This is a genomic window from Paraburkholderia sp. BL6665CI2N2 (assembly GCF_004366535.1).
Taxonomy (GTDB): domain Bacteria; phylum Pseudomonadota; class Gammaproteobacteria; order Burkholderiales; family Burkholderiaceae; genus Paraburkholderia.
The window spans coordinates 230,686-288,356 of sequence record NZ_SORC01000003.1 but is presented as its reverse complement, the minus strand read 5'-3'; the positions used below and the strand labels follow the sequence as shown (position 1 = coordinate 288,356).

General features: G+C 58.2%; 50 protein-coding genes and 7 pseudogenes (1 of these 57 running past the window's edge). 41 read left to right on the top strand and 16 right to left on the bottom strand.

Going from position 1 to position 57,671, the window contains the following annotated elements; genetic code table 11:
* Nucleotides 1-65, top strand: the final stretch of a protein-coding gene (locus B0G81_RS42785) for a hypothetical protein (RefSeq protein WP_243856937.1). It extends 1,192 nt beyond the left edge of the window; the window shows 65 of its 1,257 coding nt (coding positions 1,193-1,257); the start codon falls outside the window, past its left edge; it ends in the stop codon at nt 63-65.
* A 1,196-nt stretch (nt 66-1,261) separates the two neighbouring features.
* Here B0G81_RS42785 and B0G81_RS42780 read toward each other — a convergent pair.
* Together B0G81_RS42780 and B0G81_RS42775 are read right to left on the bottom strand one after the other, a co-directional pair.
* On the bottom strand, nt 1,262-2,239 hold the full coding sequence (locus B0G81_RS42780; protein WP_106285503.1) for a ParB/RepB/Spo0J family partition protein: 978 nt from the start codon (nt 2,237-2,239) through the stop codon (nt 1,262-1,264).
* Entirely contained in the window at nt 2,236-3,447 is a 1,212-nt protein-coding gene (locus B0G81_RS42775; protein WP_165848159.1) for an AAA family ATPase, read from the bottom strand. The genes B0G81_RS42780 and B0G81_RS42775 overlap by 4 nt, the downstream gene beginning before the upstream one ends.
* A 1,066-nt stretch (nt 3,448-4,513) precedes the next feature.
* On the opposite strand from B0G81_RS42775, the gene B0G81_RS42770 reads away from it, so the two are divergent.
* The 4 genes from B0G81_RS42770 (at nt 4,514) to B0G81_RS42755 (ending at nt 8,640) form a co-directional block, all read left to right on the top strand.
* The gene (locus B0G81_RS42770; protein WP_106285502.1) at nt 4,514-5,920 is read left to right on the top strand and encodes a replication initiation protein; all 1,407 of its coding nucleotides are present in this window, start codon (nt 4,514-4,516) and stop codon (nt 5,918-5,920) included.
* Nucleotides 5,921-6,114: 194 nt separating this feature from the next.
* Complete coding sequence (locus B0G81_RS42765; RefSeq protein WP_106285501.1) at nt 6,115-6,381, top strand: HU family DNA-binding protein; 267 nt, start codon at nt 6,115-6,117, stop codon at nt 6,379-6,381.
* Complete coding sequence (locus B0G81_RS42760) at nt 6,378-7,556, top strand: PDDEXK nuclease domain-containing protein (RefSeq protein WP_106285500.1); 1,179 nt, start codon at nt 6,378-6,380, stop codon at nt 7,554-7,556. The genes B0G81_RS42765 and B0G81_RS42760 overlap by 4 nt, the downstream gene beginning before the upstream one ends.
* A gap of 256 nt (nt 7,557-7,812) precedes the next feature.
* Nucleotides 7,813-8,640, top strand: coding sequence for an FkbM family methyltransferase (locus B0G81_RS42755; protein WP_106285499.1), 828 nt, complete (start codon nt 7,813-7,815; stop codon nt 8,638-8,640).
* 199 nt (nt 8,641-8,839) lie between these two features.
* Here B0G81_RS42755 and B0G81_RS42750 read toward each other — a convergent pair whose 3' ends face one another.
* From B0G81_RS42750 to B0G81_RS44100, 3 genes are all read right to left on the bottom strand, one after another.
* Nucleotides 8,840-10,579, bottom strand: a complete 1,740-nt coding sequence (locus B0G81_RS42750) for a hybrid sensor histidine kinase/response regulator (RefSeq protein ID WP_166679223.1) — start codon at nt 10,577-10,579, stop codon at nt 8,840-8,842.
* 89 nt (nt 10,580-10,668) lie between these two features.
* Nucleotides 10,669-11,157, bottom strand: a complete 489-nt coding sequence (locus B0G81_RS42745; protein ID WP_106285497.1) for a molybdopterin-dependent oxidoreductase — start codon at nt 11,155-11,157, stop codon at nt 10,669-10,671.
* Nucleotides 11,158-11,332: 175 nt separating this feature from the next.
* Nucleotides 11,333-11,485, bottom strand: a complete 153-nt coding sequence (locus tag B0G81_RS44100) for a hypothetical protein (RefSeq protein ID WP_166679222.1) — start codon at nt 11,483-11,485, stop codon at nt 11,333-11,335.
* Nucleotides 11,486-11,747: 262 nt separating this feature from the next.
* Between B0G81_RS44100 and B0G81_RS42740 the strand changes: the two genes are divergently transcribed.
* From B0G81_RS42740 to B0G81_RS42730, 3 genes are read left to right on the top strand one after another with little or no spacing between them, the layout of a single operon-like run.
* Nucleotides 11,748-12,197 (top strand): molybdopterin-dependent oxidoreductase, encoded by a 450-nt coding sequence (locus tag B0G81_RS42740; protein WP_106285496.1) that lies wholly within the window; start codon nt 11,748-11,750, stop codon nt 12,195-12,197.
* Complete coding sequence (locus B0G81_RS42735) at nt 12,194-13,990, top strand: ATP-binding protein (RefSeq protein ID WP_106285495.1); 1,797 nt, start codon at nt 12,194-12,196, stop codon at nt 13,988-13,990. Before B0G81_RS42740 ends, B0G81_RS42735 begins: the two co-directional genes overlap by 4 nt.
* Before the next feature lie 23 nt (nt 13,991-14,013).
* Entirely contained in the window at nt 14,014-15,057 is a 1,044-nt protein-coding gene (locus B0G81_RS42730; RefSeq protein WP_106285494.1) for an ADP-heptose--LPS heptosyltransferase, read from the top strand.
* Here the strand turns inward: B0G81_RS42730 and B0G81_RS42725 are convergent.
* Entirely contained in the window at nt 15,054-15,911 is an 858-nt protein-coding gene (locus tag B0G81_RS42725; protein ID WP_166679221.1) for a helix-turn-helix domain-containing protein, read from the bottom strand. The genes B0G81_RS42730 and B0G81_RS42725 overlap by 4 nt on opposite strands.
* 208 nt (nt 15,912-16,119) lie before the next feature.
* Here B0G81_RS42725 and B0G81_RS44310 point away from each other — a divergent pair, with 208 nt between their 5' ends.
* Entirely contained in the window at nt 16,120-16,521 is a 402-nt protein-coding gene (locus tag B0G81_RS44310) for a mating pair formation protein (protein WP_181196707.1), read from the top strand.
* Nucleotides 16,522-16,530: 9 nt separating this feature from the next.
* Nucleotides 16,531-16,815, top strand: coding sequence for a VirB3 family type IV secretion system protein (locus tag B0G81_RS42715; protein ID WP_091810183.1), 285 nt, complete (start codon nt 16,531-16,533; stop codon nt 16,813-16,815).
* Here the strand turns inward: B0G81_RS42715 and B0G81_RS45290 are convergent.
* Complete coding sequence (locus tag B0G81_RS45290) at nt 16,775-17,212, bottom strand: hypothetical protein (protein WP_243856936.1); 438 nt, start codon at nt 17,210-17,212, stop codon at nt 16,775-16,777. The two genes, B0G81_RS42715 and B0G81_RS45290, sit on opposite strands and share 41 nt — an antisense overlap.
* Nucleotides 17,213-17,257: 45 nt before the next feature.
* On the opposite strand from B0G81_RS45290, the gene B0G81_RS42710 reads away from it, so the two are divergent.
* The 21 genes from B0G81_RS42710 to B0G81_RS42610 all read left to right on the top strand — a co-directional run bounded on the left by B0G81_RS42710 (nt 17,258) and on the right by B0G81_RS42610 (nt 36,443).
* Complete coding sequence (locus B0G81_RS42710) at nt 17,258-19,321, top strand: AAA family ATPase (RefSeq protein ID WP_243856935.1); 2,064 nt, start codon at nt 17,258-17,260, stop codon at nt 19,319-19,321.
* A 22-nt stretch (nt 19,322-19,343) separates the two neighbouring features.
* Entirely contained in the window at nt 19,344-19,598 is a 255-nt protein-coding gene (locus B0G81_RS42705; protein ID WP_134143999.1) for a hypothetical protein, read from the top strand.
* A complete protein-coding gene (locus B0G81_RS42700) occupies nt 19,579-19,815 on the top strand; it encodes a DUF3717 domain-containing protein (RefSeq protein WP_106285490.1) in 237 nt (78 codons plus the stop codon). The genes B0G81_RS42705 and B0G81_RS42700 overlap by 20 nt, the downstream gene beginning before the upstream one ends.
* On the top strand, nt 19,812-20,462 hold the full coding sequence (locus B0G81_RS42695; RefSeq protein WP_134143998.1) for a type IV secretion system protein: 651 nt from the start codon (nt 19,812-19,814) through the stop codon (nt 20,460-20,462). Before B0G81_RS42700 ends, B0G81_RS42695 begins: the two co-directional genes overlap by 4 nt.
* A 165-nt stretch (nt 20,463-20,627) precedes the next feature.
* Entirely contained in the window at nt 20,628-20,960 is a 333-nt protein-coding gene (locus B0G81_RS42690) for a hypothetical protein (protein WP_166679220.1), read from the top strand.
* A gap of 1 nt (nt 20,961) precedes the next feature.
* Complete coding sequence (locus B0G81_RS42685; protein ID WP_134143996.1) at nt 20,962-22,053, top strand: type IV secretion system protein; 1,092 nt, start codon at nt 20,962-20,964, stop codon at nt 22,051-22,053.
* Nucleotides 22,047-22,754, top strand: a complete 708-nt coding sequence (locus tag B0G81_RS42680) for a type IV secretion system protein (protein ID WP_134143995.1) — start codon at nt 22,047-22,049, stop codon at nt 22,752-22,754. Before B0G81_RS42685 ends, B0G81_RS42680 begins: the two co-directional genes overlap by 7 nt.
* Nucleotide 22,755: 1 nt before the next feature.
* The gene (locus B0G81_RS42675; RefSeq protein ID WP_134143994.1) at nt 22,756-23,166 is read left to right on the top strand and encodes a TrbG/VirB9 family P-type conjugative transfer protein; all 411 of its coding nucleotides are present in this window, start codon (nt 22,756-22,758) and stop codon (nt 23,164-23,166) included.
* A 17-nt stretch (nt 23,167-23,183) separates the two neighbouring features.
* Nucleotides 23,184-23,960, top strand: coding sequence for a TrbG/VirB9 family P-type conjugative transfer protein (locus B0G81_RS42670; RefSeq protein ID WP_134143993.1), 777 nt, complete (start codon nt 23,184-23,186; stop codon nt 23,958-23,960).
* 176 nt (nt 23,961-24,136) lie between these two features.
* Nucleotides 24,137-25,210: a TrbI/VirB10 family protein gene (locus tag B0G81_RS42665; RefSeq protein ID WP_134143992.1), complete on the top strand. Its 1,074-nt coding sequence runs from the start codon at nt 24,137-24,139 to the stop codon at nt 25,208-25,210.
* Nucleotides 25,210-25,470, top strand: coding sequence for a hypothetical protein (locus B0G81_RS42660; RefSeq protein WP_134143991.1), 261 nt, complete (start codon nt 25,210-25,212; stop codon nt 25,468-25,470). Before B0G81_RS42665 ends, B0G81_RS42660 begins: the two co-directional genes overlap by 1 nt.
* Before the next feature lies 1 nt (nt 25,471).
* On the top strand, nt 25,472-26,482 hold the full coding sequence (gene virB11, locus B0G81_RS42655) for a P-type DNA transfer ATPase VirB11 (protein ID WP_134143990.1): 1,011 nt from the start codon (nt 25,472-25,474) through the stop codon (nt 26,480-26,482).
* Nucleotides 26,469-27,275: a lytic transglycosylase domain-containing protein gene (locus B0G81_RS42650; RefSeq protein ID WP_134143989.1), complete on the top strand. Its 807-nt coding sequence runs from the start codon at nt 26,469-26,471 to the stop codon at nt 27,273-27,275. The genes virB11 and B0G81_RS42650 overlap by 14 nt, the downstream gene beginning before the upstream one ends.
* Complete coding sequence (locus B0G81_RS42645) at nt 27,265-27,588, top strand: hypothetical protein (protein WP_134143988.1); 324 nt, start codon at nt 27,265-27,267, stop codon at nt 27,586-27,588. The genes B0G81_RS42650 and B0G81_RS42645 overlap by 11 nt, the downstream gene beginning before the upstream one ends.
* Before the next feature lie 14 nt (nt 27,589-27,602).
* The gene (locus B0G81_RS45285) at nt 27,603-28,256 is read left to right on the top strand and encodes a hypothetical protein (protein WP_243856934.1); all 654 of its coding nucleotides are present in this window, start codon (nt 27,603-27,605) and stop codon (nt 28,254-28,256) included.
* A 222-nt stretch (nt 28,257-28,478) separates the two neighbouring features.
* Complete coding sequence (locus B0G81_RS42635) at nt 28,479-29,078, top strand: phospholipase D family protein (protein ID WP_134143987.1); 600 nt, start codon at nt 28,479-28,481, stop codon at nt 29,076-29,078.
* An 11-nt stretch (nt 29,079-29,089) separates the two neighbouring features.
* Nucleotides 29,090-30,562 (top strand): hypothetical protein, encoded by a 1,473-nt coding sequence (locus B0G81_RS42630; RefSeq protein ID WP_134143986.1) that lies wholly within the window; start codon nt 29,090-29,092, stop codon nt 30,560-30,562.
* A gap of 4 nt (nt 30,563-30,566) precedes the next feature.
* Nucleotides 30,567-32,237: a type IV secretion system DNA-binding domain-containing protein gene (locus tag B0G81_RS42625; protein ID WP_134143985.1), complete on the top strand. Its 1,671-nt coding sequence runs from the start codon at nt 30,567-30,569 to the stop codon at nt 32,235-32,237.
* Nucleotides 32,238-32,259: 22 nt separating this feature from the next.
* Nucleotides 32,260-33,552 (top strand): DUF1173 domain-containing protein, encoded by a 1,293-nt coding sequence (locus B0G81_RS42620; protein ID WP_106285474.1) that lies wholly within the window; start codon nt 32,260-32,262, stop codon nt 33,550-33,552.
* Nucleotides 33,553-34,156: 604 nt separating this feature from the next.
* The gene (locus tag B0G81_RS42615) at nt 34,157-34,747 is read left to right on the top strand and encodes a hypothetical protein (RefSeq protein ID WP_243856933.1); all 591 of its coding nucleotides are present in this window, start codon (nt 34,157-34,159) and stop codon (nt 34,745-34,747) included.
* A 979-nt stretch (nt 34,748-35,726) separates the two neighbouring features.
* On the top strand, nt 35,727-36,443 hold the full coding sequence (locus B0G81_RS42610; protein ID WP_134143984.1) for an IS6 family transposase: 717 nt from the start codon (nt 35,727-35,729) through the stop codon (nt 36,441-36,443).
* A gap of 441 nt (nt 36,444-36,884) precedes the next feature.
* On the opposite strand, the gene B0G81_RS42605 is transcribed toward B0G81_RS42610, so the two are convergent.
* A complete protein-coding gene (locus B0G81_RS42605; RefSeq protein ID WP_106285472.1) occupies nt 36,885-37,874 on the bottom strand; it encodes a cysteine synthase family protein in 990 nt (329 codons plus the stop codon).
* 100 nt (nt 37,875-37,974) lie between these two features.
* Nucleotides 37,975-39,201 (bottom strand): ISL3 family transposase, encoded by a 1,227-nt coding sequence (locus B0G81_RS42600; protein WP_106285471.1) that lies wholly within the window; start codon nt 39,199-39,201, stop codon nt 37,975-37,977.
* Nucleotides 39,202-41,746: 2,545 nt separating this feature from the next.
* On the opposite strand from B0G81_RS42600, the gene B0G81_RS42590 reads away from it, so the two are divergent.
* Both B0G81_RS42590 and B0G81_RS42585 read left to right on the top strand, forming a co-directional pair.
* Nucleotides 41,747-43,378, top strand: a complete 1,632-nt coding sequence (locus B0G81_RS42590) for a pyridoxal-phosphate dependent enzyme (protein ID WP_106285469.1) — start codon at nt 41,747-41,749, stop codon at nt 43,376-43,378.
* Between the two features lie 247 nt (nt 43,379-43,625).
* A complete protein-coding gene (locus B0G81_RS42585) occupies nt 43,626-44,369 on the top strand; it encodes a GntR family transcriptional regulator (RefSeq protein ID WP_106285468.1) in 744 nt (247 codons plus the stop codon).
* On the opposite strand, the pseudogene B0G81_RS42580 reads toward B0G81_RS42585, so the two are convergent.
* A pseudogene (locus tag B0G81_RS42580) lies at nt 44,338-44,498 on the bottom strand (IS5/IS1182 family transposase); the annotation flags it as partial. The gene B0G81_RS42585 and the pseudogene B0G81_RS42580 overlap by 32 nt on opposite strands.
* A 94-nt stretch (nt 44,499-44,592) precedes the next feature.
* Nucleotides 44,593-44,952, bottom strand: a pseudogene (locus tag B0G81_RS42575) (integrase core domain-containing protein); the annotation flags it as partial.
* Nucleotides 44,953-45,150: 198 nt separating this feature from the next.
* Here B0G81_RS42575 and B0G81_RS45535 point away from each other — a divergent pair.
* The 5 genes and pseudogenes from B0G81_RS45535 to B0G81_RS42555 form a co-directional block, all read left to right on the top strand.
* Complete coding sequence (locus B0G81_RS45535) at nt 45,151-45,645, top strand: site-specific integrase (protein ID WP_258194093.1); 495 nt, start codon at nt 45,151-45,153, stop codon at nt 45,643-45,645.
* On the top strand, nt 45,645-46,028 hold the full coding sequence (locus tag B0G81_RS45530; protein WP_279590558.1) for a tyrosine-type recombinase/integrase: 384 nt from the start codon (nt 45,645-45,647) through the stop codon (nt 46,026-46,028). Before B0G81_RS45535 ends, B0G81_RS45530 begins: the two co-directional genes overlap by 1 nt.
* An 8-nt stretch (nt 46,029-46,036) precedes the next feature.
* Nucleotides 46,037-47,242: an IS91 family transposase gene (locus tag B0G81_RS42565; protein WP_134143982.1), complete on the top strand. Its 1,206-nt coding sequence runs from the start codon at nt 46,037-46,039 to the stop codon at nt 47,240-47,242.
* 378 nt (nt 47,243-47,620) lie between these two features.
* Nucleotides 47,621-47,836, top strand: a pseudogene (locus tag B0G81_RS42560) (tyrosine-type recombinase/integrase); the annotation flags it as partial.
* Nucleotides 47,837-47,996: 160 nt separating this feature from the next.
* Nucleotides 47,997-48,236 (top strand): annotated as a pseudogene (locus B0G81_RS42555) (transposase domain-containing protein); the annotation flags it as partial.
* Nucleotides 48,237-48,245: 9 nt separating this feature from the next.
* Here B0G81_RS42555 and B0G81_RS42550 read toward each other — a convergent pair.
* Nucleotides 48,246-48,506, bottom strand: a complete 261-nt coding sequence (locus tag B0G81_RS42550; protein WP_106285463.1) for a hypothetical protein — start codon at nt 48,504-48,506, stop codon at nt 48,246-48,248.
* 100 nt (nt 48,507-48,606) lie between these two features.
* Between B0G81_RS42550 and B0G81_RS42545 the strand changes: the two are divergent.
* Both B0G81_RS42545 and B0G81_RS42535 read left to right on the top strand, forming a co-directional pair.
* A pseudogene (locus B0G81_RS42545) lies at nt 48,607-48,858 on the top strand (transposase); the annotation flags it as partial.
* Between the two features lie 1,000 nt (nt 48,859-49,858).
* A pseudogene (locus tag B0G81_RS42535) lies at nt 49,859-51,436 on the top strand (IS3 family transposase).
* 103 nt (nt 51,437-51,539) lie between these two features.
* Here B0G81_RS42535 and B0G81_RS42530 read toward each other — a convergent pair.
* Nucleotides 51,540-52,928, bottom strand: a complete 1,389-nt coding sequence (locus B0G81_RS42530) for an MATE family efflux transporter (protein WP_243856932.1) — start codon at nt 52,926-52,928, stop codon at nt 51,540-51,542.
* Between the two features lie 867 nt (nt 52,929-53,795).
* Nucleotides 53,796-54,244, bottom strand: a pseudogene (locus tag B0G81_RS42525) (transposase); the annotation flags it as partial.
* A 23-nt stretch (nt 54,245-54,267) separates the two neighbouring features.
* Here B0G81_RS42525 and B0G81_RS42520 point away from each other — a divergent pair.
* Entirely contained in the window at nt 54,268-54,507 is a 240-nt protein-coding gene (locus B0G81_RS42520; protein ID WP_106285461.1) for a type VI secretion system-associated FHA domain protein, read from the top strand.
* A 203-nt stretch (nt 54,508-54,710) separates the two neighbouring features.
* Here B0G81_RS42520 and B0G81_RS42515 read toward each other — a convergent pair whose 3' ends face one another.
* Together B0G81_RS42515 and B0G81_RS42510 are read right to left on the bottom strand one after the other, a co-directional pair.
* A complete protein-coding gene (locus tag B0G81_RS42515; RefSeq protein ID WP_106285460.1) occupies nt 54,711-55,838 on the bottom strand; it encodes a J domain-containing protein in 1,128 nt (375 codons plus the stop codon).
* A gap of 175 nt (nt 55,839-56,013) precedes the next feature.
* Nucleotides 56,014-57,630, bottom strand: coding sequence for an IS66 family transposase (locus tag B0G81_RS42510; protein WP_134143980.1), 1,617 nt, complete (start codon nt 57,628-57,630; stop codon nt 56,014-56,016).
* Nucleotides 57,631-57,671: the final 41 nt, after the last annotated feature.

Below are 57,671 nucleotides of genomic sequence, written 5' to 3'. Positions count from 1 at the left end.
TCGACGACGAACCACTGAGACGCGCGCTGGCGACGCAACTGGCCCGTACGCGCGTGACACGCTAACGTTCGGCGCGTTTGCGAGACTGCCGGGTGCCGTCGCGCCGATCAAGGTCTCCTCATCGCGATGATCAGCGCTGCGAATACGGCTGGCACGCAGGGCAGTCACGAACTGTCATTTCCGGGATGCCCTCGCCGATCACGATCCGGCGCTCACCGCTTCCGTCGAAGAAACCGTCCCCCGCGCAACTAGCCAGTGCGCTGAACACCGCGGAAGCGTCCCGCTGCTGGCGCCTCGCCTGTTGGGCAGCAATCTGCCCGGCCTGTACCTGATGACTGAAATCGGCCGTGCTTCGAGAGGAAGTTGATTGGCGTATAGACCCAGTGTGAGGTGATCTGTCAGGTAGCGGCGGCGGCGAGAGGAAGTAGGGGAGTTCTAGCGCAATGCCACTTGAGCACGCCGAGATATAGACACGTCGCCAAACGATCACGCCTCTGTGGACCACACAGGCGAGGGGCGCAATTGCAAGAGGAAATACCATGACATGGAACAACATCAGGAAGATGGTCGCGCGCGCCGCGGAGATACTAGTCACATTGGTGACCCCTACGGTGTGGTTCGCCTCGACCGTAGGGGCTGCCGTGAGGCGAGGTTTCGTCCGTCAAAAGGTGCAAGGGCACCGGACGTACATGTTGTAATGGATGTTCGCACTGATACATCTTCTCGCATCTGACGCCTGTTATTAGAGCTAGTTTTGCTTAACAAGTAGCGATTTTTCAGGCCGAAGGTGAACAGGGATGCTTACTTGCCGTTGAGATGAATGCTTGTCGCGGGCTTTGGGTCTGGCACGAAGAGCGTCTGAGTTCCAGTCTTTTCGCATTCAAATTGACAGGCTGTGGCGCCAGCGCTGACTTCCGTGCCACGCTGCTCTATAGCAGCTTAGCTCCTGCCTGTCTGATTCCATCGGATGCGTGTCTAGAGTCTAGACATGTTCACACCTCGTCCACCTCGATCGTCGCTTCAGGAGCCGTGAACTGCTGAGATTTCGACCGCGATTCTCCTGCGTCTCTAGACTCTGGACGGGCATCGAGGTGGCCGCATGAAGCCGCTAACCGCTGCCCAATCTCGTGTCTAGAGTCTAGACACGCATGCTCTTGGAAGGATAGCGACCCAGCCAGCGGTGTGTCTAGACTCTAGACACTTTGGGAACGGCTGGACGAAAAAAAGCCCGCGCAAGGCGGGCTTAAGGGTGAAGCGCTCCTCAGTTTGTTTTCGGATGAGCGTGGAACATCTGGCTGATAAGCTCCCGAATCTGCGTCTCCTGCGCGTCGGTGAGCGCGCCGGCCTTAATCTTCACCGTGATACCACTGATGTCCTTGGTAATGGAACCGGCGTGTTCCTTGCCAGAGAAAAACTTGTCGATGCTCCGCTCGCGTGCAGAATTCGACGTTGTCGTTCGGCGAGTTGCCAACGCCTTAATCGCCGCGGCCACCTTCCCCTGGTCCATGTCGCCCTTCACAACCAGCGGCCAGAGTTCCATTGCTGCGCTAACACCGTCTTCGCCGTGTTTCTTGATGGCCGCAACAATCGCTTGAGCAGCAGTCCCGCCAAGCAGCCGCGGCTGTATGTCGAGGTCCTTCCTGATGAAGTCCGGCAGATTTTCAAACGAGAGGAATTGGTACAGCCCGCTGCGGGACATACCTAGGGCCTCGGCCATCCGTTTACGGTCAGGAAACTCCTTCTCCGTCTGCCGCATGGACATTGCAACTTCATAGTCGGATAGGTCGTCACGACTAACATTTTCCACTAGGGCTAGCACAGCCATGTCTTCGTCGGAGCACTCCACCACGACAGCCTTGATGGCATCGAGTCCCACCATCTTATGTGCGCGCCACCGACGTTCGCCCGCCACAATCTGATAGATATCGTCGGCTCGGCGGACCACGATCGGCTGCATAAGCCCGACTTCGCGAATGGACTCGGCCAGTTCCGACAGCTTTGCCTCGTTGAATACTCTCCGCGGCTGCCAGGGGTTCGGTACGATGTCAGACACAGACAATTGCGACGCGGCGCCAGTGGACTCCAACTCTTGGACACGTAGTTGCGCTACCGCAAGCGCACCCGCAAGGCCCGGTGCCGTCTGCGTTCGGTTGCTACGCTTGACCTCTTCTTCCTTGATAGATGAGGTCGTCCGGATACCGGACGTCTTGGCCAGCAGCTGCTCTCGCATGTTGCTCATTGCGCGTTCCTCCATTTTTCTGCATAGATTTCGTCCACCCATCGGCAGTAATCGACAAGGGGCTGTCGTACACGCTGCAACGACTTGGCCGCACTATGGGTACTGCTTACGTCGAATACCGTCGAAAATGCCAGCGCTCCTGTGCTCATCACTGAACTGGCCGGCACTTCAATCGAATGCAGCCAACTCTCGTATGCGCTCTGTGCCCATGCGCGCACGATAGGTGCGGACGAGGTGCGCCCGTAGTCGACCCTCGAAAGCATGAGCGAAATAAAGTCGTACTTCTTGTCCTGCTCATACTTGATGAAACTCTTGGATACATCTGAAAACAGTCGCCAGAACGATAGCGAGCTGATGAAGTCCAGATTTTCGGGAACCATCGGCATGACCATGGCATCCGCCGCCAACAGTGCATTCAGGTTGAGGTAGGACAGCGAAGGCGACGTGTCCATGAGGATGTAGTCGTAGCGCTTGCGCAATGGCTCGAGACCTTGCCGAAGCACCGTCCAGAACCGGAAGCCAGGCCGCATCTTCTGCATCGCCGGCAGATGGAACTCCGCACCAATCAATTCGGTGTGAGCAGGGATCACGTCAAGCCCATCCCAGTAAGTCGACTGAACCCTTGTTTCCAGGCCACCCTCGACGTCCTGATCGTAGATATACGGCAACACGGTGTCGTCCGGCGTCACATCCTTTTCCGCGTACAAGCCGCATAGTTCGGAAAGCGAGGCCTGAGGGTCGAGGTCGATGACAAGCACCTTGCGCCCGCGCAACGTCAGCCCTTGTGCGAGACACATAGTTGTGGTTGTCTTGGCCGAGCCGCCCTTCAATTGGGCGGTAATGACGATTTTCCCTTCCGGTTCACGCGTTCCCGTAACGAGTGGAGTCTGATAGATGTCGGAGACTTTCTGGACCCAAAGGCGTGCTTCCTCCAGAGTGAATGTGCGGGTCCTACCGGTACCGGCAGCAGTACCTGCCGGCAACTCTCCGTCGCTCTTGGTTGCGAGGTATTGGACCTGGGAATGAGAGATGTTGCACATCTCAGCAATTTCCCCTGTTTTGAAAACAGGAGCAGCTTTTCGCGGGCGAGGTGCAAGAATGGTGTTACGCAGCTCATCCGTAAAAATTGAGACCTTTTCAGCGAACTGGCTAATCTGCTCAAGAGGGACCGTTCGGTCTACAGCGGGAAGTTGGCTCGTTTTCACCATTCTGAGGTTTGTCCGTAAATTTCGATGAACCTCAGAATACATGAATTACATGAAATTTACTCTATAAATGACTGTTTTCGTGAAGACTTTCTGAAAAATCGCACGTGATTGCACGTTTCCGGTTGACTGGAGTACGGCCGACAAACTTAGAGGAGGCATTTCCTGCTCTTCCCCGACCGCTGTCACTCTGCCGCATTCTCGTCGATTGGGCACTGTTATTCCCGAGCCGGTCGCCAGACGGTCGTTCATGGTGAGGTCGCTTGTGCTAATTCTGAAAGAAGGATCGCCCCCCAAACGGCCTTTGCACAAAAATACGGCAAATGGTGAGGTTCATTGTGCTACGAACACATCGGCGCGTTACGAGCTTTCTCACGCAGCACAATTGACCTCACCTTCCTCTCCAATTTTCACCGCCTCGCACGAGCAGAGGTTTTTATACTGGTGTCTGTGCACAGGCTTGCACAATGGACCTCACCTTCAATCGGATGCTTCTTTGCGGATCTAAAACGTGTTTCTGCTGAAGCGGAACACAAGCTGGAGCGAAACTGCTGCTTCGCACAATCAACCTCACCTTAAGGGACGCTCGCCAAGTTACCTCCTGGTAACGGGTTGGTTTGCTTTTTCTAAAAATCAAACAACCCAACAAACCAACAGAGGCATGTGACTTAGTTTATTTTCAAACACTTAACCTTCAAAAGGTGAGGTTCGTTGTGACAAAGGTGAGGTCGGATGTGCACGAAGGTGAGTTTCGTTGTGTGGGCAAGGTGAGGCCGGTTCCACACGAAGGTGAGGTTAGATGTGCGAGATTCGCTCGCGCGTACCAAGGTGAGGTTAGTTGTGCACAGTCGCGCAGGATCTAACTCCAATCACTCGGGGCAAGGGTTTGAGGGGAAATACGGTTCATCGTGGTGAGGTTGATTGTGCTGGGGTGAGGTTCATTGTGCATGGCAGATGAGCGAAGCCGGCAGACAGCCAGTACGATCGGATGATGGTGAGGTTGTATGTGTTGACAGCTCACCCACGAATGCTACATTTCCGAAAGCGAAAATGAAGAGCGGATGAGAATATGGCGGCGGAGGACAATCCGGAGGAAGGCAAGTCGAAGGTGACACCGCGACAGATGGCGCTCGCGCTGTTCGAGGACATGTTCGACTTGGGCTTGCCCATCAGCGAAGCCAATCGTGAAATCGGATACCAGCGTAACAACTTCTTCACCCAAGTCGTTAACATGGGGCTGCCAGCGCGGCGCTTTCTTGACGCCGCGTATTTCATTGTCGCCCAGGAGCAGGAAGCACGAGACCAGTACGACGTTGAGCTGAACTACTTCAAGTGGTTAATGCGCTATGACAGCCGCAATCTCAAGCACTTGCGCACTATCGCGGAAGAAGCTCAAGACGCGAAAATCCAGGTTACCGATACACCGATCGATCGGGACCCCACCGAAAACGATCTGTGGGTATCAGTCCAGTTGATGGGCATGGTCGGCTTCCACAGGGGGCGCATTCGATTCGACGTGCACCCTCGGCTGGTCCCGCAAATCCGTGACCCAAAAAAATCCCACTGGTTGAGCCTACGCATATCGACGGCTTTTACACGCAGCCTAGCGCGCGCGATCTATGACCAGGTCCTCCCCAGTGTCCCAAATGGCCGAACGGAATGGATACCGCTGGAAGACATGCGAAATTGGCCCGGCAGAATGGGAGCGAACGCTGCCATCTTTAAATACTTCAAGCGCGACTGGCTAGAACCAGCTGTGCGTGAAATCAATGAGGTGTCGGACATCGAGCTGTCCTACGAGACCAGGACCGAGTCCAGCACGTCGAAAAAAATCGACCGTATAAGGTTCCTGCTCAAGCGCAAGGATACCGCCGACGCTGCGCTGGCCAGCTTGGCTGACGCCAGTCATCTGTACAAAATTCTCAACGAAGAATTCAACCTGTCTACCAAGCAGTTCAGCGAGATTTCCGAGAACCGCGAAGTCTGGACCGATGCGCACATCCAGCAGGCTGTCGAATACACGCGATTCAAGCTCAATCGTGGACAGATAAAACGGAGTCCCGCCGGCTACCTGATGCGAGCCCTACGCGATAACTGGAAGATGTCTGAAGCCGAGCGCAAGATGGTCGAGGTTCAGGCGAAGCTACTTACCGAAGAAACTGAAGCGGATGTCGTAAAAGCCGAAACCCAGAGTTCGGTCGCACGCAGCCTCGCTTCGCGCGAAGAAGAAGTCCGTGCACGCATGAATGAGGAGTCGCGTAAGGGCCGCGAACACTTCAACGCGGCGGACGCCAAAACCCGCAAGGAACTGGTCCGCGCGTGGGTTGCGTCGAGGGAGGGCAAGCTGATGCTGCGTCGTATGAAGCTCGAGGCCGCAGCTGTAGTGGAGGAGGACATCGTTGCGAATACGGAATTGGTTTGGTACCTGGGGCAATTCGTATTTGGGCGCATGAATTCGTCTCGCTCATCGGCGTGAGTGTCAGCATGGACATCTGCGCGTTTCGAAGCGGTCCGCGCTCACGACCTTTTTGAATCACCGGCAGCCTGTGGGATATCTGGGGTTAAAGGAAGCGTCCCGTTTGCGCGGATGCGGCGCCATGCGGTAGGGTGGGCGTAACCGGCGGCTGCGGTCCGCGGGAACGGTCCATTACGACTCGAAAGGGATAAACGATGACTGAGCAGGAACTGGTTGATACGGTCGTCGCCGCGAAAAGTGAAAGCAAGATGGCGATCGACTCGCTTATCGATGCGGTGACCACTGCGGTGGCAGGGAGCGGAATCGTGCAACTGATCGGTTTCGGTTCGTTCTCGAGTGGTGAGCGCGCCCCGCGCGTGGGGCGTAGGCCGGCAAGCGGCAAAGCAATCCAGATTCCAGCTGCGAAGACGGCCAAGTTCACGGCCTGCAAGATGTTCAGGGAGGCGGTGAACGCGTCATGACGAAGTCCGACATCGCGGCAGCCGTTTATGCGGGCCTGCAACGCGAAATTGCTGACGTGGTGGAGTCCACGCGCGAAGCGACAGCCCGCAGTATCAACGCGTTGATGACGGCAACCTATTGGGAGATTGGCCGACGCATCGTGGAATTCGAGCAGGGTGGTGAGGGCCGGGCCGCTTACGGCGAAGCACTGATCAAGCGACTCGGCGCCGATCTGTCCCAGAGGTTCGGGCGAGGTTTCGGCTGGCGCAACCTTTCGCAGATGCGCGCGTTTTATCTGAGCAGACCGGCGGAGCAGATTTTGCAGACGCTGTCTGCAAAATCCCCGTCCTCAAAAATAGTCCCGACACTGTCTGCAATTTCTGCCGGACGACACTTTTCTGAATCACCTGCGCGGAACTCTCCTGACCTGACCGCCGTGGCACAGGCGTTTCCCTTGCCTTGGTCGGCCTACGTGCGCCTGCTGTCGCTCAGGAATCCCGCGGCCCGCAGCTTCTACGAAGCCGAAGCGCTGCGCTGCGGCTGGTCAGTCCGGCAGCTTGATCGGCAGATCGGCAGTCAGTTCTACGAGCGCGTCGCCCTCTCGCACAACAAGGCGGCGATGCTGCGAAAGGCAGGGCAGGCCGATGCTGACGACGCTCCTACGCCTGAACAGGCCATTCGGGATCCGTTCGTGCTGGAGTTTCTGGACCTGAAGGACGAGTACTCGGAATCCGACCTCGAAGACGGCCTGATCCGTCATCTGACTGACTTCCTGTTGGAGCTTGGTGACGACTTCGCCTTTCTCGGTCGACAGCGACGGTTGCGGATCGACGACGCTTGGTTCAGGGTGGATCTGCTGTTTTTTCACCGGCGACTCAGATGTCTCGTGGTGATCGACCTGAAGGTGGGCCGATTCAGCTACGCGGATGCCGGACAGATGCACCTCTATCTGAACTACGCACGTGAACACTGGATGAAGCCTGGTGAAAACCCGCCAGTAGGTCTGATTCTGTGTGCGGAGAAGGGCGCTGCCGAAGCGCACTATGCGCTCGACAACCTGTCGAACAAAATTCTCGCAGCGGAGTACCAGACCGTGCTGCCAGATGAGAAACTAATCGCGCATGAACTGGAGCGGACACGGGCCGAACTGGACAGGCGCAGCGTTGGAACTGCTCGCGCTTCTGATGTGGACTGATCTTGTGCGACCGGCACGAAACCTTGCGACTCGCCAACAAACAGGTGTACACAGCCAACGCGCGCCAGACTGAATTCGCGCGTCGGCGTTTCCCAATGGCGACCGAAGACGTCAGAGAACGGTAGCCCAAGTGAGTGCGGCGCTTCGAACGCAAACGCCCACAGCTGGCGTACGTAAGCGCAAGTCCTGACGCACCGCGATAATGTTGCCACCAGATCAGCGCCTCATCACGAGAACATTTTCAGGATCACAAGTCATGCCCTTGCCACTCCGCCCCATTGCCTTCGTTCTGGCTGCATCGAATCATGGGAGCATGATTGTGAATCGCAATGACCATCACATTGACTCCAGTAGCCGCCCCTACGGGGTTGGCTTCCAGATATTCGACACTTCAAGCTTTGACGAGAGCGAAGTAAGCTTGGTGCTGGCATTGCTCGACTGCCGTCGCAAACATTTCGGTAACGATGTTGTCGCGATAGATGGAGGGGCCAATATCGGCGTGCATACGATTGAGTGGGCGCGACACATGTACGGCTGGGGGCACGTTCTAGGCTTCGAAGCCCAAGAGGCTTTGTACTACGCCTTGGCGGGGAACGTGGCGTTGAATAACTGCATGAATGCGCGCGTGAGGCTTGCCGCTCTCGGCGCGCAGTGCGGGGAACTGGTTGTACCGCAGCCGGACTATTTCACGCCGGCGAGCTTCGGCAGTCTGGAACTGCGTCCGAAGCCTGACAACGAATTCATCGGACAGCACATTGCCTACGATGCCGCGTCCTGCAATATCATTCCGATGATGAGCCTCGATTCCCTTTGTTTAGAGCGTCTGGACCTGCTGAAGCTGGATATCGAAGGAATGGAGCTCGAGGTGTTGGACGGTGGCCGGTCGATGCTGGCGAAGCACCGTCCGATCATGATCGTCGAAATTCTCAAATCCGATAGGGTGGCAATCGAGAAATTTCTTGTAGGCCTCGGCTACCGTGTTTTTCCGGCCGGTCGCTTGAACATCATTGCCGTGCATACTGCGGACCCGACGCTCAACCAGATCACTGTAAAAGACGATCAGCCAATCGTGGCGACTGAGTAACGACATCTGCGTCATCGTCTCGTCGCCGTGAGTCAACGGCTGCGAGAGCAGCGAATACTTCAAGAGGTTCTGCCACCGGCAACCGGCAACACGCGCAGGCGCGAGTAGACTACCTGTCGCCTGGAGCATTCACCCAGCGCTACTTTCTAAATCAGTCCGCGGCCTAACTCGTTGACATCCACGGGTTCCGACCTCCTTTTCAGAGTAGGTCGACCGCGCTGGACCGAAGCACATCCTCGAGCGTCGATCTCAAACGATCGACGCGCACAGGCTTCATCAGGTAGTGACGGAAACTCTCAGCGTCTGACGGCGTAATCGTCTCCCGCGGCATAGCGCTGATCCATACGATCGGAGTATGCTGATTGGGGCCCGGCGTCGTTCGAAGTTTACGTGCAAGCTCGGGGCCGTCCATGCTGGGCATCTGGATGTCAAACAGAAGAACGTCTTGGCGGATGGTCGCAAGATTGATCATTGCCTCGATACCATTGGAGGCAACAGCACATTCGTAATTCAGCGCTACCAGCAAATCACGAATGGCTTCACGCGCGAATTCCTGATCGTCGACAACCATGGCGCGGCGCGGCTTTCCTGCTGCACTCATCGGCCGCATGCGAGCAGGCGTCGTAGGGGCTTGGTGCTCGACATGCGCGACCGGGAGCGATGCGGAAAATACTGTTCCGCGCCCGAATTCGCTTGTCACGCTGATCTCTCCACCCATCAGGTCAACTAGACCCTTGACGATGGTGAGACCCATGCCTACACCATCTTGACGGGCGGCGCCTTCGGGCCTGATCTGTGTAAAGGCATTGAATACGTCGTCAATGCGATCAGCCGGGATGCCTACACCGCTATCGCTCACCCTGATATGCAGGACGGAGTGGTCCCATTTAGATCTCGATGTCATTGCAACATCAATTGTTCCCTTGTTAGTGTATTTGATCGCATTCGAAATGAGATTAACAATGATCTGACGCAGGCGCGCCGCATCCGCCATGTACTCATCCGCCTCTACGTCGGCACCGACTGTGAGCTCTAGCCCCTTGCCCGTGGCCAGCGGCAACATATCGTCACAGACACTGTAGAGAACCTCGGCCGCATCGAAACGCGCCGGACAAAGCGCCAGTTTTCCCGAATCAAGCCGAGCGTAGTCGGTCAGGTCACGCATCTGTGATTCGAGCTGTCTCGCGGCGCGGTCAAGACGGCTCATTACCCGTGCATTCGCCTCATCGGGGTTGCTGGCGACCAGCAACTCGATGGATGACGTGATGGACTGAAGCGGAGTTCGCAACTCATGCCCTACCGCGCCGAGAAAAGCGTTCTTTGCGCCGATGGCTTCGGCTGCCGCATGGTTCGCTCGCTGCTCCGCCGCAAGAGCAGCGGATTGCTGTGCGACAAACGCGCGGCGTCTCCTGTCATAGACGACGGCGAGTACACCCATCATCGAAGCCAGCACGGCGACACCAACGCTGGCGATAAAGATGTTTCTGCGTTTGCGGACGAAGTCCCCGTAGACGCTATCGCGGTGGGCGACTTCGAGATCGCCGATTTCGTATGCCAGCTGCCCACTATCCACCTTCATATTTTCGAACAACGGGATAAGCTCATCGGCCGAGCGGCGATCGGTATGCAGCTGCAGCAGAAGTGGCTCCATCTGTCTCAACGCGGTGCCGAGTCGCTCCATGGCCGGTTGGAACGAAGGCAGCCCGGCGAGCATATCTGCGGCTTCGGAGCGATGCGCCATTAGCGCATAGCGGGAGCGCAGTACATTGAATTTCGCTGTGACGGCATCGAAGTCTGGTGCGGTGCCCCGCTCGTAAAGGAGCACCTGCTGTTCAGTGTTGAGTGCCGCGATCTGGAACCTTGCAACTGTCCAGTAATGATTCTCCTGCGGACCCAGTGTAGAGATGATGCTGCTAGGCGAGAGCAACAGGTCGTACAACGCGTATGTCCATCCAGCAGCCGCGACCAGAACGCAAGGCAACAGAAATGCGAGGACACGATTGCCCCGACGAACACCGGGCGCCGGGTTCATTTAACGGTTATCCGGGTGACTTGCCAGACGAAGCGTGCATCGTAGGTTGCAGTGTTTAGTTCGCCAGGGTATTTGTCGCGAGGATAGATAAGCCAAGCCGGTCCAAAGGTCGAAGGAGGCAGCGGCTTGCCATCAGCTGTCAGCGCGAGGATAACCCCGTATTTCTCAGCATCTGCTACGGGCACATCGTGACAGTAATCGTCAACCGCACAGACTGACAACATTGAACCCCCGGCCCCGACGCGCTTCAAAAGCGCGGAGAGCAGAGGGCCGGAAAACGATTCCCTCTTCGTCCAGTTTGTCGAAGTAACGATGGTCGCGGAAGCCGTTGACATCAATTCTGCTTGCGAAAAGCGGTAGCCATGCGTGGCCGGATCGTTGACGTTGGAAACTTTGCCGTTAATGATCAGCGGCATGAATTGATCGGCTTGCACGGCGCCCACAGACAGGAGGCTGCAGGCGAGAGCGATCGAGAAATACTTCATAAGGAAATGTTCCGCGGCGAGCCTGCCGCTGGTAGCGGTTATCGAATGTTCTGATCGGACGTCGGGATACAGCTGTCCCCGAGCGTGACGGCGCGGTAACCAATGCGCTGTGGGATGACTCGCGTTTCAGCCGTACGGTATTATAGGTTCTTGACCTGAATCATCCGGCCCCAAATCAGGATGCGAGCGACGCTCGGCAATTGACTACCAGATTCTGGATCGCCTGCTTTACGCGCATGATTTCCAGAAACTCGGGATCGGCGTCCTCAGTGCCCTGCGGCCAGAGCGAGTGCGCCTCACGCGCGAGTTCATCGATACGCGAAAGCATCGATGATTTCTGCGCGCCATCTGTCGCGAGGCTACCGGACTGGATAACTTCCTGGCACCGGTGGAGCGCCTGAAGGAGGTCGGTTAGGCGCGCGACGGTAGAAGGTTTATCGTTTGTCATACTTGAAAAAAGTAAATTTGCTTCGACCTGCGGTCGTCACTAAGAGAAAATGATTTTCTGACCGGAAGTTCGAAGAATACCGTAACCGGAGCGAACATTGAGAACGCTGCGACCGATCATAGCAACGCTGGCGCTTGTGTGCATGTCATCTGCTTACGCCCAGGAGATGGATTTCTCTCTCGACGTCAGTGGAAACATCAAGAATTTCACCGATCCGGCAACGCATACATATCATTTCAAACGGAAGGATCTGCTCGCGCTCGGCAGCAAGACGATCAAAACCTCCACCAACTGGACGCCCGTCTGTACATGGCGCGGTCCGACACTGCAGAGCATCCTCGAAAAGGTCGGCGTGCAAGGAAAGGTACTGCACGTCTACGCTTTAGATGACTACCGCCACGATATTCCCGTGAGCGACGCCGTGCAGTACGGAGTGGTCATGGCGTATGAGCGGGATGGGAAGGCCCTGGAACCCAAGGGTTTTGGGCCGCTGATGCTGATCTATCCGCGCGATGACCATCAGGAGGACCTGAACCGGGCGTCGATCGAGGCTCGATTTGTGTGGCAAATTTATAAGATTGTCGTTGAATGATTTTCCTTCGCCGACTTGGTGTCAAAAGAGTCCTCGGCGTCGCGATCGCTCTCCTACTGTCCGTATCCGGGGTATGGCTCTATTTCGCGTATTCGCTGCTCCTGTCGCCAGCGAGTCTCAAGGCGCTGACTGGTCCTCAAGAGAATTACTACTGGCCCGTGGCACAACTGGAAATCGCGGTCAACAAGGCAAAAAACACCCTTCTCCTGTACGGCGCAGGCCGATCGGATTACCGATCGGTGCAACTGCGCTTCGATGTGCTGCAGTCGAAATACGCCGTGTTGGCCGCACCATCCGATTCCACCCAGATTTTCAGCGGTAATGTTTCCTTTCGAGATGCGATCGTCCAAATAGGTGCTGTGATCGAGAAGGCGAAGCCTGCTATCGAACAGCTACCGCAAGATCCTGGCAAGGCTGTGGACCTGTCGCTTCGTCTGGGACAAATAGACGACCCTATGGCAGTCATCACGGATCACGTGAGTGAGGCCGAGATAGCCCGGCGTGATACCGTCTACGACGACCTGATCGAAAAGCGGCACCTTTTTTTCCTGAGCAGCCTGCTGCTGTTGCTACTCTTGGCGGGAGCGGCTGTCCTCGCCTTGACACTGGGCGTCGATCGCAAACGGCTGGCGCGCCAGCAACACGCCGCGATGAAAGCAGAACAGGACGCGGTACGCGCCAAAAATGCATTCCTCGGAATGATCGGGCACGAACTGCGGACGCCTCTGCAAAGTATCGTTAGTGTGGCCGATACCCTTTTGGATCGGCGATTTGCCGAAAGAGACGCGACGTTGATCAAGCGGCTGGCGGTGGCTGCAAGTAGGCTAGAAACACAGATGAAAGATCTTACCGACTTCGCTCGACTGGACGCCGGAGGCCTCACGTTGAGGGAGCGGGAATTTCAACCCGCCGACGTTATTGGATCGATGATTGACGACGTGACGACGTCTGCCAGGAGCAAGGGGTTGGAGGTCGTCGCGCTGGTCAACAATGGTGATGGCTGGTATCTGTCGGACCCCGATCGCATCAGGCAAATAGTTGGAAACCTGTTATCAAATGCGGTCCGGTATACGGATGCCGGTCGAATTCTTGTGCGTCTCGACGTGACGCCGTCCAGGGATGGGGCCGTCCTGGACATCACCGTTGAAGACACCGGGCCCGGCATACCTGCGGCGTCCGCTAGTCAGCTCTTTCAGCCTTTCACGCAACTGGACCAGTCCAATACGAGGAAACACGACGGCGCAGGCATTGGCCTCGCGATCGTCAAGGGGCTGGTCGATCTGCTCGGCGGATCGATCAACATCGACACTGAACCGGGGCGCGGAACGAAAGTCTCAGTGTCGCTGCCCGTCAAGGCAGCCGCGGCTGCTACAGAGGCCGATGGAACAGAGCTGCAAGTTACGGCGATCATCGAACGGAAGAGGGTACTTATCGTAGATGACCAGGAATCTGCAAGAGAGTCATTTGCGGATGTGCTGTCATCGTTTGGCGCGCATGTGGATGTTGCTGCCGACGCGGGCGAAGCTTTGGCTGCATTGAGTGAGGCTACGTATGACGCAGTATTGCTGGATGTGCAGATGCCAGGCGAAGACGGGATTGCCGTCGCTCGAAAGGTGCGAGCGACGCCGGGACCGAATAGGGATGTTCCTATCATCGGCATCAGTGCGTTTTCCAGGGAGCTGCTGAAAGACGGTGGAGCCGAACTCTTCACCCAACACCTGCACAAGCCTGTGCGAAACTCGGTATTAAAGCAGGCGCTACTGGATGCGCTTGCAGCTGACAAGCCACACTGAATTCAACCGAACGTGATTGATCAATGACTATCCTAGATGAGGTATCGGCGCTTACGAATGCGGGTTCCCTGCTATCGCGCGATGGTGAGATTGTTGCCTCCTATGACCTTGAGGTATCCGACGTGGCGGCAGAAGGCTTTCGCGCGCTTTCTGCCGTGCAGGCAATCAAGAATGCAAACGTTGCACCGTTTGAAGTCGACTACTCGCGTTTAACGCATGTTCATGTCATCAACGGAATGGGCGTCACGCTGGGGGACTCGATTATTGGACTAACGGCGCTAGCGGCGATCAAGAGGCGGCACCCGGAAATTTCCTTTGTTATCTACCGTCCGAGTTGCGCCCCTGCGTACGTCAGGCAGCTATACGAACTGGCGGCGCCGATCTTTGGGGCTGTTTTGGATCTTCCAGTCGATATCGATTCTCTGCCCGACGATGAACTCCGGGTCGATCTGGGTAACCATCTGTTCTGGCCGAACTTCTCGGCGATGCCCATGATAGATTTTTTCCTGTGGGCGCTCGGGATCACACCGGCTGACGTTGACCCGGACCACAAGTCGAATGACTGGCTTCAGCGTGTAGCTCTGCCGGCGTTGGGCGCGGAGGGGTCATCGAAGGAATATACGTTGCTCTGTCCGACAGCCAGCACGCCTGTGCGCAGCATTCCGCACTCGTTTCGAGCCGAGGCTGTAAATCGGCTGTGGGAAAGGTTTCACGTTCCCGTACTTGGCTTCGGCAAGGTCGACCACCAGCACTACACAGACATTAAGAGCCTATCGACGGACACGGCCACCTTTCTTGCATGGGTGAAAAATGCCCGCTTTGTTGTGACGTCTGACACGGCCGCCGTTCACATCGCAGCTGGATTTGACGTGCCGACAGTGGCATTTTTCACTACGATCGCGTCTGAGTTGCGCGTGCGCGACTATCCGTCGTGCAAAGCTATAAACCTTCCTCTTCCGGAAATTCAGGGAATCCAGGCAAGTGGGCGAGCCGGCGATCTTGAGATTGTCGACCGCGCGTATCAGAAGTTGATTGCGAGCAACTGGGCGCTGCACCTTCGCGATTAGCTCGATGAGCGGCTCAGCTCGTGAGAGATTTCCGAAAATAAGATGGGCATACGGACCGGTTTTTCGATCCACTTGCAGCCAAACTGCTTAATCACCCTAGCGATGTCATCAACGCGGGCTTTCCCGCTTTGCAACTGCCCGGTCAGCAGGTAAATCGGCGCCGTTGCATTCTCCGCCTTCCGGATATCGAGAATCGCGGCCTCGGCGGTGTCATCGTTGATGAGCCAGTCGATTATAAAAGCGTCGAACGCATTGCTCTTCAGGCTCTCGCGAAAGCTGGCCAGATCGTAAAACGGCGTGGCGTTCAAGCCGTGGTCGTTGAGATAGTCACAAACGTTGTTGGCCGCCTGCGTTTCAGTATCGTCGTCGAGGACCGCGATAGCCGGCTTCTCAAGATGCGGCAGGTTGGGGCGTATTTCGACCGACAGCACATTGAAGATCCGGCCGGCCGGAGCAATTTCGGCCGGGTAGATATTCCATGCGTTGCCCGACTGGATCGCTACCAGATCGGCTGATCGATCACCGCTCAGCTCGGCGCCAATCCACACTGAGCAGGGCAGCGGGCGCGGGCTCACCATCAGCATCCCTTCTCCCGCAATCGAATCTTCAAAACCTTCGTTGCTTTCCACCAGAACGCTCGGCGTTTCACCGAAGTGCGTAGCAACCGCCCCGAGTTGCTTCAGATCCCACGGCAATTGGCCTTTCATCTTGCGGCTCGCAGCCGAGAAGCTGAGATTAAGTATCCGGCTTAGCTCGCTTGCCTGGGCCCGTTTTGTGACGCCGTGCCGCTCCATCAAATTGCGAACGCGGCTGGCAATGGCCATTGAATCCGTCTGAATGTCGTTATCAGGCATATCTCGATACCCTCCTTTGGTTGCTGACTTTATCCATAACTGACCTGACACGCAATGTTTGAGTAATTCTTTGCAAAACATGACTTGACACGCGCTATATGGCTAGTAAAGTGACGCAGTAGGTAATCTTCATCCCATTGGATGACGCGCGGAGGTAGGAGTTAAGGCGCGGTATCCGCCTAACCACGAATCACTGAAGAGGCTTGATATGGCAGATGCCGTTGCGGGTAAGGGTGTTGCGAAGAGCCTGTTGTCCTTCATTTGCGCGAAGACGCGCGACGCGCAGGCGGTTTTCTGCAGTGTCGAAGCGAGCACATCGCGGCGCATGTCATTGCTGATTACTCTGCTGTGCGCAGTTACTTTCCCTGAATTTGCCTATGCGATGGACTACAGCACCGGCACTGGCCTGGTTCGCGATTTCGTTAGCTGGCTGTTCGTCGACGCGGGTCCCTATGTCTTCATGGCGATTCTCGGCATCTGCGTGCTCGGGGTGCCGAAGGGTTGGATTCCGATGAAGGGTGCCGTAATCGCAGTTATCTGCTCATTTGTATTCTTCGCGGTCCCTTCCATCGTCCGCTATGCGGCATCGGTCGCTTCCTCGCAGATCTAAGGTGAGGTCATGCGTGAAGTTCACGAAATCCCGAAAGGCATGGTGCAACCCTGGATGATATGGGGCTGCCTGGCTGAGCTGTTCCTCGGCTCGTTCGTATTGCCCGCGGTTGTCTTCATGTTCCTCAAATGGTGGCCGGTGATGCTCGCCGTGCCCTTCCTGGTCATCGGCGCCTATCTGATCACCGCGAAAGATATGTTCGCGTTCTCGGTCGCGTATCAGAGTTTTGGCGCGACGGCGAAGCCACGTAGCCTCAAATACTGGGGCGGAGCGAAGACCTATGCCCCTCGGTGACTTTCTTGATCGTCATTTCGGCGCGTCGCCATTCGTTCAGCGGAGCGAGGCAGACAAGGATGATGCGGCCGATCTGCACGCCTCGCGCGAACTTCCGTTCGGCCTGAACGCGTACTACAACGCCAATACGTTGCGCACGCTCGACAGCGGACTGGTGCAGATTGTGCGTCTGCAGGGGCTCTACGCGGAAATGCTGGATGACATCGGCGTCGATGCGTACAAGCATCAGCGGAACACTGCGCTGGAGTCGATCGCTGACAGCAACGTGGGCATCTACGTGTACGAGATCCGGCGCAAGGCCAACCGGTGGCCCGCCGGCAAGTATTCGAACTGGTTTCCGAATTTCCTCAATGAAAAGCTGAAGGCGCGTTTCCAGACGCGGTCGTTGTATCAGCACGAAATCTATATCGCCATCGTGCGCTACCGGCACTACAGCGGAGTAGTGGGGCAGCTCGATCGCGTATTCAATGCGTTCAATCCCTCCGGCGCCAACGACAAGCTTGAAACGGAGTCGCGGCAGGTACGTGACCTCGAAGAGAAGGTCAACTCACTGATGAAATCGCTGGCGCACTACGCGCCTCGCCGGCTGGGCCGCGTCGAAACGGACATCGGACCCTGCTGTGAGATGGCGCGTTTCCTGCGTTATCTGCTCACGCAGGAAGACGGCCCCGTGCTTGTTGATTCATATAACCTGGCCCAGGCGATTGCAAGTTCGTATCTGCACTTCGGCCGCAATCCGATCCTGGGGAAAGACGTTTTTGAGGTCAACGGGATCAACCATCGACGCATCGGACAGGTGCTCGCCATGTCGCGCTGGCCCGATGGCGCGGTCGCCGGGATGGCTGACCGGTTCCAGCGGCTGCCCGCCGAACTGATCGTTACGCAGAAGTTTTTCCCGATCGACAAGCTTGACGCCAGCATGGCGACGTCGACCAGTGAGGCCCGGCTGTCGCACGACCGGACCACTGCCGGCATGTCGGCGGAAATCACTGCGCTGCGCATGCGGCAGGCGGCCAATAAGGCCGTGCTTGGCACGCATCACATGAGTGTCCTCGTTCACGTGCCGGTAGAAGGGCGCTCGCAGGCGGCCGCATTGAAGGCGCTCGAAGCGCTGGACGATGCCGTGGGAAAAACCGGCGAGTGTTTCAAGAGCTGGGGCGTGAAACCGGTTGTCGAGACGACCGGTATGGAGCGTGCCGTATGGTCGCAGATACCGGGTGCCAGCAAGCGGCATAACGGGCGGGTCGGCAAGGTCGAGACGATCGAGTTCGCCTGCTTTGCATCGCTGCACAGCTTTCCGCAAGGGCGTTTCGACGGAAATCTCTGGGGCGAATGCCTCATGGTCCTGCCGACGGAAGGGCAGACCGGCTACTTCCTCAATCTGCATGAAGAGCGCCCAGGAATGGTGCCCGCGCACGGCAACTTCGGCGCGAAAACGGGGACCGGTAAAACGTTGCTTGTCGCGACGATCACCAGCCAGGCCGACAAGTTCGAGCCCCGGGTGCACTGGTTCGACCGGGAGAACGGGAGCACCGTGTTCATGCAGGCGATGGCCGGCGCCGACATCGTACTCAGCCTGTCACGGTCCCTTGGCAATCCCTGCAAGATGCCCGACACCGAACAGAACCGCGCGATGCTGCGCGAGCTGCTGCAGATGATGGCGACGTGCTACGGCTATGTGCTTACTGTCGATGATATCGAACGCATTGCGACGGCGGCCAATGACAACTTCAACGACCAACTGACCAGGTTCGAAGACCGGCGCCTGCGCAATCTCGCCTGGCGGTTCGGCGCAAAGAATTCAGCCCTGTACCAGGCGATTGCGGTTTGGCACAGCGGTGGAGCGAATGCTGCAGTGTTCGATAACGAGCATGACACGCTCGACGTGACAACGCACCGCCACTACCGGTATGAGATGCGGGAGCTGATGAAGGATAAGGAAGCGAAGCCGGAGCTTCCTGTCCTGCTCAACTATCTGACGCATCGTATCGAACAGTCGCTCGATGGATCACCCGCAATCATCGTGTGGGACGAAGCCCAGATGCTGATCCGTAACGCATTCTGGCAACAGAAGATCGAAACATACCGGGAAACATTCCGCCGGCGCAACTGTGCGACGCTCTTCATTACGCCTGAGCCCAGCGCGCTCTATCGACCCGTGGCGGCTGTGAAGAACCAGGCGGTGACGAGTTTCTATCTGGCGAACGACAAGGCCGATCGACGGGACTACATCGATAACCTCGATTTTTCGCAGAGCGAGTTCGAGTTTATCGAGCGCGCCGCGCCGGAGGAGTTCAAGGTGCTTATCAAGAAGGGCAACGGAGTCAGTGTGCGCGCCTCGTTTGATATGTCGGACATGCCTGAGCTCGTTGCCGTGCTGTCGTCGAATGACAGGTCGGTTGAACTGATGAATCGTGTTCGCGCCGAGTTGGGCACAACGGACCCGAGCCGGTGGGTTCCGGTGTTCATGGCGCGGGCGCTAGCTGAACGGACGCACAACGTTTGACCTGAGACGTGGAGGTGACCCTGTGATCGGACAGATTGCAATCGGCGTACTTGGTGCCGCGAGCGTTTTCCTGTCGCAGGACCGGCGCGAACACTGGCAGAAGTGGGCCTGCATCTGTGGACTTGCAGGGCAACCGTTCTGGTTCTGGATGGCGTGGGAATCGCAGCAGTACGGCGTACTCGCGCTTTGTTTTGTGTATGCATGGTCGTGGGCACGAGGCTTCAGGATGTACTGGATGGACAACCAGGAGCGGCGGCATGCAGTTCACGCTCGGTGAAATCGAAGGGGCGATCCACTGGTGGCGTGTGCGCGCGTCATCGGATGCCGGGTTTGCCGGCAGCGCCGTGGGATGTGCGCTGGCGCGACTTTACGGCGAGACGATCGCTGACCATCGCGTGGTGGCGGATAACGAACTCGACGACCTGCAGCGCGATGCTTTGCGCGTTTTCGTCCGGGTGTCGACCGTGCAACAGGAAACGGAGGTGCAGAGATGAAAGGTGCATTTGTGGCGGCCACTGCGGCGATGGCCATATCGACGTCAGCGTTCGCAACGGGCGTTCCCGTCGGTGACGCCGGGACGTGGACCGCGCTGGCCGCGCAGCTGGCCCAGCTCAAGCAGGAATACGACACGCTCAAGCAGCAATACGGCGCGGTAACCGGTTCATACGGGCGCGGCGGGCAGGGGTTGAGCGATGCAATTGACGCGTCGTCAATTGTTCCTGGCAGCTGGCAGGACGTTGTATCGCAGCAGAAGAGTGGCATCTACGGCAGCCGGCAGGCGACGTATGAAAAGGTGATGAACACGATGTCACCCGATGACTTCGCGGACAAGGGCGAGGGCGCGAACTACAGGATGAGTACCGACTCGGTTCGCTCAGCACTGGCTGGCGGTGAGTCGCTGTACGACGAGGCGCAAACGCACCTGCGTAATTTCCAGAACCTGTCGCAGCAGGTCGACACGACGCAGAACGTCAAGGATGCAGCCGATCTGCAGAACCGCATGTCGGCGGAGCTGGGCATGGCGCAGTCCGCGCAGACGAAATTGCAGGCCATCAACGCGAATCTGACGGCGAACCAGCTCAACGAGAGTAACCAGGCCACCGCAGAGCGCGAGAAGTTTTTCAGCAACGTATCGAAGTGAGGCATGACATGCGACGCATCGTTTTTTACCTCCTGTTCGCCGGCGCTGCGTGTCTGGCCGGTTGTGCACATTCCGGCGCGATATCGAAGTCACCGTGCGCCTGCGATTTTCATCCGGTCGGACAGCAGACCTGACAGGTGCGCGGTGACGCCCGGGAGCGCACGGGTGACTGACATTGGAGATGGGCATATGACGTGGGCAGGCAAACTCAGCTGGTTTCTTCTCACGGTCGCCGTCGTCGGATGCGGTGGCCTGATCGTGTACGTAGTGCGTACCGGCAGCACGGGAGGGGGCGCGGTCGAACCCCCTGCGCAGACAGTGCCGGCGTTCGAGCCGAAGACGCAAGCGTATTACCTTGCGCATCGCGCCGAGATGAAAGCGCGCGAAGACGATTGCACAAACCGCGGCATTAGCCCCTTTGCGGACACCCCGGAAGCACGCGACTGCAACGCCGCCGCTGAGGCCTCCAAGCAGATATTTTTTGGCCCGGGGAAGTGACATGGCTGATCCGGTAGATCAATTCATCCAGACATTGTTCGACAGCATCCCGTCGCGGACGGAAGCGTTTCTGTCGACCAACTACCCGGTGCTGGGGCATGCGGTCACGCAACCTGCGCTGTATCTCGCGATGATCTGGGTGGCAGTGAAGGTAGTCCGGGTCCATTCCGGGCGCGATCCCGCGGACGTGTGGCCTCTCGTGAGAATGCTGCTGACGATCATGTTCGTGTTCGCGGCACTGAACTGGGGAGGGCTCGCCGGACAGATTTTTCATTCATTCCAGGAGCTGCGCGACGACACGGTAAGTTCGCTGATGGGCGGGCAGTCGATGACACAGTATCTGGAGAACGACTACAACAAGTTTTCAGATGCATCGGGCCAGATGATGAAGCAGTCGATGCTCAAGATTGGCATCGTTCTTCTCGGATTGGCATTGCAGATCGTCAATTCAGCAATGGTCCTGATCGCTCTGGTCCTGAAGGTCGGGTCCGACATGGGCTTTGCGGTCACGATGCTGCTCTTTCCGCTGTTCGTGCCAACGTTGATGTGGAACAGCACGCGCGGATTCGGCATGAGCTGGTTCGCGGCGATGGCGAAGTTCGCTTTGGTCGGCATCCTGCTCGGTGTCATCGTGAAATTCAGCTTCGATATCACCGACCAGTTCGTCTCGAAGATGGATCCCAATGCGATGACGGCCAACGATGCCTTCGCGGCCATCATCATCGCCGGCGCAATAGCGCTTTTCATGGCCTTTACGATCCGCCCCCTCGCGTCCGCCCTGACATCGAGCGGCGCCGCCGGCAGCGGCATGGCGGACATGATCGGCGGCTTCATGATGTCCCAGATCATGTCGAAGTTTTCCGGTGGTGGGCGAGGCGGCGCCGGCGCGAATCCGGGTGCGGCGACTGCACTGACCGGTATCAGCAACACCCAGACTGCTCACGGCGCCCAGATTGCGCGAATCGAGCGGGCGTTGTCCTCGGGCGGCGCTACGAGCCCTTCAGGCATGTCGAGCCCATCGGGCGCCGGGCAACCGGGCGGCCCAGGCGGCACAGCGCCTTCGAGCGGCGCATCTGATGGAGGTCAATGGTGAGCGCGATTCTTCAGAAATCATCCAGAGCACGGAATGCGTCAGCGCCTGACGCACTGCCAGCTGAATCCTATGAAGCGATTCGCCTATCCCGGAATCGGGCCTATCTGCTCGCGCTGGTAGCGTGGCCAATCGCAGGCCTTGCGCTGGCTTCGATGGCCTACGACAAGGCTAATCAGGCGTATGTGCCACCCGTGGTGCTCACCCTTGACACGCACAACCACGTTGCAAAAAGCGAGATCGGCACACCGGCGGTGCTCAGTTCGAAAGATGCCGTGATCGAAAGCGAACTTGCTCGATACGTTACAGAACGTTACACGCTCGATCGCACGTTTCGCCAGGACCATATTGATTATGTTCGGCTGCATTCAGCCTCGGACGTGGCGGACCGCTTCAACCACGAGATGGATGCGAAGAACAGGGACAACCCGTACTACAGCATCGCCGATACGACAGTGCGCCGGGTGCGGGATGTTCGCGTTCGGATTCTCGACCGGGACGATCACAAAGCCGAAGCAACTTTCACGACCTACAACGACGGCAACGGCGACAGCAAGACGGTGTACTGGCACGTGCTGTTCCGCTATGACTTCGTGAAGCAGGCACTGACGCCGCAGAACCGCTACATCAACGGGACGGGCTTCATGGTGACCGGCTTCGAGCCGAACACAGAGCCGGGAGCGCTGGCCCCATCTGGAGGTTGAGATGCGAACAGTCAGGAGCGCCTTGACGGCAGTGGCGGTAGCTGCGGCGCTGTCGACCGTGGCTCATGCAGTAACCGCTGCTGATCCTGTCCTGCGCGGCACGGAGGGCAACGTGCGGCGCCTGCCGTACATGCCGGACCAGATCTACGACCTGACGGTTGCTGACAGGACCTTGCTGGCCATTGACTTTCCGCGCGACGAACACATCAAGGCTATCGCGCAAAGCACGGCCCCGGTCTTTCATGTTCAACGAACGGGCGACACGCTGCAGGTGACGGCAGACCGGCCGGGCGAAAAGATGGGACTGAACGTCACGACGACGCGCGGCACTTACCACCTGCAGATAGCGTCAATCGACGATGCGTTGCGCGCCGCGCATATCGTGCATTTCGTGACGCCCTCGGCGTACTAACCACGAGAGGGAACGACATGAAAACGATTCGCCACGGCATGCTGGCATGGTCAATTGGGATTGCGTGCGCCTGTGTGGGTGTGAATGCACAGGCGGCGAAAAATCCGCGCTGTGTGATCACGGACAACCGGGTATGCCAGCTTCAGTTCGATCCGAACCAGGTGTATGAAATCACCGGTGTCTATGGATACGCGACGACGATCGAATTCGCGCCTGGGGAGAAGATCCTTAACAAGGCGATCGGCGATTCTATCGGCTGGCAGGTTCTGAAGTTTCGGAATCATCTTGTGCTCAAACCGGTCGAGCCGGATGCGAGAACCAATCTGACGGTTACGACCAGCAATCACGTCTATTACTTCCGTCTGTCCAGTTCGAAGAATCCGGACCGCGCGACCTATGCGGTGCGCTTCATCTATCCGGCTGACGGAAACGATGGGTGGAGCGACGACTCGGGCGGTGTCTCCGACACATCCTATGCGCAACCTCGCATGGTCAACAGGAATTATCAGGTGTCGGGTGACGAAAGTTCGTTCGGGCTGCAGCGTGTGTTTGACGACGGGCAGTTCACTTACTTTCTGACCACGATCGGCAAGCCCAAGCCGAGCATCTACGTAGTGGACCGGGACGGGACCGAGGCGCTTGCGCCCATGCGCAGGGAAGGGCCGTACCTGGTGGTCGAGCAGATGGCTGACAAATTCACGCTACGCGATGGCGATCGCACATTGTGCGTGGCGCGCACGACGCAGGCTCAGGCGACGCAGGCGCAGCGTTTACCCTGGGGAGGCGGAAATTGAATACGCCTGACAACCCGAATGATCGTCCGCATGACAGCGGGCCGCCAGGCGGCGAGCCGGGCGGTGCAGGCGACAGCCTGAGCGAGCGCCGGCGCGCAGCTGATGCGCTGCGGCAGACGTCGCTCGCGGCCGATCCGGCGCGCGGCCGGCGCCAGACCTTCTTTACGGTCGCCGGCGTGATTCTGTTCCTGCTGTGTGCCGGTGGGTTCTACGCGATGAAGCATGACGCGCCGGCGCCGTCGGGCAGTTCCGACAAGCCGAAGATTGACGAAGACACAACGAAGGCCGCGCCGCTGGATGCTGGCCGGCAGAAACTTCCGGCGTCGATGGCGGCAGCCACGTCGGCACCAGCGTCAAGTTCGGGCGTTGATCCGGACGAAGCGCGACGGGCTGCGGAGCGTCAGCGTCAGGCGGCCGCAGCAGCCGAGCAGGCACGCAGAAAAGCCGAGGCAATGCATGAGGCGCGGATGAAGTCGGGTCTGTTTGGGTCAGACACGGGGGGCGATGGGTCGGACGATGCAGGTTCTGCTTCCGCTGATGGTCAGCAGAGTGAGACAGGGGTAGGCCGTCGTTCTGGCGGCGACGGGCCGAACGACCCGAATTCGGCCTTCGCGCGCAGTGTTTCGAGCGCGGGCGATTCGACGTCGAAGGCGCAAAAGGTCGACAACCTGCAATGCAGGATGGAGCCGGGCGCGATCCTCGAGGGCCACCTGGTGCCACGCATTATCTCGGACCTGCCTGGCTCAATCACAATCATGCTGGATCGGGATGCTTATGGGGAGCAGGGCCGGATTCCGCTGTTGCCGTGGGGCACGCGCATTACAGGCAAACCCAATTCGTCCGTGCGCAAGGGGCAGGAACGGACTTTCATTGCGAGCGCCGTCGCCTTGCGTCCGGACGGCGTCAAGATCCATGTCGACTCACCGGTTGCCGATCAGCTCGGATCGGCGGGCATCGATGCCGAAGTGGATAACCACGTCGGCCAGATCCTCGGCATGAGCGCAGCGTTGGCAATCCTTGGCGCGGGCGCATCGAATTACGGGGTGTCGTCCTCCGACCGCAATAACTCATCTGCGATGTACCGCGAGAACGTCCAGTCGTCGATGGCCCAGTCTTCGCAGCAGCTGTTGGGGGGCTACGTCAACATCCCGCCGACACTCAAAAACGACCAGGGCACGCGCGTGCGCATTCAGGTGGAGCACGAACTGGACTTTTCCGACTATTGCAAGCCGGGCGGCGAGGAGGATTGATGGCAACGGATCTCTCGCACGTTCAATGTGAAGCCGCAGCTAGCGAACTGCGCCGCCAGCTGGACGACGCGGTTGCCGACGCGTTGCAGGCACAGATCTTCAGGGACTTCACCCGGGATGGCGGACGGTATCTGATGCTCGCACAGGCGAAGCTTAAGGCCGTCGCCCGCCAATGTTTCGATGCGCAGGTGTGCCTCGATCGACCGGCCGTGCAGCAGGCCGGCGCGGTGGCTCGCGCTGAACGCATCCGGGGGCGCTGACATGTCGATCGTGCCGGCATTCTTCAATCGCACTGCGTCTATCCGGCCACTCTTCGATGACGCCGATGTCTCGGAGATCGTGGTAAATGGGCCGGGCGCCGTATGGGTGTCCAGGCGGGGCAGGCGCTTCATGGAACGGGTAGACACCCCCGTTCTGACTGAGAGCACGTTGCGGGACTTTGCCGAGCTGGTCGCGCATCACTCGGATCAGGAGACGGACGCGAGGCGCCCGCTGCTTGCGGCCTCGATCCCCTCGGAACTGACGGGAGAAGGTAATCGCGACTTCCGGATTCAGGTGGTTCAGCCGCCCGCTGTGCCGCCCGGCACGATCGCGATCGCGATCCGCAAACCGTCGACGCTCGATCTGACGATGCAGCACTACATCGACACGGGAGCCTTCGATCGGGTCAATGAACCATTGCCCGATTCCGAGGACACGGCGAGGAAGCTGTCAATGCTGTATCGCGACGGAGATTGGGCCGCCTTCCTGCGGCTCGCAGTCCAGACGAAAAAGAACATTGTGGTGAGCGCGCCGACTTTCGCCGGCAAGACCGAGCTCATCAACATGCTCCTTAAGGAGATCTCGCCGCACGAACGGATCGTCACCATTCAGGATGCACTCGAGCTGAGGCCGCCGCAACAGAATGTGGTGCACCTGGTGTATTCGCGTGGCAATCAGGGTACGGCACAGGTAACGCCAGTTGAATTGATGGAAGGGGCATTGCGGCTGTCGCCAGATCGCGTGATCCCGGGCGAACTGCGCGGCGCTGAAGCATACGTCGCACTCGAAATGCTCAATTCCGGTCACGGTGGCTGGATGACGACGCTGCACGCAACGAGCCCCGAGCACATGTTCGAACGGCTCGCGCAGATGGTCATGCGCTTTGGTTCGACCTTGCAGCGCGCCGAGATTATTGACTATGCCCGCAGTCTCATCGACGTCGTGGTGCAGATGCATCGCTATGACGACGGGGTGCGGGGAATCAGCAAGGTGCTCTATGTCCCGCATTAAATTGCCCTTCGCGCCACTGGCGGTATGCCTGATGTTGCCGTCCGTCCACGCATCACAAGCGGATACGCAGGCCGTGTCCTCATCGGTTCCGGCGTCCTTTGTCTCTCTGGCCCAAGAGTGCGCCCCTGACGTTCATCATGCGCTGCTGGGACGCGTGGCGACAGTCGAGAGCAGCGGCAATCCATTCGCGATCGGCGTCGTCGGTGGCCATCTTGCGCGACAGCCAAAGAACCTTCCGGAAGCGCTGGCCACCGTCAAGGCACTCGACGCGGGTGGCTGGAATTACAGCATGGGACTGGTGCAGGTCAACGTACACAACCTGGCGCGTTACGGACAGACCGCAGAGAGCATTTTCGAGCCCTGCACGAACCTCAGGACTGGTGCCGCGATTCTAAAAGCGTGCTATGCCCGCGCGAAGCCGCAATTTGCGCAGGCTGATGACGCGGTACGTGCGGCGCTGTCCTGTTATTACAGCGGCGATCTGACGCGGGGCGCCGCCTATGCACAAAAGGTGGCGGCTGCCGTCCCGGCGTCCGGTGTGCAGGGGGCGCAGCCGATTGAGGTCGTTCCAGACGTTCGCCCTGCAGGTGGACCCGCACGACGCGCGGCGGCACGGCCAGGGCGCGCCGCAAAGTCCGCGGCCAAAGACGACTGGTTCACGACCTATGGGGACGACGATGAAGACGGTCAGCTCAATGGACAGCCCAATGGACCGATCAGCGGCCAGCTCACCGGCCAGGTGAGCGATACGCGCAGGGCAGTGCGTGCACCCGGAGTGGTCGATGATCAATAACCGGTACCGGCTACTCGCTGCGGCCCTGGTGCTGGACGGCTATGCCGTCACGGCGGCCGTGGCGGCGTCGCAATGGTGGCGTCACTTGCCTGGGGCCGGAGTGCAATTCGCGGCGCTCATGGTGCCGATGTCTTTTTATCTGATGGCGCGACTGATGCGGGAGAGCGGTGTCTGGATCCTGCTGCCGCCCGTGGTTGCCTTGATGTGGCTGGCTGCAGTGGCCGCGTCGCCGCTCTGTTTGCTGGGTCTGGCCGTGCGTAACACGTGGGGTGCCTGGCGAACCATGAGGGTCGGGCGCAAGGCGCTTACCTGAGAAGGAGGTGGGGTATGACGATTAAAAACGGAAGCAGGCTGATGCTGGTCATGTCGGTGCTCGCTGCTGGTGGTCACGCCGGCATGGCCCGTGCCGATGACGACTACGGATGCCGCATTGTGATCTGCCTGGGCAACCCCTCATCGAATGGCGGCCCGTGGGCGCCGTCTACCTGCGGGCCGGCGATGGATCATCTGATGGACGATCTCCGCCACGGCCGCGGCTGGCCGCAGTGTAAAGACTCGGACATGAGCGTCCGTCAGAACAACACGCGGTACGATCCATGCCCTGCTGGCACAACGGCCGCGGCGGCCGGTGCGTGGGTGGCCGAAGGGCAACGTAAGGCCGGGGCCCGTCCATATAGCGGCATGGGTGGTTTCGCACTTGTCGGAACGCCGAAGCCTTCCGTGGCGGATCTCAACAGCGGTTACGCGTATTACGGGCCGCAGGCCTGTGTGGGCAGCCAGGTCGGTGCATATCACGTGTACGGCGATCCTGCGGTTGATGCGTCAGCTGTCGGCTGGCGAAACGCGCGGGACGGTGGTGGATACGACGGCGATCCAGTCACCGTCACGGTGTATGACCACATCGTCTGGCAACAGCCGCAATCGCCGAACGCGGTCGACGTGTACGAAGCCGGCCAGTTCCAGACACGAATTCATTACTAACAGGGTGGCGTGGATGACTTTCGCGGCAGCGCATGGTTGGACACGGATTGGTCCGTATGAACTGGTTCATCCGACTGGATGGCGAATTGCCAGTTGCATTATTCAGGGTAAGCCTGGACACATTCTTTGGCACGGTGGCGAGACGCAAGGAAATTTTTCTAGTGTTGACGTGGCCGTCGCAAAGCACGTCGAGTTATTGGGTCAGGGCCGGTGAGGGCGAGGATGAGCAGACTCTACCGTTCTCTCAGTTCTGCAGCCGTCACGTCGGCCCTGGCGGTTTTTGCCTTTCCCTTTCTGACCTACGCGAGCAGTGTCCAAGCGGCATGTGTAGCCCCTGACGGTCCCGCAATCGACACGGGTTTTTCGCCGGAAGGTTCTGCCGAACGGCTGGTTCTCAAAGCCATCTGTACGGCCCGGCATTCAGTGCACCTGTCGGCGTACAGCTTTACGTCGCCGGCGATCGTGCAGGCGCTGATCGACGCGCATCGGCGCGGCGTTGACGTGGCGGTGGTTGCCGATCGGAAGAGCAATCTTGTCGAGGATCGCAGCGGCAAAGGCCGCATCGCGCTCGATCTTCTGTCGGGTGCGGGCGTAGGTGTCCGGACGATCGACGTGTATCCGATCCATCACGACAAATTCATGGTGATCGACGGTGAATCGGTCGAGACGGGCAGCTTCAATTTCACGACGTCGGCCGCTAGGTACAACAGCGAAAACGCCGTGGTGATGTGGCATGTGCCGGTGGTCGCGCAGGCGTATCAGCAGCACTGGCAAAGCCGGTTTAACCAAGGGCGCCCCTGGTCCGGGCAGGCGTCGAACTGACGGAGGTTTTTATGTTTGAAGACACCGTATTGCGGTTTAGCGACAAGGAGCGTCAGCAACAGCTTGCGGAGCAGGAACAGGCGCTTGCGCAGCGTCGCGCGAGCCTCGAGGCGCGTCAGAAGAATCTTGCATACCGGCAGGACTGGCTTAAAAGGGAGCCGCACGCAGTCGCGCAGGCGGTCGAGCGCGAGGACCAGCAGCGCCGTGAAGACAGGCAGCTCGCGACCGATGCCAAGGCGCTCAAGACACGCTTCGGCCTGAAGGAAGGTGATCTGATCGACACGGCCGCGATGCGGGGTGCGCTCGAGCAGGCGTTAGCCGAAAAAGAAGTCGAGCAGGCGGAGCGGGCCGAGCAGATTACCGATCGGGCGTCGCTTCTATCGGGTCTGAGCAAGCTGGCGCTGATCGATGCGAAGAAGACCGCCGAGATCCTGCATGCGAACAAGGATCTGAATGTGGCGCGCGAATGGAGCCGGCAGGAAATTGCCGACATGTTCGCGAAAGCGCAGGCGCGCGTCGACGACAAGGGCACGCACACCTATCCCAAGACGCTCGATGGCTGGGCGAAATCGCTGGAAGCCCGCAATCGTGAGCTGGAGCTTGCCGAGATCAAGCTCGATGCGCAGGAGCAGGCATTGCGGGCGCAGGTGCGCCGTGCGATCGAGGGATCGGAGAAGTCCGCAGCGCAGCCCGTCGCGGAGCAGGCCGCGCAGAAGGCCGCAGACCGCACGGTCGAAGTAACGGCAGGCAAGGCTGTGGCAGCGGGCGCGAAAGAGAGCGTCAGTATTGATACGTCGCTGGAGACCTTGAAAGATCCGGCTAAATTTGCGGCGACTGTCGATACGGTCGCGAGGACCTCGGCGGTCAGTGCGGAACAGGCCAAAGCCACACTTGAAATGCTGCGCGAAATGAGGGAAGCCAACGCGGGCAGGGCGCCTGCAGCGGGGAAACCTGACAAGGCCGCGATCGAAGCTGCGCGCAATGCGTTCTTCTCGCGCGGCAGTGGGAAGAGTATGGCGGCCGTCGGGAAGGTAACAGAGAAGGCCGCGGAGAAACCGACGGCGGAAAAGTCGAACGTCATCGAAATGGGCGCCGGAAAGCGAACGCTGTCCGTTGCGCCAGTTGGGAACAGTGGCCAGCCACCGGAGGCAAGGACGTCCGTCGACGGGGTTGCGGGTTTCAGGAAACTTGGCCGGAACAAAACGAAGGATGCCGCCGACCGGGGCGCTCCAGATGCCGGCAATTCGGCTGACGCTGGCAAGACGCAGCAGGCGGACGGTGCCCGCGTCGTGCGTGCAGAGACGGGCCCGCGTAAGAAATTTGCGGAGTTAAATGCGCATGAAAAGCTTGAGCGTCGCGCCGAGTTCTTCGGGAACCTGCGCGAGTCGGCCGGCTTTACGCGCGATGGCAAGCAGGCAGTCTCGGAGCGGGCCAAGGAGGCCGTCAGGCCGGGAAAGCAACGTGAAGGGCACGGGATCGGCTAAAAACATGCAAAAGCACGAAATCGTGATGATGCAGTGGGCGGGCGCGGTGCTCACGCTCGTTCTTGGCCTTTGCGTGTCCTTCACTTTGGCAGGGTATCCGCCGCTGCCGTTTCCTGCGGGGATCATTCACGGCTTCATGGCCGCCGTGCATGATCCCCTGCTTTTCTGGGGTGCTGTGCCGGGTGTGGCTCTTGCAGCGGGTGCCGCATGGGCGTGCCATGAATACCTGTTCAACGGCTTTGAAGGCTACCGGTACGCCAGATTTATCCGTGGCACGAAGATGGAAAACCGGCATCAGCTGAGCAACCGGATCACGCGACATAACAACCAGTACCGCAAACAGGCCGTGAAGCATGGCGATGCACCGCGCGCGCCAGTCGCGGTGTGTGGTGTCGAGATGCCGACGGATCTGGAAACGCAGAACCTGATCATCGTGGGCGCGCCCGGCACCGGGAAGAGTCAGGCAATCAATGGCCTGGTCGCGTCGGCACTGCACCGTGGTGACCGCATGGTGGTGGTCGATCCGAACGGTTCGCTCATGTCGCGTTTCTATCTGCCTGGCGATGTGGTGATCAACCCGTACGACGCTCGATGCGTCGGCTGGTCGCTGTTCAACGAGGTCGATCACGGCTTCGACTTCGAACGCCTCGCGCATTCGGCGATTCCGCCTCAGAACGGGGATCAGGCCGAAGAATGGGCAGGGTATGCGCGTGCAGTGCTCGCTGACACGATGAACAAGCTTGACCAGGACGACATGCGCGACATGGTGACGCTGACGGATCTGCTTGTGCGTGAGCAGCGCCCTGTGTTGCAGAAGTATCTCGAAGACACGGATTCGGTGGGGTTCTTCGCGAAAGATGCAGACCGGGCGACGGCCAGCATCATCTTTACGCTGAACAGGTACATCCGGCCACTGCGGCGCATTCCCGATGGCGATTTCTCAATCCGGCGCTGGATGGGCAATGAAAACGGCGGGAACATCTGGCTTACGTGGCGCGAGGATCAGCGCACGGCGCTGGGTCCGACGATCCCGGTTTGGCTCGATCTGATCTACGCGATGATCCTCAGCGAAGCGCCGACTTTCGACCGGCGACTGTGGGTATACAAGGACGAACTCGCCTCGCTCGGCCGCCTCTACAGTTTCGAGGCTGCGGTCTCGAAGGGGCGCAAACATGGACTGTGTGTGGTTGGAGGTGTTCAGGATCTCGTCCAGATGGACATGCAGCTGGGCGAACTTCCCGCGAAGGCTGTGCTGTCGTGCTTCCGCAGCCTGCTTGCGATGGGCGGCGCCAATGCCCTGACGACCAGACGCATGTCCGAGATGATCGGCACGCACGAAGTGGAGCGCCATCCGATCGGCGTGCAGGGACAGCTGCGTATCAATACGCGCGAGCGCCGGCGAGAGTCGGAGCATGTCGTCACGTCGTCGCAGATATCGAACCTGCCCGACCTGAACGGCTACCTGAAATACGGCAAGGATTGGCCTCTTGCAAAGATCCGGTTCGGCGCGCGCGACTATCCGGTGCGTGTGCCTGCTTACATCGAGGTACTCCGGCGCGACGTTCTTCCGTCAACCGCTGTTCCCGAAGCTGTTAATCCAGCGCCTGCTTCGCAGGGTGAACCCTGGGCGAATGCAATCATCATCGGCGCGCCCCTTCCTTCAACGCAGTCGTAGAGACATCGACAGAGGTAACGCCATGAGCGAGTTTCGATTCGACGACGTGATTGTTGCGGCTGATGCCGGCGACCTGCAGACGTATCTTGCCGATGCGCACGGCGAGAAGGTTCGGCCACTGTGCATGTGTACGCCGGTCGGCGTCCCGATGTATGTCGCAAAAGTCGGCGCACACTATGTGATCAAGCGCATGCCGAATACGGGAGGTGCACATGCGCCGGACTGTGCGTCCTACGAGCCGCCGGCGGAACTCTCCGGACTGGGCGAGGTGAAAGGTGAGGCTATTCGGGAGAACATCGAGGACGGTATTACCACGCTCAGGCTCGATTTCAGCCTGTCGAAGTCCGGTGGTAAAACGGCGGCGGCACCTTCAGGCGTAGCGGCCGACACGGTTCGCACAGACGGCGCAAAGCTGACGTTGCGCGGCACCTTGCACTACCTCTGGGAAGAAGCTGGGCTGAATCGCTGGTATCCGGCGATGGAGGGCAAGCGCAGATGGTACGTCGTGCGCAAATTTCTGCTGCAGGCTGCGGCCGGCAAGGTGTCCAGGGGGGAGCCGCTGGGGCGGTCACTGTATGTGCCAGAGTCGTTCTCGCTGGAGCATGCGGAAGGCATTGCACAGCGCCGCATCGCTCACATGGCAGAGCTGGCCATCAACAGGAAAGCCCGCAAACTGATGATCGCGATCGGAGAAGTGAAGGAGATTGTGGAGTCGCGCTATGGCTTCAAGATCGTCGCAAAACACCTTCCTGACTTTCCGTTCATGCTGAGTGAGGATCTGCATCGGCGACTGCAGAAGCGTTTTGCGAATGAACTGGCGCTGTGGGACAGCATTGAGGAGGCGCACCTCGTGTTAATTGCAACGTTCGGGCTAAGTCCGACCGGGATCGCAACGATCGAGACGCTGGCCCTCATGGTCGTGTCGTCCAACTGGATTCCATTCGAGCACGCTTACGACAAGCTGATGCTCGATGCGCTCACGGCGCACAAGCGCCGCTTCGTAAAGGGCCTTCGTTACAACCTGGAGGAAAACAAGCCGCTCGCCTGCGCGGTGCTGGCTGATGTGTTACCGAAGCCCGTTGCGCTGTATGTGCAGCCGCCCGGCGTGGAACAGGAAGACGAGGATGCTTTGTCGAGCTTGCTCGACAACAGCGATATGCCGTCATGGATCTGGCGTGCCGGCGAAGAGATGCCGGAGTTGCCGCCGCCGTCGTTGGGTCAGGCTACGAAACCGTTAGGCCGTCCAGCCGATGCTTTGGACGAAGTCTATGCGTCCGCGGGCGCATCGTCATCGAAACAGGAGACTGCAAGGTGAGAAGCGGCTTGCTGACTCCGCATCGACCGGAAATTATTTCTATGTTCAGCAGGAGTGCATAGCGCACGACAAATCGGAACTCACAAAAGAAAAACCCTCGCCTGGCAGCGAGGGTAGTTCTTGACGACAGCCAGCACCGAAAAGAGTGCTAGATGCATCAACTTCAGTGACTGAAGTCGATTCTAGCAATTACTCATTCGGTGTCAAGCGTCGTCGGTGAGCGTTTGATCGCAAAAGATGAGTGACCCATGAATCGACGACTTCCCAAAGGGGCCAGACGGTGCCTTTCCGTTCCTGACGCAATGTCTGCGACACTGCGCTCGATGAGGCGACGCCGGCGAAGGGCGTTTCGCTGCCCGGTTTTCTGATCCTACGCTGCATCTGCCCCGGAATGTCCGGTCACCTGCATGCTCGTCGGGTCGCGGCACTCCCGCCCGGGCTACCCACCCCTCCGAGGACAGGGGCGGGCGGGATTCCACGTGTGCTGACCGAACTCATGCACCGCCTTGGACGCTATCTCGACGCGCCGGATGACTGGTTGCCGAGTCTGAACCGGGCAAACGGCTCGACACGCCAGCAACGGACTGAACGAAGCGTTGCCTGCGTGCAGCTGCTGCGCGCGAGTCTCAAATACCTCGATCTGGTGACCATGCGCGTAGGTGTCCCGTCAGTGGGACGCGGGATGCAGAACGTGACGCTGCGCTTTCTCGCCGGGCAAGCCGGGCTTGATATGCGTCGTGCGGAGCGCGCGACGCGTGACCTGCAGGCAGCGGGGTTGACCTCGGCGCGATCACGCTGCGAGCGCGGGGAGGACGGTAGCTTTAAAGGGCTTGCCGCAATCAGATATCTATCGGAAGCACTGTTTGGCGCATTCGGCCTCGCCAAGTGGTTGCGGCACGAGCGCAGCAAGGCTGCGCTGCGCCAGCAACTGCGTACAGCCGCTGACGCCAAACAGTGCCGTCGCAACACGCGCGAAAATGCGCGTGGCCAATTGTGGCTCGAAAGCCTGAAAAATCGCGTGTCAAAATGCCCCGACCCGGCGCGGTCGGCGCCGGATGACGGAGACGCCGGTCTTGCCGCCGAGTTCGAGCGCCAGGTTCAGATCCGGGCCGGCCAGATCAAGCAGAACAATCCTTCCCTCGACCGTGACGCTTGTTTCAGGCTTGCGCGCCAGCAGCTGGTACCTCCCCGATAGTTCTATCTTCACGTGTTTTCTCTGACGACCCGCTTGCCGCGAGGAACGGGCACGTCCGGATGGGCCGTGCAGCGGCCGACTGGCACGGTGAGCGCGTATCCAGCACATCCAAACGCAGAAATCCGCAGCATTGCGGTGTTCGCGCGCGTCGTCGGGCAACCTTGTCCACATCAACAGTCATGCAAAGTCGAATAAGTGTCGGGGCAATCGAGCAATAAGTGTCGGTTCTTAATCACTGTTTCTTTTCACTACTTTCCAACGGGCATTAGCGATCAGTCGCGCGAAGACCTGCTTGGTGAGTGATCCCTGGCAGTTGCGGTAGTCCGTCACGCGATCGACGCGGACATTGGGCGGTATTGGTGGCGCGTCGGGCAGTTGCAGGAAAACGACGAATTGGGGCTGCTGCCTACGTGCACTCCACAAACCGTGGTGCGGGATCCGCTGGAGGCCCCACGGTAGAACGTGGCTCAGAATGCGGCGGGTGATCTGTAATCGCCCCCTTTTTGATGACCCGCTCACGACAAGCGGTGGCGGCGTACGAAAAGGCCCAACGCGCGACGGGCGGTCGACGATGGACCCAACGGCGTTTGCGCCTACATAGGCGCGCAAGGCTCATCTCGGGTCCCTCATCAATGCGCTACTGCTTGATGACGGCATTGATCTGCCGATGACGGATTCGATGCCGCGCAGGGGCTTGCCGCTTGCGAATGGAAAGCGCAATTCTCGAATTCCGCAGGTCGTCGGCCTAATAAACCATGCTACGAATGTGGTGGATGCCCTGCCCGATCCGGGGAAGATCTCGCCGTTGTCGATCGGCAAAAGAGGACTAGACGCAACTAACTGTCAGATCTCTCTGGCGACCGCGCCGAACATCAAAGGCAGTACCGCAGCGCCGGGCGGGCGCCTGAGCTGGCTCCGGTGCAAATGGCGCGGGGGCGAATCGGTTAAGGTGTGGGGCCGAACGAATTGAGAACCGACGATGAGCAAGCTGAAGGGGCTGGACGAACTGTTCGCCGGCCGCCACTTTGACCGCGATGTGATCATTCTGTGTGTTCGCTGGTACCTGCGCTACAAGCTTAGCCTGCGCGATCTGGTCGAAATGATGGCGGAACGGGGCGTGGCGCTGGCGCACACGACGATCCTGCGTTGGGTGCGGCACTTTGCGCCGGAGTTCGTCAAACGGTGGAACCGCTTTGGCAGGCCCACTGGCCAGTCGTGGCGTGTCGATGAGACCTACCTGAAGATTCGTGGTAAGTGGGTTTACCTTTATCGAGCGGTTGATCGCGCTGGCCTGACGGTTGACTTCATGCTCCGTGCAAAGCGCGACGTGGAGGCAGCAAAAGCCTTTTTCAGGAAGGCGATCAAACATCAAGGCCAGCCACCGAAGACCATCACGCTTGACGGCTATGCGGCCTCGCACCGCGCCGTGCGCGAGATGAAGGCCGATGGCTTGCTGCCTGAGGACACGAAGGTCCGATCCTCAAAATATCTCAACAATCTGGTCGAGCAGGACCACCGCAACGTCAAGTCCCGGACGAAAGTCATGCTTGGTTTCAAACGTTTCAGGAACGCAGCGATCACTCTCTCAGGTATTGAGTTGGTACATCGTATTCGCAAAGGCCAATTCAGTCTCGCGAAGCTCGGCCTCAAAGATACCGCTGCGCCCGCAGTCTGGGAGGCCGTCCTGTCTGTTTGATTAGGTAGCCTATTTATAACAAAGTCTCGTCTGCACCGCCTATCTGCACCAGAACCCCCAACGGGCCGTGGATCTTCAATCGCGCTCCGCTGACCGGGGACGCAGTTACGGAACTCGTCGGGCGGGCTCGCGCACGGCGCGGACACTCCACAATACCAACGAGGGCTCTCTAGATTTATCAATAACATAGCGAGGTTGGGCAGTATGAAACGCACTTGTACCAGTTCAGGTACCCGGCATGCCTGACTGACATTGCCCAGTTGCCACGCCAGTTCGAGCATGCCGACCTTGGCGCGGATGACTTTCTGTTCCTGAGTCATGGTGGACTCCATGCGGTTCGCCGCGCGCGTCGCCGCTTCGGACTACGTCCTCCGCGCCCACGCGCAACAGCACCAGAAACCGACCACTGTCAGATTTAGTCTAGGCTATTGCAGTTTAGGACTACGGTGAAGATGGCGCGTCCGCGAAAAGATCTGCAAAGTGCTTCTCAACGTCGATTATTTGAATATCGTGAGTTGACAGCCAATCCTGATTGAAAATAGTGTCCAAGTACTTCGTGCCACTGTCGCACGCTAGTGTTACGATGCGCGATCCTATCGGTGCTTCGCGAGCCACGCTAAGCGCCTCGTAGATCGCCCCCCCGGTCGATCCGCCGACCAGTAAGCCATGCCGCTGGGCCAAATGATGGCAAATCGAGAAGGCCATGTCGTCTCTCACTTTTCGACCCGAATCTATTACGTTGTAGTCAATCACCACGCCCACTTCCGCGCCTTCAGGCGTGCCAGTGCCCGATTGGTGGTATTGCGCACCCTGACCGCCAAAAATGACACTTCCAGCTGGTTCAACACCAATTACTTGGATGCTAGGAATATGCCGCCTCAGGTGACGCGCAGTACCGCAAAGCGACCCACCGGTACCGATAGCGCACACAAGATGCGAAATTGTTGGGCCGAGATCGTCGAGCAATTCAGCGGCTAGCCCGACGTAACCGGCAGAGTTAGCCGGATTGTTGTGTTGTTCAGTCCAGTAGGCGTCCTCTTCCGCCGACATTCGCATAGCTTCTCGGTCACGTACGTCCGTGGCTAGGGCACCATCGCCACTGCCAACCGTCCGGACGTTGCTGCCCAATGCACGCACGGTAAGGATCTTATCGGGGCTAGCATGGGAGTCCATCAATGCGGTGAAGTTGATTCCGCGTACCGCTGAGATCATGGCCAACGCACTCGCCGTATTTCCTGATGAGGATTCCACAATGTCAACAACGGCCTCATTTGGGCGGCTGTTGATCATGCTTAGCGCCATGCGGTCCTTCATAGAGCCAGTTGGGTTAAACATTTCCAGTTTGAGATAGAGATCGATCTCACCGCCGCGTAAAGAGATGAACAGCAGCGGCGTGTTTCCGATAGTATCAAGGATGCTATTAACGATCATCTGTTTATCCTCCCTTTGAGGAAGTTTTTGTCGACTACTAAATGCCATCCGACCGGATGCCGGAAGCGGGCTCTTTTGAAAACGGAGTGGGTAACGGGGCTCAACGGGCATGCTCGTTAAAGCGCGATAAGTCGAGTTTCCCGGCGATGAGGAACAGGACAGTACGCATGGTTTCGAAGCGAGCGTACCCGCGTGCTTTGCGTTTGGCGGCCTGAAACAGGCCGTTGATGGCTTCGATGAAGCCGTTGGTCTGGCGCGTCTGAGTCCAGGCAACAATGCCCTCGAAGTGTCGGCGAATCAGTCGCGCGACGTCCTTCATCGGTTCGACCTTCGAGCGCATGACATTCGTACACCACTGGTGCAACATCGCCGACACGACATTGATTTGCTTGCGCTCGAGAATGTCGCGCAGCTGCTCTCGGTACAGCCACGCCCGGGCCGTGCGCTTGGTGGTGTACTGACTGACGAGCGCCTCGAGGTCGGTCAGTTGGGCGAGATTCAGTTTGTTCGCGTCTTTGAGCAGCGTCCAGCGCAAGCCTTTGAGTTGCGGGTCGACCTTCTGTTGCTGCCTGCGCACCGTGTCGAGCGCCTTGGACGCGTGAGCAACGACGTGAAACTTGTCGAAGGTCACTCGCGCGTCGGGCAGATGTTCATTGACGCCTTTGATGAAAGCCGGCGACATGTCGATGCTGACTGAGCAGATTTGTTCGGACGTGCCACGGTGTTCGCCCAGATAGGCCGCAAAGCGTTCAATCGTGCTGGCATCCTTGCCGGTCGTGGCGAACACGACCCGCCGCGCCTGCATATCGGCTACCAGCGTCAGATACTCATGACCGCGCCGATACGAGGTTTCGTCAATCGCCACTGCCGTCACCTCAGACAGGTCAGCCGCCGCGAGTGCCAGCTCCACATACCGCGAACAGATGGTGTGTACTCGATGCCACGACAGGTTGACGGCACGCGCGACAGCGGCAAACGGCATCTGCTGGGCGAGCATCAGTACAAGTGCCTCGAACAGCAGCGTAAAGCCGCTGAGTTGACCGACCCAGTCAGGTTCGACCAACCGCACGGAGCCATCGGGCAAGCGCACACGCGGCACCCGCACTTCCAGGAAGCACTCGTGTTGAAAGAAATTCAGGTGACGCAGACGCTTGATTTGCGTGTCGTGGACAGCATGCTCACCGGCAACTCCAGCATAGGCAAACCGGGTGCCCGCGACGAAGTCCACGGCAATGGTGAGTTGATGCTGGGCGGCATCAAAGTCAACGCCTTGAACGTACCAGGGCGCGGTTATTCCAAGAGCGGATTCGAACAGTTGATTCGTCATGGTTGCTTGTCTTGCGTGGCTGGTTGCCGCATTCTGCCGCAACCAGCCACGGCTCAGCTTATCAATTCTGGGCGCCTCAAGGATTCGCTTCGCCGGCCTTACGTCCGTCCTTCACCCGCCAAACCTACCCACTCAAAATTCAAAAGAGGCGGAAAGCGGTTATCCTTTTTTAGTACGAGAATCTGGTGAAACGAATTTTCATTCGAATCCATTGATAGTCGGCGGTGTCGTGAAGCTGACGAGATCGCTCGGGGCAACGCCACCCCAGATTGCCAGCCCGCGCCACGGAATGATGTCGGATTCCAGACAACTGCGTCCGGCAAGAAAGTGATGCGTCTTATGGCGGCACCGCTCGCTTCTTCGCCGCAGAACAGGCACGAAACCGCCACCAAACCAAGTTTCCGAACCATGCCATCAAGAACCTCTGCGAATCGACTGCCTCCAAGATTCCCGACGTCGGTCACATCGAAGGCACAGATCACACACGGGTCGAGAAGTGGTCGTCCTGGCTACAGTAGGACCGGGAGCAGGTGGTACTGCAGAAAGCTTTGATCTGACGACTCGGTATGCGCGGTTTGGGTCACTGCAGCTGGGTGTTTCGCTCCGTCCCGAGTTCATGAACAAGCACATCTGGCATCCCTTGCCGATGTCGATGCCACCGGGCGTCAGGCCGTTAATCCGCGGACATTCCAAACCGCGAGCTTGGTTCGCCTTCGGGACGGATTCAAACGAACGGGCAGTTCCAACCTTGCCGGTCAATACGGGAATGCGTTTAGCATCTCCGATGCGGTCGACGTGAATCGTCACTTTATGACATATGCGGAGACTGTTTTCATAATTGGACTTTGCAGGACCGGTCATTGACATACGCTCCGCGGAAGTCAAGTTCACAACGGCCGAAATTATCTCCCTCGGTCGATGAGGCGTCAGCCCCGGCGCCAGCCACTGCGGCTGCTCGCAGGAACGAATTGGACTTGCATGCCTTAGGCGCAAACTGGACGTGACTGTTCCTATAGCTTTCGCGCAATTCGTTCCGCTATTGGAGGTAGTTTTTGGTGGGTTGGTCTGGATATACGATACGCAACGGCGGTTGGAACCCGTCGACCCAAGCCTTGGTTCGGATTGGCCGTTCAGCAAATCGCGCATCCACTTGCTGAATAGGGGTTCCGGTCTGTCGACAAAGTATTCTTGGATCATGGGTGGTCCCTCATCTCAGGTCATCTAGCTCGATTGAGCAGCTTGGCAGTGTGATCTTTACCCTGTGTCGAGTGGTCTTGAAGCTCATCAGATTCCCGGAGAGGCCAGCCTGGATGATTTGGTCGACAGCAACGGGCGCAGGATCGGACCAGTAGGTCACGTCCAAATTTGGATCATCGTAGGAAAGCAGGATGCACGGAATATACGATAGGCTTAGTGCCTTGGCGCAAAAATGGCGATGATGGCCATCCATGACAACAAGATGGCGGTGTTCGACCAGAATGGGCTCGGTCCACCGCCCGCTTTCGGCGATCATTTTGGTTAGCGTGCTAGCACGGCCGGGATTAATGTTCTCGCTTGGTCGAAGTTGCGGCACAGGCACTTTGACTACGGTGTAACTAGAAATTAATTTTGCGGACGACAATGGCTTCACCTCGGTTAGTAATGTGTTCTCGGATAAACGGCTGCATGTATCGTGCCATATTAAGAAACCTTATAATCAGCATCGCTGTTGCAGCGTTGGGCCGGTACCGCTATGGAGTCGCATGGATGGCAGTATTCGACCGGTGCACTCCGTAAGCGGCTCGCGTCCGTTTGGGGCACGCGGCACATCCGCTCATACATACGGTATATATCTGTGGCGCGAAACGGCATCGCCATCCAGGTTGATCGGAAGCCTTGTCGGGATGATTGTCGGACAACCGCCACGTCCTCCGTCTGCTTCGTCGCATTTGCGACGTTACGGAGCCCAGCTTGGGTTTCCTGCTAGCCGCTCGGTACATGGCGCGCCTCTTGCGACTCTCAACTTACTGAAGCGTGCCGTGGCGACCGGTCACCGACTCTCGTCCGTGCGAGATACGGCCGATTCACGCCTTGAAGCGTCGCGGCGCGCCCAAAGCGAGGGCGTACGTCGCCTCCACAGAATACGGAAACGGGCAAAGCCATTGGATTTCGCAGGAGTTGCTCCACGGGACTTTGAAGAGAAGATTGGTTTGATGCATTGTGGTGTGGTTTCTATGCTTTGCCACCGTCCTATGGAGTTCGAACGTTTCGCTTGCTCCGAGCTCTGTTACGCACGGCGGTCGAACTGTCCGATAGTACGTTACTTGGTCGCGATTCGACGGTAAGCATTCGGCTTAGCGAAAAATTACTTCCCAAGGCGCAACTGCACGACTTTTATAAAATTGGCATTCGGCACGGTGCGGCCGGATTACAGATTGCCCATTGTGGAGCGATTTTTGATTGATGCTTGATTTATAAGCGAGTGGAATCCAAAAAACTCCTTTCGGAAAAGCACGATCGGCTATATTTTGACTTTAATACTGAATGAGCGTACTCTGGGAAAGAAATGTCTAATGGAACTGTAGCGCACAATCAGGAGGATTTTGAAAATCCTCGAATCGTTGAGTTGAGCGACAACCTATCCGGCGCCAGTTTTTTCTTTATGAAACTTTTGCCGACACGGTTCATGCTGGAATGGGCCGCGGAGCAGGGACTGTTGAAGCCGTGCACCACCATCTGCGAGTCTCCTTCTGGTACTTTCGGTCTTGCGTTGGCGATGTTGGCTGAGAAATATGGTTACAAACTCATATTGATAAGCGACTGGACGATTGATCCACATCTTAAAAGGCGCCTTATCGAGCTTGGTGCGCATGTAGACATTGTCAATGAACCAGCGACCCGCGGGCGACTTCTGCAGGCCCGGTTAAACAGGCTGGCCCAGTATCTGAAGGAGCTCCCCGACGGATTTTGGCCGTCACAATACTCCGACTCGGTCAATTCACTCGCTTATAGGAAATTCGCGGACTTGCTAATCGACAGAGTGGGAAAGCTTGACTGTTTGGTAGTTGCCATTGAATCAGATTGGTCAATGTGCGGTACAGCTAGATTTCTAAGAGAACAATTCCATGAATTGCATGTCATTGGTATCGATACTCCAAATTCTGTTTTGTTTGGGCAGCCCGGTGGAGATCTAGAGGATGGCAGCGGGCTAGGCGGCGAAATTGTTCCTGGCAGCTTAGATCACCGTCAGTTTGATGAGGTTCATTGGCTGACGGCCGCAGAGGTGCTTGATGCAACTCGTCGATTACATCGTGAACACGCTCTGTTTATGGGCCCAACCAGTGGTGCAGCATATAAAGTGGCCGATTGGTGGGCACGTAAGAACCCTGGCAAGAAGGTCTTGGCGATTTTCCCCGACGAGGGGAGCCGCTATGTCGAAACCGTCTACGACAATGAAAAGAACAGGCTCTCATCCATAGGCGGCTGGTCCGAGCAAATTCGGCAAGAACCAACGGTTGTGGTGCCAACACAGAAATTGAGTGGCTGGTCGCGCTACGCTTGGGGGAGGCGAACCCTCGATGAGGTTCTTTCTGGCCTTATTGAAAAGTCGTCTCCGATCTGTAGCGAGTCCCGCCAACAGTCGACGTTCCTGCACGCAGGCAGACGTACTCCAGAGGGAGTGTCTCGAGAGGCTACTACTGCTGTCATCGAAGCAGGTGAAACGAGGCTGATAGCATTATCTCGCTTTGACGGGGGCACCGTCGCCCATCTCGCACTGGAGCATGAGCAAAGTCAGTTTGTGGATCCGTTGTACGTGGTGTTTTCGGAGCTAAAGACCAGCCGAAACCTCGAGTTCGAGCACCCGTTTTCAATTGCGGCCCGGAACGAAATAGTTGGTTTTTTTGTCCTCCGTGAAAAGGCCGCGTTGCCGGATTGGGCACCGTCAAATGTCGTGACGTTGCACAGCCTGCGTATCGGTCGATCATATCAAGGCAATGGATACGGTAAGGCAGCAACCAAACTGGCTGCTCGGTGGATCGCGTCGAACCGACCATCCATCGACCGACTCATGCTTGCCGTCAATGCGCGCAACGTGCTAGCCAGAAGCGCTTATCTTAGCTCTGGCTTCCAAGACACAGGCGGTACATACTGCGGCCCAATTGGTATTCAAAACATTCTCGAATATAAGGTTGGGTGAGAGAAATGCGCGCTATTTCGTCGAATTCGGCGCCCGACAGGTCGCCAGTAGCAGAAGAGACATGTTAAATGAACGAGTCTTTAGTAAATGTTGAAATTCTAATTGGTTTGCCGCGTGAAGTGCCACGTCACATGGATGCGACAGAGCGCCTCATTCTTCCTGCATGGTTGACTAGGTGTTCCGCGAATGGAGTGGCCGACCTTGACCGCACTCGCGGTCCGTATTGCGCATTCTGGGGGACAGCTGAATGCCTGGAACGACGATAGCTGGGGCATTGCACGAAAGGATTCGAAAAGAGATAAAGCGGCGAGTTGCGGAGCATCAATATGAGATGGGGGATCGTTTGCCGTCAGCTTCCGAACTTGCAAAAGAATTCGGCGTAAGTTTGATAACCATAGCACGCGCATTGTGCGATCTCCAGTCCGCCGGCGTCGTCGACGCGGTGCCCGGGCGTGGAACTTTTGTGCGAGAGAGTCGACGATTTGTTTTTGATATTGAGGACTTTTTATTTTCGAATTTCAAAGATGAGTCGCGATATACTCTTGAACGATCGGTTACAGCAGCCTCGGTGACACGAGGGAAAATCGCCATTCCGATTTTACGCGAGTTTGACACGCCAAACGAAACTATGCGCTGTGTGAGAAGTATGATAGCGGTCGACGGAATGCCGACCATTCATGACGTTCTTTACGTGCCACTTTGTTTTGGCGATAAAATAGTTGACGAACTTGAGGGAAAGTCGGTTGGCGAGGTGCTGCGTGGACAAGGAGTACAGTTCGACGAGGTGAAATTGCTTGTAGGCGCATGCCCTGCGTCGGATGAGGCGAAGGTTACATTCGGAATCTCTGACGGATTCCCGACGCTCCGACGCGCATATCAGCTAATGACAGACAACCCATCGCTCTCGTTCTTTGGAGTCTCGGAATCCCCGTTTGATCGTCTGGCATTTGGTGTCTCCAACAAAACTGATCGAGGAATCTCGAGCAGATGATGGCGCAAGCGAATGAGAGCAATTCCACGTGGGTATCGAGACTTCGCTCGAACCGGATTGCAGCTTGCCGAAACCGGCCTGCCTGCAACGAGTGTAGTCGTAGCCCTTGTCGGCATGGACCTTATCAGGGACGTTGTCTCGACCGAACGCGTTTGACTGGGACTGCACTCTGGCTGCATGACCGGAAATTTTCAAGCTAGTTGTCGCCTCAACGAGTAAATTTTCAGGCGGCCTTTCTCTCCTGGTTAGGGCGTTGCGGGGCGACACCCTGGTTGTCAATGCTATCCGGGTTCAGACGCACGGCATCTACACGCTGCCAGTTGCGCGTGCGTCCCTTCCATCGAAGCGGGTTGCGCTGCCGGGCGCTCTCGTAGAGCGCTACGCGTCGATCAAGAATGTCCTGGTCGAGGTTGGCATGACGCTGCGCCGGCGTCACAAACCGGATCGCACTGTGACGATGTTCGTGGTTGTACCAACGCACAAGTGCGCCCACCCAGGCGCGTGCTGCAAACAAGGTGTCGAACGCCTTGAGCGGGTAAGCGGGCCGGTCTTCCAGGGTCTTGAACAGCGACTCGGAATAAGGGATATGAGCCAAATCACATATTCCGTATAGTACTAAACCGCTGACGCGGTAGGGGGAGGTGGGCACAGGTCTATGGCTGGCGTTTCATGAAGAGGGTTGTCTGACGCTGAACCCCAGCGAGGTGGTGAGCGGTGTCGCCAGGAGCAGTATGTGAACGCCCGGTTGGGCATTCCACCCACTGCTTCCAGGAGGCTCGCCATGACACCACTGCGCCAACGCATGCTGCATGACATGCAGATCCGCAACCTTGCGGATAATACCCAGAAGTCCTATCTGATTCAGGTACGCAGTTTCGCCCGGCACTTCCGCCGCTCGCCCGAACTGCTGGGTCCCGACGAGATCCGGGCCTGGCTCGTCTACCTCCTCGAAGAGCGCAAGCTGGCACCCGCCAGTCTCGGCGCAACGATCGGTGCACTGCGTTTTCTTTACCGCGTGACGCTCAAACGCGACTGGAGTGACGAGGACTTTCCCTTGCCGAGGACGCCGTTCCGACTGCCAGTCGTCCTCAGCCTGGAGGAGATCACCACCTTCTTCGAGTCGATCGCCAGTCTCAAGCACCGCACCATCCTGATGACCGCGTACGCCGCCGGACTGCGGGTGTCGGAAGTCGTGCATCTGAAGGTCACCGATATCGACAGCAAGCGCATGGTTATTCGTGTGAACCAGGGGAAGAACCATAAGGATGGCATGTAATGCTCTCGCCGAGGCTACTCGAGATCCTGAGGCTGTACTGGCAGGACGCCCATCCGAAGGAATGGCTCTTTCCAGGCAGCATTCCGGGGCGGGCCATCACCCGCCATGCCGTGGGCGACGCATGCGGGCTTGCACGCAAGCGCAGCGGCATCACCAAACCCGTGACACCCCATTCTTTGCGACACGCGTTCGCCACGCATCTGCTGGAAGCCGGTACTGACGTGCGCCGGATCCAGCTGCTGATGGGCCATAGGTCCCTTTCGACAACGTCCCGGTACCTGAAGTTGGCCACCAGCACTGTGTGCGCCACCACCAGTCCCTTCGATCTGCTGCCGCACCCTGCACCCATTCTATCCCCGCCACCTGCGCCCGAGTACTTCTGAGCGCAGTCATGCGGCCGGCGCTCGAAGTGGCGGACATTTTCCGCCAGTGTGGGCCCAGTTTTCGGCTATCCCATGCCGAGGGGCTCAGTCGTGTACAGCGACGCGTGATGAGTGCCATCGAGCTGTGTCGTACCGCAGCGCTTGGCGCCCATCTCGAGCAGTGCGATGCATGCGGCCATCAGCGCATCAGTTACGACTCGTGTCGTAACCGGCACTGCCCGAAGTGCCAGTCACTCGCCCGCGCGCAATGGCTCGAACGCCGGCATGCGGAGCTCCTCCCCTCGACCGAGTATTTCCATGTCGTCTTCACGCTTCCCGAATCCATCGCCGCTCTCGCGTTCCAGAACAAGAGGACGCTCTACGATCTGCTGTTTCGCGCCAGCGCCGAAACGTTGCGCACGATCGCCGCCGATCCGAAGCACCTGGGCGCCGAGATCGGCTTCCTCACGATCCTGCATACGTGGGGACAGAATCTGCAGCATCACCCTCATGTGCATTGTGTTGTGCCGGGCGGCGGCATCTCCCCGGACGGCGAGCGCTGGATCGCCTGCCGTCCCGGCTTCTTCCTGTCCGTGCGGGTCCTGTCACGGCTCTTTCGCCGCCTGTTTCTCGAACAGCTGCGCCGCGCTTATGACGCCGGCGGGCTGCGCCTGCACGGTCAGTTCGAATCCCTGAGCGATCCCGTCGAATTCGCAACCTGGCTTGCACCCGCGGCACGGGCGGAGTGGGTGGTCTACGCCAAGCCACCCTTTGGCGGTGCCGAACACGTGCTCGATTACCTGGGCCGCTACACCCACCGCGTCGCCATCTCCAACAACCGGCTGCTCGCCTTCGACGGGCACACCGTGCAGTTCCGCTGGAAGGACTACCGGCACGAGTCCAGACAAAGGACCATGACGCTCACGGCCGACGAGTTCATCCGTCGTTTCCTGCTGCATGTGCTGCCTGACGGCTTCAAGCGCATTCGCAGCTACGGGTGGCTCGCCAACTGCCACCGTGCCGACAAGCTCGCCACCTGCAGGCAGATGCTCGGTATCGAGGCTCCCGCCGCTGCCGCAGCCGAGCCCCGGGAAGACTACCGTGACCGCTACCAGCGACTCACCGGAAAGTCACTGCGCGACTGTCCCGTATGTGGCAAGGGACACATGCTCCGCATCGAAGACATACCCGGCAGCCTTCCACGAGCCCCGCCAGGTCCCACCCATGCGCGCTAGTTGCCACCGCACCTGTTTCCGTACACGTTCGCCTTTCCTGACTAGGCCAACGCGGCTGCACTCGTGCCTTCGATCTGCTCGCGCACCAGCGTACTCCAAAATGGCGGGTGATTTGCCAATTCACCCGCACATTCCCGCTTCCTTTACACGTGATGCTTCCCACTCTCTCCGGAAGTCCGTGTGTGGTCGCCCCTGCAAGACATCACAAATTACTGCGGCGGTCATTCAATGCCCATAGCGGCCACCGCCTGTGGAGCGGTTTAGCACAAACATTTTTTTGATTACCGGTCGCGGATCAGGTCCGACGACATGGCGATGCGCTGGTTGCCGCGACCGCCAACCAAAAAAATCTCTGCTCAATGTCTTCAACGACATTGGCGACACGCCACGGCCATGCATATGCTTCAGGCTGGTGTAGACGTCACGTTGATTGCCTTGTGGCTTGGCCATGAAAGTACCGCCACCACCCATATGTACATCGAAGCCGATCTCGCCATGAAACAGCGGGCACTGAACTCCATTCAAGCACCGCAATTCAAACAGCACCGGTTTTGTCCGCCGAAAGACATTCTCGACTTTCTTGACGGACTGTAATTATGCTTGCTTGGTGGGTCGCCCTCATTAACCGTACAGCATGAACGTATTGCGTTGCTGAAGCTCCTCAAGAGAGACGTCCGGCCCCAGGGCGGTCGGACGCACGACTGACGGCAAGGCGCAGAAAGTAGGACTCTGCATAATTCGGTTACGTGGATAAGAGCGGGACATCAGGCCGTTTGCCACCGCGAGAAAATCGTGGCTCTTCAGCGATACGGTCGACGGCGCGAAAGCGAGCGCGATGATCTACAGCTTGATGCTCACGTGTCGAGCCTGTGGCGTCGAGCCGCATGCCTATCTGCTGCACGTGCTGACCGAACTGCCGCAGCGTGCTCCGGACGCCGATATTAGCGACCTACTACCGTTCAACTTCGCCAAGCAGCAGCCCGTTACCGGGTAACGCACGTCGCTACCGCGCTTGGCCGAAGTATTGGCCCCACTGTTCCGAGTCGGGATCGAGTCGGCGCACGATCGCGTCGTCTGCCCGCGTGATCAGTCGTTCCAGCATCTGACGCTTCGTTACCGAGTAACGGCAAGCCAACCGTGTCAAAGCAAGATAGGCTTCTGTACTCACCCACATATCCAGACGTCGATCACCGTTGCCGTCCTTGCCTGCCGTCTCGCGCCTTGCCCGATAAGCCGCTTGCCGCTGCGCCGTCGTTTGCGTCATCTCCCACCTCCTCACTGTCGTTACCCGGTAACTATCGATGTGAAACATGTTACCCGGTAACGCGAGACCTAACGATGTGTGGCAGATTTGGCGCTTACAGAACGGCCTGCTCAAGCAGCTGACCAAGATGCTGGTGGAGCGTGCGTTAGAGACGGAGATGTCCGAACACCTGGGCCATGGCAAGAGCGAAGCGGTGACCAATGCCACGGGCAACACCCGTAATGGTCATAGCGCCAAGACGCTGCAGGGGGGGGGTGGCGAGTTGCCGCTCAACATCCCGCGCGACCGTCAGGGGGCGTTCGAGCCGAAGCTGGTGGAGCGCCATCAGAGGCGCTGGACGGGCTTCGACGACATCCTCCGCGGCGCGCCGGTAGCGGACTATACGAGCCCGCCAACAATTCGTCGCGTATCGTCGTCAATTCATGCTGGAGATTCTCCTCCATCATGCGCTTGCTGACACCGTCCACGCCTGGCGTGCGAGCCCCGCTGGGAGCCAGCGTAATGCGAGCCGCTTCGCTCAGCCACCCTGTCGGCAATCAGTCTCAGAAGTCGATCGAACTTGCGTTCTTTGTCCTCCGTCGACCATGTCGGCAGTTTGCTTTGCCTTTCACTGATTATCAAAGGTCTTCACCTCACTATGGTCAGCTAATCAACCCAGCAAACCACTTCAACTGCCTCCCTTCGCCATGTAGCCGGCTTTCCCGGCCTCGGACTAGTACGGAGGCTCCGCCAGCCTGCATATCATCGGGGGCACACTCCCTTGACATTTATGCAAGCCTTCCCCAGTTCACATGCTGGACTCAGCGCACGGGCGAGGTTGCCTATCGCAGTCTTTATCCTTGCTTGCCGCAAGTCGTCGCAGACACCACGGTCTAGCTGCGCGCGCTCCGTGATTCCAACTGGCCGGCATACATCTCCAGCCAGCGTTCGCGGCACCAGTCCATACGTATGACCGGTGCCGATCCGCGTCCTGCCTCTTAAGCGGTGTAGGCAGGGGTGACGATTCAACCCTCAGATGCGTTTCAATAGGTTCGTGTCCCTCAACCGTCCCATGCTCAGCCTAGAAGCTCATCTTGGCGTAACCGCTTCGCCGCAAGCTCCGTTTCCCACGGACTTCGTCACCTTGCCAGTGTCCAGCAAGTCACCGCCGCTTCGGCTCACTTTCTCTCGCAGCAGAGAAAGGGCATGCCCCGGTACCGCAACTTCAAATCTACCGGGTCCTGCATTCCAAACATGCTCAAGCAACTTCACCCCCATGTGGGCGGGCTACGTTGGCTGGGCGTACTGTACCCCCGGCGTCACAATAGATGTCGCCTCTGAATTTTTTAATATGAAAAACTCAGAGGTGCAGATTGAAGGCCAAACAGACGTATTCTGTTGAATTCAGGGAGCAGGCACTCGCGAAGGTCCTGCAACGCGGCAACCGGTCCGTAGGAACGGTTGCCGCGGAACTGAACATGAACGTATTAACCTTGAGGAAGTGGATCCGGGTGTCTAACGCCGCAAGCCGCAACACGGGGGCAGTCGATGCACGGCGCCCGGAAGACTGGTCTTTGGAAGAGCGCCTGCTGGCCTTGCAACAGAGCCATGGACTGAACGACGAAGCACTGAACGCGTGGTGTCGCGAACGGGGCCTGTTTGTCCATCATCTGTTCCAGTGGCGCGCGCAGTTCTGCTCTGCCGGCGCCGCCGGCAGCCCACGCGCAAACGCCTCAGAGGTGCGTGAGCTGAAACAGGCCAATGTGCAATTGCAGCGCGAACTGAAGCGCAAGGACCGCGCACTGGCGGAGGCAGCCGCGTTGCTCGTGCTCTCAAAAAAGTATCAGGCGCTGTTCGGGGGCGAGGACGAATGACTTCCCCTGAAGAGCGCGCGACATTGAACGAACTGATCAGCGAGGCGACCACAGCCGGGGCTCGCCAGGCACGTGCGTGTGCCATGCTGGGGCTGAGCGCGCGCACCGCGCAGCGCTGGCAAGGCGGCGGTCCTGACGCGGTCGATGGCCGCACCTTGCGCCGCCATGAGCCCGCCCACAAGCTGTCTGCAGAGGAACGCGCCGAACTGCTGGCGGTGGCCAACTCAGCCGAATTCGCTCATCTGCCACCTAGCCAGATCGTGCCTCGCCTGGCCGACCAACAGCGCTACATCGCCTCAGAATCGACGTTCTACCGGGTGCTGCGTGAAGAGAATCAGCTTGCTCATCGGCGCAGTGAACGACCAGCCCGCGCCCGCAGCAAGCCTCGCGCAGTATGTGCCGACGCGCCCAATCAGCTGTTTAGCTGGGACATCACCTACTTGCCGACGACGGTTCGTGGGCAGTATTTCTATCTCTATCTGTTCATGGACGTATTCAGTCGGATGATCGTCGGCTGGCAGGTCTATGCCGAGGAAAGCAGCGTGCTGGCCAGCGAAGTCCTCAGGGACCTTTGCGCACGCGAAGCGATACAGCCCGACCAGGTGATTCTGCATTCGGATAACGGCGGTCCGATGAAAGGTGCGACGATGCTCGCCACCCTGCAGGCTCTGGGTGTCATGCCGTCATTGAGTCGACCGGGCGTGAGCAACGACAACCCGTTTTCGGAATCGCTGTTCAAAACACTGAAGTACCGGCCTGCTTATCCGCTCAAGGCCGTTCGACACCCTATTTGCCGCGCGCACCTGGGTCACCGGGCTGGTGCGCTGGTACAACCACGAGCATCGTCACAGCGCGATCCGCTTCGTCACGCCGGCACAGCGGCACGCCAACCTCGATCAGCAGATTCTGGATCGCCGCGCGACGCTTTATGAGGCGGCAAGGCAGCGCAACCCTCTACGATGGAAAGGCCCCACGCGAAACTGGACGCGCGTACACACGGTCTATCTGAATCCCGATCAGACCGACAAGTCTGAACTCATTCGACGCCCCCACCAACAGGAGCAAAAAGCCGCCTGAATCCATTCGTTGAGGCGACATCTAGCTTGAAAATTTCCGCTGTATGTTTCTTCTATTCGCCAACGCTGCTGGAGCGATCGCCAAACTGCATGGCAGCATGACGTCATAAAGTACATTGAGAAATAATTCGTTGTAGGTGCCTTCGAACTGACTTACCGCCACCGACCGCAACCAGTGACATAACTAGTGCGCTCGGTAGCAGACCAAGAAAAACGCCGCACCAGACCCCCGGTCCTGAGACCAGGTCCACGCCACCTAGCCGAAGCCGATGCGTCGAGAACCCGTCTCCCAGAATCGCAACACCTATCCACAGGCTAATTATCTGCATAAACATGGGAAACGCATTAATACCAAGCGCACGCAAAGCCGCGGCGGCACCAGTTTGAACGCAGTCGACGAAAATCACTAATGACAGGAAGATCAGAATTTTATTTGAGGCCGCCAAAACTTTCTCGTCGGCCGTATTAAATCGGAGGACAGCGGCTCCAAAAAGCATATATAAAATGCCAAGTGAAAATCCGACTGCGATCGTGATGAAGATCGCTGTTCTTGCTTTGTGGAGCGCTCCAATTGGTCCTTCGAGCCCGAATGCGTGACTGACCTTGACAGAAACTAAAACTGCGAGGGAAAAGATCACCGTATAGCCGACGTTATAGAGATTGGAGACGATTTGATGCGCACCCAGCTGGTCGGCACTGAACTTGCCTATCAATATGGCCATGTATCCGAACGCTGTAACTTCGGAAAGCGTCGAAAATGCAACGGGGAGGCCAGTTCTCAGGAGAGCCATCAACTCAGATGGTTCTCGAGACAAAACAAAATCAAATCGGAATAGGGAAAACCGTCTATCGAATAGAAAAAGAAGTGTAGCGGCTATGCACATAATATAGAAGGCAATGGTGGTCGATAGTGCACAGCCAGTTAGGCCAAGGTGGAAGTGAGGGCTGTCGACCAAGGCCAGAGATAGGGCCACTTTTGCTATCAAACCGACACCCTGCAGTAGCGAAATATATATTGTGGCCCGGACCGAGTTCGCGATGCAGGCGATAACGCGAAAGAGAGCAGACGGCAAAGCACTAAACGTGAGAGTGTCAAGATAATCTTGAGTTGCGGCTACTAGATAAGACGATTGATTTGACCAATGATGGATTGTCGAAAAGTACTTCAAAACAAAAAAGACGAATATAGCAACAAAAAATCCCGACGCAAAGCCATAGTAAGCGATGTGTTTTAGTGTTGCTGCGGACTTCTCCGCTATAACCCTCGTGGCGTTTATGGTGATCGAAGAAAAAAACGCGGTCATGGTTACAATAAGCGGACCGTAAATCGCGTTCCCCAGTGCCAGGCCACCGAGTAGATCTGGCCTGCTGTTGCCGACAATAAGGGCGTCGGCAACAGAGTAGGCAACTACAAGCAGTTGCCCAACCCAGATTGAAAAGAAGAAGGAGAGATCGCGCTTCAAATTGAATGAAAATGATTCACGTTCGGACACTTGAAATCTCCGGCGCCAAGAAACCCTGTACCGTGAACGCACATGCAAGGCGCTGTTCTGCGATCGGTTTCCGGCGGTTGTACTGCTTTCTGAGCGACAACTCGTTCGTGCTGGATCAAACGTTTCCGACTGAGCGCCCATCCTTCTTCACAAAATTTCGAACGACAGGTCGCAGAGAAGTGCCCGGCTAAATGCAAACGAATTCCAATGTGCAGCTCTGACACCGGCTGCCAGCAGAGACAGGCAACAACCGGGCCAACTGCGAAAAAATTCAACAAAGTTTTCCGCTTGCATACAAATTGTTGGCTAGAGCACGGTGGCGCACCCGGCTAGGCACCATTGTGTCGCGAGCTCGACAAAGCCCATATCTGCGGCAAGGCTGTCCAGTTCGCGACATATCGGTAGGTGGTCTGAACGTGCCGCCTTATCTACAGCCCGTATCTGCGCTACGTGCTCTCAACGTTGAGGACCTCAGGATCAGGTCCGTTCTCAATATCCAAGCTCAAGGCGCTGTCCGGTCTCCGTCGCCGGTGGAATTCGGCAGGAAGCCGTCCGACTTATCCATGGCTCCATTCAGCGAGAGTTGGCGCCTCCACCAAATCCGCGGCGGTTCACAGCTGCCGTCGGATAGCTCGGCGGTGCCTCCGTAGCACATGCGACAAGTGCGCATGGTTTGTCGCAAAGGCCACCACTCGCAATCAAGAAAGGTCTCCACATGACTGACCTGGCTGGAGTTTGGTCATCCTTATGCTCATGGCACAGAAGCGGCACAAGGATGGACCGCGCAGCAATTCGCGATACTAATTGAGTGGCAGTTTCAAGGTGAAGGGCAACACAGAGCTATCGGATAAAGCGCCTCGAGCGCACGGCCTGCCAGACCTTCACCTCGTCACTGACGGCGTCGGTGACCGCCGAGATCAGCGTCGGCGAGACCTCCGTGCCATACATTTCTTCCAGATGCCCCTGGATCTCGCGCACGCTCAGGCCACGCGCATACAGCGAAACGATCTTGTCGTCGAAGCCCGTCCAGCGCGTCTGATGGCGCTCCACCAGCTTCGGCTCGAACGCCCCCTGACGGTCGCGCGGGATATTGAGCGGCAACGCGCCAAACTCCCCCTGCAGCGTCTTGGCGCTATGACCATTACGGGTGTTGCCCGTGGCATTGGTCACCGTTTCGCTCTTGCCATGGCCCAGGTGCTCGGACATCTCCGTCTCTAACGCACGCTCCACCAGCATCTTGGTCAGCTGCTTGAGCAGGCCATTCTCGCCTACAGGTCTTCCGGCTTCTGGTAATTCGCCAGCAGGCTGTCTGCCAGCTTGACGAGTTCCGAATCAACTGTTGAAGGATGTCAGCCCGGAACATATCGTCCAGCAAGTTGCGCAGCGTCGCTGGTACGAGCGGCTTATCTCGCACATGAATGAGAACCGGGCTTGGGGGCGGTACCGCAGCCTGCATCGATCTATGCTGGATGCGGTGGAGGACGATTTCAACACTGTGTTCGGTAACGCATTCTTGGCGGCCTATGACGCGGAAGTCGAGCTGTATCGGCAACGACGCAAAGAGTCAGCCCAATGCTGAAGTTGACCACCGCACAATGCTCCCATGCTGGTGAGCGGGCCACAAATGAAGACGTCCTTGGGGTACGCATCCGCGAGCACGACGCATGCTTCATGCTTAGCGATGGCGTGGGCGGCGAGACGGGGGAAGGACATGCTGCCAAGTTGGCCATGTAAGCGGTGTTTTCTCCACACTACGGAAGAAGCATGAGGAGCGGCGCTCTTCTAGAACGGCATATCGTCGAAACGCGGCGTGGCTAATGACCGTTTCACGGACTTTAGCCAGCCCTTAAGTTGCTTGACGTCGTCGAATACGAGCAGGTCATGTTCAAGGGCGTGGAGGCTCTCCTGCAGCGAGAAGATATCAGCGGCAAGATTGCGCATGATGGTGCTGGGCGACACGCTGATGAAGGGCGGAATTCCGTAGCTGTGCTTGAATCCGTTCTCGACATGCAGGATTTCGTGGTCGAGTTCACCGGCCTGTTCCTTCAGAATCTTGTTGTAGTGTTTCAACCGGTCTTCGCCGATGTGGTTGATGGCGCTTTGGTCGATATGTTCCAGCTCCAGCTGCAACTCAAGTAATTGCAACAGGCTGTTTTTGCTATATGCCTGGTTGGCCCTTTGCATCAGAGCGGTCTTCCGATCACGCTCCTGCGGGTCGGTTTCGCGGTCGGGATGCAAGGCGCTGGCCAGTTTTCGATAGACCTCGCGGATGGATAAGCTCAGTTCGGCCTGCTCAACTTGTTCTCGTGCCTCTGCTGCGAGTTGCCTGGGCGTCTTTTTTCGTTTGGCGCTTCGCGCTTCCCGCGCCTGGTTTTCGAGTGCATCTTGTGCCTGCAGCTGTTCCATTTGCGCATGGGCGCGCTGCAGTACATCCTCGGGAGAACTCAAATCAACGTCGTCGCCCAGCTCGACCCCGAGCATGGCCTCGAGCGCCGATTTCATGTCGTCCCACTCGGCGGCGGCTTCACTGTCAAAGTCAGATTCGCTATATCGGTTGTAAATCGTTTTAAGCTCCAGATCATCACTCTGGGCGACCAGCTCACCTGCCAAGTCGCTGATCAGGTCTGCAATCGTGCGCCGCTCGGATTTGGTCAGCCCCTTCTGACCGTACGCCTGGTCCAGGCGATGCACGAGCTTGGTCCGCAAGTCGATGGAAGTTTGCTCAAGGGGAGCGAACTCGCTTAGATATTTCCGATGGAAGGCAGGCAATGCAGCCTCCCAGGCACGCAGCCGGGCGCGCCGCTTTTCGATCTGCTTGATCAGCGCGTTGAACGCCTTTTGCCCCTTCGACAGATTAGACTTGTCATGGTCGGAAGCAATGCTGATGGACCTGAGATTTGTCCTGGTCATGGGATGATTTCCGCTGGTTGATGCGAGAGCGAGCACCCCGTTATTTTAGCCGAGGTCGCGATTGCACCGCGTTGGCGCCCGCGCGGCGAGAGCGAGCACGCGCACGTTGCCGACCGATGATCGACTTATACCGGAGCTCGTGGAGAACGCGGACTGGACCCCAGACTGGGGTGCTTCAGGGGTGGGTTGTAGCGAGCGTCCCTCGTTTGGCGAAGTTAAAAGGCAGCAGGTCGCCGATGTCAGCCCCGGGCGCTCTTTGCGGTAGCTCGTTGAGCACATGATGCAGATATGCATAGGGCTCGACGTTGCAGGCCCGGCACGTCAGCACGAGGCTGTAGACCATGGCGCTCGCCTTCGCGCCCGCAACTGTGTCAGAGAAGAGCCACGAATGTCTCGCCGTTGCAAATGACCTGATATCTCTTTCCAGAATGTTGTTATCCACGGGGGCACGCCCATCGATGACGTAGCGGCTTAGATATTTCCATTGGTTTCTCGTATAGCTGATCGCCTTGCCCAACAGGCTTTCAGGCAGAACCTGGGGCGCCTGTGTGTCCAGCCATGCCTTGAGCGCTTCCAGCAACGGCACGCTGTGCTGCTGCCGCAGCCGGTAGGTGTAGTCGGCTCGCGTCTCGCCATCGGGCAGTTCTGCCCGGGCCAGGGTCTCGACCTGATACAGCGCCTTGAAGTACTCAAGCGCCTGCAGCGCGCGACCACCGGCTTTTTTCTTCTGCCCCTTGTGCGCGTCGACAAACAGGCGCCGCGAATGGGCCATGCATCCGAAATGGGTCACGCCTTCGAGCGTGCGCCAGGCGCTGTAGCCGTCAGTCATGAGCATGCCTTCGTAGCCAGCGAGAAACGCTTGCGGATATTGCTGCCCGCGCCCGGGTTGGTAGTCGAACAGCACCACCGGCTGCTCGCTGTCCCCGGCACTTCTGTACGTCCACATATAACTCGTGCTTTGCGGCGTCTTGCCTTCTTCCTTGAGAACCTGCACCGTCGTCTCGTCGCCGTGAATCAGCGGCTGCGACAACAGTGTCTGGCGCATCGCTTCGTACAGCCGCCTGTAGTGCAGCTCGGCAGGCCTGATGATCCAGTTCGCCAGCGTGCCGCGGCTCACCGCAATGCCAGCACGGGCCAGCGCGTGCTCCATCCGGTACAACGGTGTGCCGTCAACATATTTGCCGGTTGTCACCGTCGCAATCATCGCCGCGCTCGCGCTGCTACCCGGCAACGGCTGCACGGGCATCGACGCGATTACCATCGGCGTGCGTTCGGCGTTGCGCTCGCAGTGGCGGCACGCGTATTTGAAACGCACATGTTGCAGCACCACCGCCTGGATCTCGATGTGCAACTGCTCGCTCGTCTGTTCGCCCATGCGGTGGAACGCGTTCTGACAGCATGCACAGATCTTCTGCTCATCGGACAGATCGTACTCGATGCGCCGGCGCGGCAGCGCGGCCGGCAGCGGCTTGCGTCCCCGCTTACCGTGCTCGGATTTGCCAACTTCCGGCAGTCCCGTATCGGGCAGCGCGAATGCGCCATCCGGATCATCGTCACCGGGTTCGGTCGCGGCGATCTGCTCGGCTTCGTCGAACACGCGATCCCTGAGTTTTTCGCTGCTCGGCGCGAAGCGCTTGAGCTGCGCCAGACGGAACAACTCCTCGAGTTGCCCGATGCGTTGCGCCAGTTGCTGGTTATGGGACTGAAGCTCGAGAATGCGCGCGATCAGCGCCTCGGGGGAGAGCTGTTTGAGATCGTCCTCAGCGGACGGGGGGCGGGCGTCGCTATTCATGTGCCCCACGGTAGCGAAGCTGCACAACGAATGGGTTTACG

Coding starts and splice junctions, on each gene's coding strand:
- B0G81_RS42605 (WP_106285472.1), bottom strand. CDS start 37,874: ATGATCGTTAATAGCATCCTTGATACTATCGGAAACACGCCGCTGCTG.
- B0G81_RS45285 (WP_243856934.1), top strand. CDS start 27,603: ATGACGATTAAAAACGGAAGCAGGCTGATGCTGGTCATGTCGGTGCTC.
- B0G81_RS42645 (WP_134143988.1), top strand. CDS start 27,265: ATGATCAATAACCGGTACCGGCTACTCGCTGCGGCCCTGGTGCTGGAC.
- B0G81_RS42755 (WP_106285499.1), top strand. CDS start 7,813: ATGCCCTTGCCACTCCGCCCCATTGCCTTCGTTCTGGCTGCATCGAAT.
- B0G81_RS42565 (WP_134143982.1), top strand. CDS start 46,037: ATGCGGCCGGCGCTCGAAGTGGCGGACATTTTCCGCCAGTGTGGGCCC.
- B0G81_RS42695 (WP_134143998.1), top strand. CDS start 19,812: ATGAAAGGTGCATTTGTGGCGGCCACTGCGGCGATGGCCATATCGACG.
- B0G81_RS42740 (WP_106285496.1), top strand. CDS start 11,748: ATGTCATCTGCTTACGCCCAGGAGATGGATTTCTCTCTCGACGTCAGT.
- B0G81_RS45535 (WP_258194093.1), top strand. CDS start 45,151: ATGACACCACTGCGCCAACGCATGCTGCATGACATGCAGATCCGCAAC.
- B0G81_RS42515 (WP_106285460.1), bottom strand. CDS start 55,838: ATGACCAGGACAAATCTCAGGTCCATCAGCATTGCTTCCGACCATGAC.
- B0G81_RS42550 (WP_106285463.1), bottom strand. CDS start 48,506: ATGACGCAAACGACGGCGCAGCGGCAAGCGGCTTATCGGGCAAGGCGC.
- B0G81_RS45530 (WP_279590558.1), top strand. CDS start 45,645: ATGCTCTCGCCGAGGCTACTCGAGATCCTGAGGCTGTACTGGCAGGAC.
- B0G81_RS42650 (WP_134143989.1), top strand. CDS start 26,469: ATGTCCCGCATTAAATTGCCCTTCGCGCCACTGGCGGTATGCCTGATG.
- B0G81_RS42600 (WP_106285471.1), bottom strand. CDS start 39,201: ATGACGAATCAACTGTTCGAATCCGCTCTTGGAATAACCGCGCCCTGG.
- B0G81_RS42625 (WP_134143985.1), top strand. CDS start 30,567: ATGCAAAAGCACGAAATCGTGATGATGCAGTGGGCGGGCGCGGTGCTC.
- B0G81_RS42630 (WP_134143986.1), top strand. CDS start 29,090: ATGTTTGAAGACACCGTATTGCGGTTTAGCGACAAGGAGCGTCAGCAA.
- B0G81_RS42745 (WP_106285497.1), bottom strand. CDS start 11,157: ATGAAGTATTTCTCGATCGCTCTCGCCTGCAGCCTCCTGTCTGTGGGC.
- B0G81_RS42730 (WP_106285494.1), top strand. CDS start 14,014: ATGACTATCCTAGATGAGGTATCGGCGCTTACGAATGCGGGTTCCCTG.
- B0G81_RS44100 (WP_166679222.1), bottom strand. CDS start 11,485: ATGCTTTCGCGTATCGATGAACTCGCGCGTGAGGCGCACTCGCTCTGG.
- B0G81_RS42780 (WP_106285503.1), bottom strand. CDS start 2,239: ATGAGCAACATGCGAGAGCAGCTGCTGGCCAAGACGTCCGGTATCCGG.
- B0G81_RS42765 (WP_106285501.1), top strand. CDS start 6,115: ATGACTGAGCAGGAACTGGTTGATACGGTCGTCGCCGCGAAAAGTGAA.
- B0G81_RS42675 (WP_134143994.1), top strand. CDS start 22,756: ATGCGAACAGTCAGGAGCGCCTTGACGGCAGTGGCGGTAGCTGCGGCG.
- B0G81_RS42680 (WP_134143995.1), top strand. CDS start 22,047: ATGGTGAGCGCGATTCTTCAGAAATCATCCAGAGCACGGAATGCGTCA.
- B0G81_RS42735 (WP_106285495.1), top strand. CDS start 12,194: ATGATTTTCCTTCGCCGACTTGGTGTCAAAAGAGTCCTCGGCGTCGCG.
- B0G81_RS42670 (WP_134143993.1), top strand. CDS start 23,184: ATGAAAACGATTCGCCACGGCATGCTGGCATGGTCAATTGGGATTGCG.
- B0G81_RS42760 (WP_106285500.1), top strand. CDS start 6,378: ATGACGAAGTCCGACATCGCGGCAGCCGTTTATGCGGGCCTGCAACGC.
- virB11 (WP_134143990.1), top strand. CDS start 25,472: ATGTCGATCGTGCCGGCATTCTTCAATCGCACTGCGTCTATCCGGCCA.
- B0G81_RS42700 (WP_106285490.1), top strand. CDS start 19,579: ATGCAGTTCACGCTCGGTGAAATCGAAGGGGCGATCCACTGGTGGCGT.
- B0G81_RS42660 (WP_134143991.1), top strand. CDS start 25,210: ATGGCAACGGATCTCTCGCACGTTCAATGTGAAGCCGCAGCTAGCGAA.
- B0G81_RS42620 (WP_106285474.1), top strand. CDS start 32,260: ATGAGCGAGTTTCGATTCGACGACGTGATTGTTGCGGCTGATGCCGGC.
- B0G81_RS42685 (WP_134143996.1), top strand. CDS start 20,962: ATGGCTGATCCGGTAGATCAATTCATCCAGACATTGTTCGACAGCATC.
- B0G81_RS42510 (WP_134143980.1), bottom strand. CDS start 57,630: ATGAATAGCGACGCCCGCCCCCCGTCCGCTGAGGACGATCTCAAACAG.
- B0G81_RS42725 (WP_166679221.1), bottom strand. CDS start 15,911: ATGCCTGATAACGACATTCAGACGGATTCAATGGCCATTGCCAGCCGC.
- B0G81_RS42715 (WP_091810183.1), top strand. CDS start 16,531: ATGCGTGAAGTTCACGAAATCCCGAAAGGCATGGTGCAACCCTGGATG.
- B0G81_RS42585 (WP_106285468.1), top strand. CDS start 43,626: ATGCCTGGAACGACGATAGCTGGGGCATTGCACGAAAGGATTCGAAAA.
- B0G81_RS42590 (WP_106285469.1), top strand. CDS start 41,747: ATGTCTAATGGAACTGTAGCGCACAATCAGGAGGATTTTGAAAATCCT.
- B0G81_RS42635 (WP_134143987.1), top strand. CDS start 28,479: ATGAGCAGACTCTACCGTTCTCTCAGTTCTGCAGCCGTCACGTCGGCC.
- B0G81_RS42775 (WP_165848159.1), bottom strand. CDS start 3,447: ATGGTGAAAACGAGCCAACTTCCCGCTGTAGACCGAACGGTCCCTCTT.
- B0G81_RS42770 (WP_106285502.1), top strand. CDS start 4,514: ATGGCGGCGGAGGACAATCCGGAGGAAGGCAAGTCGAAGGTGACACCG.
- B0G81_RS42610 (WP_134143984.1), top strand. CDS start 35,727: ATGAGCAAGCTGAAGGGGCTGGACGAACTGTTCGCCGGCCGCCACTTT.
- B0G81_RS44310 (WP_181196707.1), top strand. CDS start 16,120: ATGGCAGATGCCGTTGCGGGTAAGGGTGTTGCGAAGAGCCTGTTGTCC.